Source organism: Williamwhitmania sp. (assembly GCA_035529935.1).
Taxonomy (GTDB): Bacteria; Bacteroidota; Bacteroidia; order Bacteroidales; family Williamwhitmaniaceae; genus Williamwhitmania.
Genome location: DATKVT010000169.1, coordinates 1 through 57,671 on the forward strand (window position 1 = coordinate 1; position 57,671 = coordinate 57,671).

Annotated in this window: 47 protein-coding genes and 2 tRNA genes (1 of these 49 running past the window's edge); 17 read left to right on the forward strand and 32 right to left on the reverse strand. The window is 42.3% G+C overall.

The features are described from left to right. From VMW01_12595 to VMW01_12605, 3 genes are all read right to left on the reverse strand, one after another. Positions 1-77: IS200/IS605 family transposase (locus VMW01_12595; GenBank protein HUW07091.1), on the reverse strand; the 77-nt coding region annotated here is incomplete at its 3' end. Between the two features lie 15 nt (positions 78-92). Then, positions 93-533: a nucleotidyl transferase AbiEii/AbiGii toxin family protein gene (locus VMW01_12600; protein ID HUW07092.1), complete on the reverse strand. Its 441-nt coding sequence runs from the start codon at positions 531-533 to the stop codon at positions 93-95. Beyond that, a complete protein-coding gene (locus tag VMW01_12605; protein HUW07093.1) occupies positions 530-1,321 on the reverse strand; it encodes a type IV toxin-antitoxin system AbiEi family antitoxin in 792 nt (263 codons plus the stop codon). The genes VMW01_12600 and VMW01_12605 overlap by 4 nt, the downstream gene beginning before the upstream one ends. Positions 1,322-1,667: 346 nt before the next feature. On the opposite strand from VMW01_12605, the gene VMW01_12610 reads away from it, so the two are divergent. Continuing rightward, the gene (locus VMW01_12610) at positions 1,668-2,492 is read left to right on the forward strand and encodes a M90 family metallopeptidase (GenBank protein ID HUW07094.1); all 825 of its coding nucleotides are present in this window, start codon (positions 1,668-1,670) and stop codon (positions 2,490-2,492) included. A 572-nt stretch (positions 2,493-3,064) separates the two neighbouring features. On the opposite strand, the gene VMW01_12615 is transcribed toward VMW01_12610, so the two are convergent. Next, the gene (locus tag VMW01_12615; protein HUW07095.1) at positions 3,065-3,556 is read right to left on the reverse strand and encodes an Lrp/AsnC ligand binding domain-containing protein; all 492 of its coding nucleotides are present in this window, start codon (positions 3,554-3,556) and stop codon (positions 3,065-3,067) included. Positions 3,557-3,776: 220 nt separating this feature from the next. After that, positions 3,777-3,848: transfer RNA gene (locus VMW01_12620), tRNA-Arg, on the reverse strand. A gap of 302 nt (positions 3,849-4,150) precedes the next feature. Here VMW01_12620 and VMW01_12625 point away from each other — a divergent pair. Together VMW01_12625 and VMW01_12630 are read left to right on the forward strand one after the other, a co-directional pair. Then, positions 4,151-5,221, forward strand: coding sequence for an endonuclease (locus tag VMW01_12625; GenBank protein ID HUW07096.1), 1,071 nt, complete (start codon positions 4,151-4,153; stop codon positions 5,219-5,221). Positions 5,222-5,318: 97 nt separating this feature from the next. Further along, entirely contained in the window at positions 5,319-7,823 is a 2,505-nt protein-coding gene (locus VMW01_12630; GenBank protein HUW07097.1) for an endonuclease, read from the forward strand. Between the two features lie 72 nt (positions 7,824-7,895). Here the strand turns inward: VMW01_12630 and tsaB are convergent, their stop codons facing one another. Genes tsaB through VMW01_12645 form a run of 3 tightly spaced genes read right to left on the reverse strand, consistent with a single transcriptional unit; the run spans position 7,896 to position 11,379 of the window. Further along, a complete protein-coding gene (tsaB, locus tag VMW01_12635) occupies positions 7,896-8,600 on the reverse strand; it encodes a tRNA (adenosine(37)-N6)-threonylcarbamoyltransferase complex dimerization subunit type 1 TsaB (GenBank protein HUW07098.1) in 705 nt (234 codons plus the stop codon). Next, entirely contained in the window at positions 8,601-9,938 is a 1,338-nt protein-coding gene (locus tag VMW01_12640) for an efflux RND transporter periplasmic adaptor subunit (GenBank protein ID HUW07099.1), read from the reverse strand. A gap of 40 nt (positions 9,939-9,978) precedes the next feature. After that, the gene (locus tag VMW01_12645) at positions 9,979-11,379 is read right to left on the reverse strand and encodes a TolC family protein (GenBank protein ID HUW07100.1); all 1,401 of its coding nucleotides are present in this window, start codon (positions 11,377-11,379) and stop codon (positions 9,979-9,981) included. Positions 11,380-11,752: 373 nt separating this feature from the next. On the opposite strand from VMW01_12645, the gene VMW01_12650 reads away from it, so the two are divergent. Further along, positions 11,753-14,059, forward strand: a complete 2,307-nt coding sequence (locus VMW01_12650) for a cache domain-containing protein (GenBank protein ID HUW07101.1) — start codon at positions 11,753-11,755, stop codon at positions 14,057-14,059. Between the two features lie 33 nt (positions 14,060-14,092). Here VMW01_12650 and VMW01_12655 read toward each other — a convergent pair whose 3' ends face one another. After that, positions 14,093-14,902, reverse strand: coding sequence for a DUF2797 domain-containing protein (locus tag VMW01_12655; GenBank protein ID HUW07102.1), 810 nt, complete (start codon positions 14,900-14,902; stop codon positions 14,093-14,095). A gap of 160 nt (positions 14,903-15,062) precedes the next feature. On the opposite strand from VMW01_12655, the gene VMW01_12660 reads away from it, so the two are divergent. The 4 genes from VMW01_12660 to VMW01_12675 all read left to right on the forward strand — a co-directional run bounded on the left by VMW01_12660 (position 15,063) and on the right by VMW01_12675 (position 17,748). Beyond that, on the forward strand, positions 15,063-15,644 hold the full coding sequence (locus tag VMW01_12660) for a PspC domain-containing protein (protein HUW07103.1): 582 nt from the start codon (positions 15,063-15,065) through the stop codon (positions 15,642-15,644). Between the two features lie 12 nt (positions 15,645-15,656). Then, a complete protein-coding gene (locus VMW01_12665; GenBank protein ID HUW07104.1) occupies positions 15,657-15,986 on the forward strand; it encodes a PadR family transcriptional regulator in 330 nt (109 codons plus the stop codon). Positions 15,987-15,992: 6 nt separating this feature from the next. Beyond that, on the forward strand, positions 15,993-17,609 hold the full coding sequence (locus VMW01_12670; GenBank protein ID HUW07105.1) for a PspC domain-containing protein: 1,617 nt from the start codon (positions 15,993-15,995) through the stop codon (positions 17,607-17,609). Positions 17,610-17,677: 68 nt separating this feature from the next. Further along, a tRNA-Gln gene (locus VMW01_12675) sits at positions 17,678-17,748 on the forward strand. Positions 17,749-17,776: 28 nt separating this feature from the next. On the opposite strand, the gene VMW01_12680 is transcribed toward VMW01_12675, so the two are convergent. Then, complete coding sequence (locus VMW01_12680; GenBank protein HUW07106.1) at positions 17,777-18,244, reverse strand: methylglyoxal synthase; 468 nt, start codon at positions 18,242-18,244, stop codon at positions 17,777-17,779. A gap of 375 nt (positions 18,245-18,619) precedes the next feature. On the opposite strand from VMW01_12680, the gene VMW01_12685 reads away from it, so the two are divergent. From VMW01_12685 to VMW01_12705, 5 genes are all read left to right on the forward strand, one after another. Beyond that, positions 18,620-21,070 (forward strand): FtsX-like permease family protein, encoded by a 2,451-nt coding sequence (locus tag VMW01_12685; GenBank protein ID HUW07107.1) that lies wholly within the window; start codon positions 18,620-18,622, stop codon positions 21,068-21,070. 113 nt (positions 21,071-21,183) lie between these two features. Next, complete coding sequence (gene typA, locus VMW01_12690) at positions 21,184-22,983, forward strand: translational GTPase TypA (GenBank protein HUW07108.1); 1,800 nt, start codon at positions 21,184-21,186, stop codon at positions 22,981-22,983. Positions 22,984-23,068: 85 nt separating this feature from the next. Next, a complete protein-coding gene (locus VMW01_12695; protein ID HUW07109.1) occupies positions 23,069-23,629 on the forward strand; it encodes a DUF177 domain-containing protein in 561 nt (186 codons plus the stop codon). Positions 23,630-23,865: 236 nt separating this feature from the next. Further along, entirely contained in the window at positions 23,866-24,807 is a 942-nt protein-coding gene (gene plsX, locus VMW01_12700) for a phosphate acyltransferase PlsX (protein HUW07110.1), read from the forward strand. Next, positions 24,807-25,808 (forward strand): beta-ketoacyl-ACP synthase III, encoded by a 1,002-nt coding sequence (locus VMW01_12705; protein HUW07111.1) that lies wholly within the window; start codon positions 24,807-24,809, stop codon positions 25,806-25,808. The genes plsX and VMW01_12705 overlap by 1 nt, the downstream gene beginning before the upstream one ends. 151 nt (positions 25,809-25,959) lie before the next feature. Here VMW01_12705 and VMW01_12710 read toward each other — a convergent pair whose 3' ends face one another. From VMW01_12710 to VMW01_12730, 5 genes are all read right to left on the reverse strand, one after another. Further along, the gene (locus tag VMW01_12710; protein HUW07112.1) at positions 25,960-28,506 is read right to left on the reverse strand and encodes a tetratricopeptide repeat protein; all 2,547 of its coding nucleotides are present in this window, start codon (positions 28,504-28,506) and stop codon (positions 25,960-25,962) included. Between the two features lie 142 nt (positions 28,507-28,648). Next, positions 28,649-28,915: a hypothetical protein gene (locus VMW01_12715; protein ID HUW07113.1), complete on the reverse strand. Its 267-nt coding sequence runs from the start codon at positions 28,913-28,915 to the stop codon at positions 28,649-28,651. A gap of 149 nt (positions 28,916-29,064) precedes the next feature. Then, positions 29,065-31,839, reverse strand: coding sequence for a DNA polymerase I (gene polA / locus VMW01_12720; protein HUW07114.1), 2,775 nt, complete (start codon positions 31,837-31,839; stop codon positions 29,065-29,067). A 6-nt stretch (positions 31,840-31,845) separates the two neighbouring features. Continuing rightward, on the reverse strand, positions 31,846-32,298 hold the full coding sequence (locus VMW01_12725; GenBank protein ID HUW07115.1) for a 6-carboxytetrahydropterin synthase: 453 nt from the start codon (positions 32,296-32,298) through the stop codon (positions 31,846-31,848). Between the two features lie 103 nt (positions 32,299-32,401). Beyond that, positions 32,402-32,701: a metalloregulator ArsR/SmtB family transcription factor gene (locus tag VMW01_12730; protein HUW07116.1), complete on the reverse strand. Its 300-nt coding sequence runs from the start codon at positions 32,699-32,701 to the stop codon at positions 32,402-32,404. Between the two features lie 146 nt (positions 32,702-32,847). Here VMW01_12730 and VMW01_12735 point away from each other — a divergent pair, with 146 nt between their 5' ends. Further along, positions 32,848-33,822: a polyprenyl synthetase family protein gene (locus tag VMW01_12735; GenBank protein HUW07117.1), complete on the forward strand. Its 975-nt coding sequence runs from the start codon at positions 32,848-32,850 to the stop codon at positions 33,820-33,822. Positions 33,823-33,878: 56 nt separating this feature from the next. On the opposite strand, the gene deoC is transcribed toward VMW01_12735, so the two are convergent. The 8 genes from deoC to VMW01_12775 all read right to left on the reverse strand — a co-directional run bounded on the left by deoC (position 33,879) and on the right by VMW01_12775 (position 41,633). After that, positions 33,879-34,748 carry a deoxyribose-phosphate aldolase gene (gene deoC, locus VMW01_12740; GenBank protein HUW07118.1) on the reverse strand — a complete coding sequence of 290 codons (870 nt, stop codon included), beginning with the start codon at positions 34,746-34,748 and terminating at the stop codon, positions 33,879-33,881. A 22-nt stretch (positions 34,749-34,770) separates the two neighbouring features. Next, the gene (locus tag VMW01_12745; protein HUW07119.1) at positions 34,771-35,097 is read right to left on the reverse strand and encodes a nucleotide pyrophosphohydrolase; all 327 of its coding nucleotides are present in this window, start codon (positions 35,095-35,097) and stop codon (positions 34,771-34,773) included. After that, positions 35,094-35,546 carry a D-aminoacyl-tRNA deacylase gene (gene dtd / locus VMW01_12750; GenBank protein HUW07120.1) on the reverse strand — a complete coding sequence of 151 codons (453 nt, stop codon included), beginning with the start codon at positions 35,544-35,546 and terminating at the stop codon, positions 35,094-35,096. Before dtd ends, VMW01_12745 begins: the two co-directional genes overlap by 4 nt. A 508-nt stretch (positions 35,547-36,054) precedes the next feature. Further along, positions 36,055-36,762: a dipeptidase PepE gene (pepE, locus tag VMW01_12755; protein ID HUW07121.1), complete on the reverse strand. Its 708-nt coding sequence runs from the start codon at positions 36,760-36,762 to the stop codon at positions 36,055-36,057. Positions 36,763-36,817: 55 nt separating this feature from the next. After that, positions 36,818-38,845, reverse strand: coding sequence for a tetratricopeptide repeat protein (locus VMW01_12760; GenBank protein ID HUW07122.1), 2,028 nt, complete (start codon positions 38,843-38,845; stop codon positions 36,818-36,820). 101 nt (positions 38,846-38,946) lie between these two features. After that, positions 38,947-39,918 (reverse strand): outer membrane beta-barrel protein, encoded by a 972-nt coding sequence (locus VMW01_12765; protein ID HUW07123.1) that lies wholly within the window; start codon positions 39,916-39,918, stop codon positions 38,947-38,949. A 126-nt stretch (positions 39,919-40,044) separates the two neighbouring features. Continuing rightward, a complete protein-coding gene (locus tag VMW01_12770) occupies positions 40,045-41,142 on the reverse strand; it encodes a hypothetical protein (protein ID HUW07124.1) in 1,098 nt (365 codons plus the stop codon). 5 nt (positions 41,143-41,147) lie between these two features. Further along, a complete protein-coding gene (locus tag VMW01_12775; GenBank protein ID HUW07125.1) occupies positions 41,148-41,633 on the reverse strand; it encodes an RNA polymerase sigma factor in 486 nt (161 codons plus the stop codon). Between the two features lie 205 nt (positions 41,634-41,838). Here VMW01_12775 and VMW01_12780 point away from each other — a divergent pair, with 205 nt between their 5' ends. Beyond that, the gene (locus VMW01_12780) at positions 41,839-42,633 is read left to right on the forward strand and encodes a 5'-nucleotidase, lipoprotein e(P4) family (protein HUW07126.1); all 795 of its coding nucleotides are present in this window, start codon (positions 41,839-41,841) and stop codon (positions 42,631-42,633) included. Between the two features lie 45 nt (positions 42,634-42,678). Here VMW01_12780 and VMW01_12785 read toward each other — a convergent pair whose 3' ends face one another. Genes VMW01_12785 through VMW01_12800 form a run of 4 tightly spaced genes read right to left on the reverse strand, consistent with a single transcriptional unit; the run spans position 42,679 to position 49,786 of the window. Further along, the gene (locus VMW01_12785; protein HUW07127.1) at positions 42,679-45,954 is read right to left on the reverse strand and encodes a PAS domain S-box protein; all 3,276 of its coding nucleotides are present in this window, start codon (positions 45,952-45,954) and stop codon (positions 42,679-42,681) included. Between the two features lie 59 nt (positions 45,955-46,013). After that, positions 46,014-46,565 (reverse strand): 5-formyltetrahydrofolate cyclo-ligase, encoded by a 552-nt coding sequence (locus VMW01_12790; GenBank protein HUW07128.1) that lies wholly within the window; start codon positions 46,563-46,565, stop codon positions 46,014-46,016. A gap of 8 nt (positions 46,566-46,573) precedes the next feature. Beyond that, positions 46,574-49,429 carry a hypothetical protein gene (locus VMW01_12795; protein ID HUW07129.1) on the reverse strand — a complete coding sequence of 952 codons (2,856 nt, stop codon included), beginning with the start codon at positions 49,427-49,429 and terminating at the stop codon, positions 46,574-46,576. Positions 49,430-49,438: 9 nt separating this feature from the next. After that, on the reverse strand, positions 49,439-49,786 hold the full coding sequence (locus VMW01_12800) for a translation initiation factor (GenBank protein ID HUW07130.1): 348 nt from the start codon (positions 49,784-49,786) through the stop codon (positions 49,439-49,441). A 119-nt stretch (positions 49,787-49,905) separates the two neighbouring features. Between VMW01_12800 and VMW01_12805 the strand changes: the two genes are divergently transcribed. Continuing rightward, on the forward strand, positions 49,906-52,968 hold the full coding sequence (locus tag VMW01_12805; GenBank protein ID HUW07131.1) for a DUF2723 domain-containing protein: 3,063 nt from the start codon (positions 49,906-49,908) through the stop codon (positions 52,966-52,968). Between the two features lie 114 nt (positions 52,969-53,082). Next, a complete protein-coding gene (locus VMW01_12810) occupies positions 53,083-53,922 on the forward strand; it encodes a universal stress protein (GenBank protein ID HUW07132.1) in 840 nt (279 codons plus the stop codon). A 76-nt stretch (positions 53,923-53,998) separates the two neighbouring features. Here VMW01_12810 and VMW01_12815 read toward each other — a convergent pair whose 3' ends face one another. The 5 genes from VMW01_12815 to VMW01_12835 all read right to left on the reverse strand — a co-directional run. Further along, positions 53,999-54,703 carry a hypothetical protein gene (locus VMW01_12815; protein HUW07133.1) on the reverse strand — a complete coding sequence of 235 codons (705 nt, stop codon included), beginning with the start codon at positions 54,701-54,703 and terminating at the stop codon, positions 53,999-54,001. A gap of 58 nt (positions 54,704-54,761) precedes the next feature. Continuing rightward, complete coding sequence (mnmH, locus tag VMW01_12820) at positions 54,762-55,802, reverse strand: tRNA 2-selenouridine(34) synthase MnmH (protein HUW07134.1); 1,041 nt, start codon at positions 55,800-55,802, stop codon at positions 54,762-54,764. A 1-nt stretch (position 55,803) separates the two neighbouring features. Beyond that, positions 55,804-56,571: a TIGR00266 family protein gene (locus VMW01_12825; GenBank protein ID HUW07135.1), complete on the reverse strand. Its 768-nt coding sequence runs from the start codon at positions 56,569-56,571 to the stop codon at positions 55,804-55,806. A gap of 12 nt (positions 56,572-56,583) precedes the next feature. Further along, positions 56,584-57,525, reverse strand: coding sequence for a ribosome small subunit-dependent GTPase A (gene rsgA, locus VMW01_12830; GenBank protein HUW07136.1), 942 nt, complete (start codon positions 57,523-57,525; stop codon positions 56,584-56,586). Between the two features lie 134 nt (positions 57,526-57,659). Continuing rightward, positions 57,660-57,671 carry the 3' end of a YitT family protein gene (locus VMW01_12835; protein ID HUW07137.1) on the reverse strand. The gene runs 915 nt beyond the window's last position, so only the last 12 of its 927 coding nucleotides appear in the window; its start codon lies beyond the right edge, outside the window; the stop codon is at positions 57,660-57,662.

A 57,671-nucleotide genomic window follows, 5' to 3' on the forward strand; every position in this document is an offset into this window, starting at 1 on the left:
CGCCTGTATTTTGCAGGACAAACAAAAGGATACAGTATAACAGTTACATTATGGCTTTTATGTATATAGTCACTCACATAACAAAAATATAATTAATTTTCGAAGCAGAGCTTCGAGGAATTAGACCTAACGAGATTAAAATGTTCCTTGCAGTTTATTTCGAGTTTCAATCTCATTCGTATTTCTTCATATTCCGAAGTAAAACGATACAAAGCTTTGGCTCCATGTCCACGAACTTGTGTTGTTCTTTTTTCTTCAAAGAAGGTAATAACTTCATTTAACCTTTCCATTATGGGTTTTATTGGACCTTCTTTAATTTGCACCAAATCAATATCTTCAGAATATCGAGAAGCTGGACTAAGATAGAGTTTGTGTAATGCGGTTCCCCCGCGAAATGCAAGGTTCTCTCTCAAAAAATCGTCAGAGAAAATTTCAACTAATGTTCGTGAAATAATTAAATCCTGTTCAACTTGAGAAAATTCTTTCCAAGGTGCATGTTTCTGCCATTTCGCTATATATGGTTTAGGTATCATAAATCACGTTCTAATCTCACATTAACATCCACTTTCCATTTATTATCAACAGCCCCTGGTTTTTCTTTCGATTTTGGGCTTAATAAAACGGGGAAGAAGTTTTTTGCTTTTAGTTCTGAATAAATTATTTCTTCATATTCCTTTTTTGAACCTAATTCTTCAAGCAAAAAACCTAATCTTTGCAAGGTGCTTTTATTTGGATACCAACTTAAAAGTTCTGACAAATCTGATCCTGTCAATTCTTCAGTTAGCTCCTCAATAGTTGCAAGCATTCTGTTAATACCACCCAATTTTGTCTGATAGTGTATTAAATCAACAATTGTCAAAGCAGGACTGGAAATCTTAAAAATCCCTGCATCGGATTTCTTATGTTGAATATTCTTATCAGACCAGTTAGTTGTTGTGAAGAAACGGATATCTATCGTATTCTTTGAAATGTCGTTGAACTTTGGTTGTTCTGTTATCACGTAATCTCTCTGAACTTGTTGGTGACTTGCTCCGTGAAATTTTGCTGCAGAAAATAAGCCAACGTAATAATTCCTATTAAGATATTGAAATAACTTTTCGCAATAAAGTTGTATAGGAAGTTTCTTAGCAGAAGAATATCTAGGTGTAATGATTAAATAAAACCCTTTTCGGAGGTTTATTACCTCTCCTTTTTCCGATAATCTGTGTAGTTCAAATTTTAAAGAGTTACTGGTACCGTCTGTTGCTTTGGAAATCTCATCGACTGAAAATGAGTAACTTTCAACAGACAACAGGTATTTTATATACTCTTTTGCATTCATCTTTAGGAAATATTCTATAAAAGTATTAAATTATTCTACTATTCTCAAATTATTACTATTCCTTCTTTGTGTGATGGCAAAAAAATTCTGGAAATAGGAAGCCTGCAGGGGCTTTAAATATGTTGTTTGTGGGTGCGCTTTTGCACGGTTTCTCTTAGCATGAAACACAACTCATTTATGACCCACCTATAGGTGTAGCTTATATCTTACTTAAAAGTAAAACAATTTTCACAAAACCAATAAAAACGGCTGCGCTGTTTTTTAAGAACACCCAAAAAGCCCATGGACAGAACCTTGGCTAACTTGAAATAAATTCTACATTTGTGGTAACCAGCATGCAACCACCATGGGCCAAACAGCAATAACCATTTTCTCCATTATCTTTTTTCTGCTCTCCGCCTATGTGGTGTACAAGGGCGTTGTAAGGCGTCAGCCATCGCATCCCGAGCTGCTTAAAAAGCCGTTCCCCGAAGAGTTCCGGGCCATTATGCAGCAGCGTATTCGCTACTACAAAAATCTTTCGCCCGTGGCAAAAGTGGAGTTTGAAAAGCGGATTCTACTGTTCTTGGCGAAAAAAAACATCACCGGAATCGATACCGAGGTAACCGATGAGGATAGGCTCTTTGTGGCCGCCAGCGCCATTATTCCCATGTTTGCGCTCCCCTACTATAGCTACCCCAACGTAACCGAGGTGCTGCTCTACCCCAACTCCTTCGACGACAGCTTCCAAACCAGCCCTACGGTGGAACACCGCAACATCCTTGGCATGGTGGGAAGCGGTTTCCTCAACGGCGAGGTTATACTCTCCAAACCCGACCTAGAGCGCGCTTTCGATGGGCAGCGGCATACGCAAAACGTGGGAATCCATGAGTTTGTCCACCTAATCGACAAGGCCGATGGCGACATCGACGGAATTCCAGAAATACTGATGGAGCACTCCTACTCCCTCGCTTGGCTCAAGGAGATAAAAAAGGAGATTGCACGAATTGAGAAGGGAGAATCTAACATCAACCCATACGCCCTTACCAACAACGCCGAGTTCCTAGCCGTGGCTAGCGAGTACTTCTTCGATGACCCCGAAAAAATGAAGAATCAGCAGCCCGACCTATACGCCTACCTCACCACCATTTTTCACCAAAACCCAGATAGTTACAGGCAAACGGCAAAATGAGGAGATACAGAAAAAGCGATTTTGCGCCGCAATGTGCCCACCGCTTTTTTGAACAAAGCCTCCTTCACGTAAAAATCCACGAAGAGTTGATGGCATTCTGAAAACCACCTCCTTCGCATGGCGGCAACCGCGCCAGATTTTCTGTGTTGATAAAGCCGAGGAATATCTCATCCCCTCCATTTAGAACATCAAATTACGCCACAATAAAACAGCCACTGCACGAATAAAACTGATAACAAGTTTTGGAGTTGGAAGCCTGCAAGGAAGAACTACGGTAGAACATTGAGGTGCTAACAGCTAGGCGTGAGGCAATAAAAGAGCGCGAATAATGCATCACAAGGGCAATGGAAGAGCAGAAAGTTCCTGTGAGAACAGGGCCGAAGAGAACAAAACTTGCATTTCTTCGCTCAATTAAGCGCATCAAAAAACAAGCAATAAGCTGTACAATTAAATAGCACAACCCACCATGTTACCGGTTGGAAGAAAAACCACAAGGCGGCCACCCATAGACAGAAAGGGCTTGAATCAGCAACGCGCTGCTCAAGCCTTAACCTGAAATAGGCAAATACGCCCTACTTTTTTATCTTCTTAATATGAGGCTCCTTCACGTATACCTGGCGCTCGATTGCCTGGTTCAGCGAAATAAAGGTCTCCGTATTCGAAATGCCGGGAATGTTCTGAATGGTGTTTACCAGCACCTCCATCAGATGCTCATTGTCGCGGCAAAAGAGCTTCAGCATCACCGCATAAGGTCCTGTAATAAAATGGCACTCCACCACCTCGGGCATAATTCTGAGTGCCTCTACCACGCCGGGGTACTGGTTCGATTGTGAGAGTTGAACGCCCACAAAGGCGCACACGTCAAAACCCAAGGCCTTGGGTTTCACCACCAGCTGGCTGCCTGCAATGATGCCTGCATCCTCCATTTTCTTGACCCGCTGATGGATAGCAGCACCGCTGATGCCGCACTCACGGGATATTTCCAGAAAGGGCATTCTGGCATTCTTCACTAGAAACGACAGTATCTTCCTGTCAATTTCATCTACTTCAAACTTGTCAGCCATTGCTTTACGATTTCGAAAAGCGAATATAGTAATAGATTGATATTATTTTCATCGTTTTACTAAAAATATATAAGCAAAACAACAAATTTTGTTTAGTCTAAGTTTTCTTTCACGCTGGGAACCATACACTAGTAAAAGAATTAAATTTTTCATAAACGAATTTCTCACCTGCGTTTTAGGTAGTAAAAAAAGGCCAACCCCTAAGAGTTGACCTTTTTTGTAGCCCCACCCAGACTCGAACTGGAATCTAAAGTTTAGGAAACTTTCGTTCTATCCCTTGAACTATGGGGCCATGCATTGAGGATGCAAAATTAGAAAAATAATTGAAAAATTGCAGGCAATATGCACAGGTGGGTAAACCTCTTTAGAAAAGAAAAAAACATGACGGAATACAACGCAGTGCTACGATTCAACCTGCACAAAGAACGCGCAATCGAAATCTTCATTTTAGAAGAATTAAAACAATTTACGTAAAGCATGCCACTTTTTTTTGTGACTGCCGTTTAACAGGTAAAAAATTATTCGTTTCTTAGCTCCCTTATCTTTAAAAAAAAGCACTGCTGACAAAAACGCTGTGATAATAAAGAGTTGACTATGAGAAAACTTTTACCTCTTTCGTTTCTATTTTGGCTATTGCCAATTTTCCTTCTTGCACAGGCCCCTGCTGGTTACTACGATGCCACCAGTGGAAAAACTGGAGCAGAGCTCAAAACGGCTCTTTTCAATATAATTAAAACACACACTCAGAGAACCTATACGCAGCTCTGGACCGACTTCCAAACAACCGATAAAAGAGCCGATGGCTATGTTTGGGATATTTATTCTTCGTGCAATTTTGTTTTTGTTACAGATCAGGATAATGGTACCGGTGGAAGTAACGAGTGCGATAAGTACAACAGGGAGCACTCCTTCCCAAATAGTTGGTTTGGTGGAGTACAATCGTCTCCGATGTACACCGATTTATTCCATCTTTACCCAACCGACAAGAAGGTGAATAATGTACGAAGCAATTATATCTATGGCCTAGTTCAAACACCAAGCTATACCTCTTCAAATGGTAGCAAACTTGGCTCATCTGATCCTACGACGGGTTTTTCAGGAACGGTATTTGAACCGATCGATGAATACAAAGGCGACCTTGCCCGCACCTACTTCTACATGGCCACTTGCTACGAAGATAAAATTGCAAGTTGGACATCGTACAACACAGAGGCAAATGCAATTCTTGATGGTGACTCCTTTCCAGCATACAAAACATGGTACGTCCAGTTACTATTAAAGTGGAGCAACGAAGATCCGGTTAGCCAAAAGGAGATAGACCGCAACAATGCCATTTATGGAATTCAGGGTAACCGAAATCCTTTTATCGATCATCCAGAATATGCAGCCATGATTTGGGATGCCTCCAGCTCGGTAACCACCACCACTAGCTCTCCCATCTCCATCTATCCAAACCCTGCAAACACAGAATTTAAGATTGACCTACCCAACCAAAGTGCTTTTTCGGTTGAGATTTTTGACCTCATAGGGAAGAGAATTAAGAAAATTGATGAGGTTAACCCCAACCAATCCATTCAGGTAGGAGACCTTCGGAATGGACTCTATTTGGTAAGAATAAAATACAATGGTGGCTCAGTTGTAAAGAAAATTACAATCCAAAGGTAAATCCGAAAAACAGACTAAAGACCAAGTTGATAACAGCTTCTTGCTACCGACAAAATCGGTGGTAGTGAGCATACTCACCTCCTCTTAAAAGCTAAACATGCGAAAAAATATACTGTTTCTGTTATTGTGGCTAGTGCCACTCTTGATGTGGGCCCAAGCCCCTACCGGCTACTACAACAACGCCGATGGGAAGACCGGAGCTACGCTTAAAACTGCTCTCTTCAACATCATTAAAACCCATAACGAGCAAACATACGCCCAACTGTGGACTGACTTTCAATCGACAGACAAGAAGGCAAATGGAAAGGTTTGGGATATGTACTCCGACGTACCAGGTGGAACTCCTGCATATGAATTCACCTTTTCCACCAACCAGTGTGGAACTTATTCAAAGGAAGGAGATTGCTACAATCGTGAACACTCCTTCCCTAAAAGTTGGTTTAGCGAGGCCACCCCAATGTACACCGACCTATTCCACCTCTATCCCACCGACGGTAAGGTGAACGGAATGCGAAGCAACTACATTTACTGTGAAGTACTCAATACACCTGAAACCCAGTTCTCCTCCAACGGGAGCAAGTTAGGTCCATCGGATCCCGCTACAGGATTCTCTGGAAAGGCCTTTGAACCCATCGATGAGTATAAGGGCGACCTTGCACGCACCTACTTCTACATGGCCACCTGCTACGAGGATAAAATTGCGAGCTGGGCATCGTACGCCACCGAAGCACAGGGTATTCTTGATGGTGACGCCTACCCAGCTTACAAGAGCTGGTTCGTTCAGCTGCTGCTCAAGTGGAGTAGAGAGGATCCGGTTAGCCAAAAGGAAATTGACCGTAACAATGCAGTGTATGCCATTCAGGGAAACCGCAACCCCTACATCGACCACCCAGAGTATGCGGAGTATGTTTGGGGTGGAGAAACACCCAGCGGAGTTCAGGTCTCCAACATTGCGCTAAATCCAGCGCAGCCAAATGAAACCAACACGGTTAGCATTTCGGCAACGGTTTCTGCTACCAAAACCATTAGCTTGGTTAATTTAAGGTGGGGAACCACATCGAGCATTTCCAATGAGATTTCCATGACCTCAACCGATGGTAGTAACTACACAACAACATCGGCTATTCCTGCACAAGCTGCTGGTAGCACCATATACTATGCCGTTTATGCGGAGGACAATGAGGGTGGGAATAAACTAACCCAAACTCAAAGCTATACCGTTGCAAACAGCGTTGCTCCCACAAACATTCTCTCAGTTGATTTTTCCAGCTGCCTGCCAACGGGTTGGGTGACCTACAGCGTGACATCCAACAAAAACTGGACCTGCTATAGCAACCAATACATGGAGGCCAATGGCTATGGTGGAGATGTGGCTAGCGAAGATTGGTTGGTAACCAGCAAGGTAGATGCAACGAGCTATCACGATGTGGCTTTAACCTTCAACGTGAAAACAAAGTATACCGACACCAACTACCCCAACACCCTAACGGTATACTACTCTACCAACTACCTGGGAGTTGGGAGTCCAAATGCAGCAACATGGAACCTCCTATCCTACACCGTTCCTGCTGCAAACTCCAACGCATTTGCCTCAAGTGGCAGCATTAACCTCGCAGCCGTTGATGGAAAGCAATTCTACATTGGTTTCAAGTATGCTTCTACTGGCGTTGGCTCCAATTCATCAGCACTTTGGGATGTGGACGATGTGGTTGTTACCGCAACACCCGGTTCAAACCCCACCAACCAAGCCCCAGAAATTTCAAGCATTCACAACACACCCGCAAATCCTGAAAAAGGGGCAAATACCACCGTTACCGCATCAGTTTCCGATGCCGATGGCTCGGTTAAAACGGTAACCCTAAGGTATGGTACCGACCAAAACAATCTTAACCAAACGGTAGCAATGGTGCTGCAGTCGGGCACAACTTACACTGGTTCATTCACCTTCCCGCAAGCCAACACGGTTTACTACAAAGTTGAGGCAACAGACAATCAAGACCTAGCGGCAACTTCAATGGTTTATACCATTGATGCAGCGGCCTCATCTAATCAACTTCCAGTAGTTAGCAATGTTTCCTTCAGCCCAAACCAGCCTATGGTGAATTATGAATTAACCATTTCAGCAACAATTACCGATGCTGATGGTACTATTACTAGTGCTACGGTTAATTATGGAGACGCAAGCGATAATATGCCATACCAGCAAGCCATGCAGGTGCAATCCGGCTCAACCTTTGAGGCCACTTTCACTGTTCCGCAACTTACGGCGCTCTACTTCAGCCTTACCGCAACAGATAACCAAGGTGGGAGCATTTCATCATCACCTTCACTGGTTAATCTGTCCACTGGCATTGGCACAACTACTGCCGATAAATTGGAAATTTACCCAAACCCGGCTCACCAACAATTCGCTGTTGCTACCAACGGTAGCACCCCAATAAACATTACCGTTTATGATCTTACGGGGAAGAAAATTATTGAGAGAAGAAGTGTTTTGCCAAATCAAAGCATTGACATTGCTTCACTGAGTAGCGGCATTTACCTCATCCGAATATCAACAGTAAAGGGTATGGTTACAAGAAAACTTAACGTTTCAAAATAACAGACACTGAACATAATGGCTATAGACCATAGCCACAATAAAAAACCCCGGTGAAATTCACCGGGGTTTTTGCTATATGTACTTTTTCTTCGATTGTGTAATCACGAAATCCTTCAAATAAAAGGGTTCAAAGTAGGCAGTGTCAACAAAATTGGAGGATTTAAATGCTTCCAGTGAGGGCAATACCATATTTTTTGCCGAGGAAAAATTATCCTCAAGAAAAATGGCGTTGGCGTGCGAAATAACCGCACGACACTTTGCAGCACCATTTCCAAAGAATACCACCCTGCTCTTTTCCAAAATTGAGGTAAAAGTAGATTCGTCCACAATTGTGGCCTTTACCGATTCAACAACCGCCAGTTGGCTGGAGTATAGCGCCGAATAGACCTCCATTCGTCGGGCATCAATCATGGGGCAAAACACCATGCCTTCAATGTCGTCTCCCCTCTCTTTAAGTGCACCGATGGCTCCAAAAGTCATAGCCTGCAAACTGTCGACTGCAATTAATGGCAAGTTCTGAGCAAAGCAAATTCCCTTTGCTGTGGATACACCAATCCTGAGACCCGTATACGAACCAGGCCCCTTGCTAACTGCCACGGCGCTCAAGTTCTTTGGAGAAATGTTGACCTCCTTCAATATCTCATCAATAAACACGGCTAGCGTAGAGGCATGAGAACGGCCCTCGCTATTTTCTCGACAACACAAAAGCTGCCCTTCGTTAAAAAGGGCAGCAGAGCACACATCGGTGCTAGTTTCCAGCATAAGAATTAATGCCATCTATTTCATTTTATCAAACAGCTTGTCTTTAGGAACAATCTGCACAAGAACAGAATCTTTCAACCGGCGCGAAATTACACTAAATGGCGCAACAACCACGTTCATAGAATCGGTAAGACCGCTTGTTACTTCAATGTAGCTGTCATCCTGAATTCCGGTAGTAACAGGTATCTGCTTAATTTTGTTAGTCGACATTACCGCATACACTATCTCCTGTGGTTTGTCTGTTTCGGGCTTAATAGTCTTGGTCTTCTGGTTGCTATTGTCATTGTTATTCGAAGCGGTTTCGTCATCACTGGCACTTCCGTTATCCATTTTTGAACTATCGATCTTCACGCTAACAGCCTGAATGGGTACTGAAAGCACATTTACCTTACGCTCAGTTTGAATATCAACAGTGGCTGACATTCCTGGACGAAATGGGTTGGTGATACCCTTCTTCAGCAAATCGGCGTACGATTCTTCGAGAAGCAAAATTCGAACCTCAAAGCTGGTAACCTGATCCGATGAAGTTCCCTGAACGCTGGCAGAGTTGGCAATTTGAGTTACAATACCACGAAATTTTCTATCCATATAGGCATCCACCTCAACAAGTGCTGTATCTTTTAACCTAACCCGAATAATATCGTTTTCGTTAACGTCTACCCGAACCTCCATGTTGCTGAGGTTGGCCAAACGCATCAGCTCTGTTCCAGCCATCTGTGCTGTTCCTACCACGCGCTCGCCCTTTTCAACGTTGAGCTTCGAAATAGTTCCCGATACAGGAGCATAAATGGTGGTCTTTGATAGGCTTTCTCTTGCTTCACGGAGCGATGCTGCTGCACTACTTACACTATACTTTGCTGCTTGTTGGTCTCCTTGGGCAACCTTATATTGTGCCTCAGCCGTTTCATAATCGGATTGAGAAATGGCCTTCTGTTTAAAAAGATCCTGGTTCCTATTATAGGACAACTTCGCTTGCTGAAGCTGAGCATCGGCCTGCACGAACCTTGCATTAGCAGAGTTCAACGCAGCTTCGGCGCGCTCCAAGCCGCTGATATAAATATCGGGCTTAATCTTAAGAAGAAGCTGGCCTCTGGTAACCTTATCGCCCTCCTTAACAGGCAACTCAACAATTTCGCCAGAAACATCAGGGCTAATCTTAACCTCGGTAACTGGTTGAATTTTACCGTTTGCAGTTATTGTTTCCACAATGGTTCTATAGGTTGGCTTTTCAACTGCCACCTTTATGGCATCCTCCTTGCCTATCCATCCAGCATATTTACCAACAATGATAAACACCACAATGACAGCAACTCCTATCAATGCATATTTGAGGGTGTGGTTCTTCTTTTTCATTAGAAAATATTTTAATGTTTATTATTTTAAAGTTATGGGGCTAAAGCTTAATGGGCATTCCTCGGTAAAAGTCCAGTATTTTAGTTTTAAAAATATACTCATACTTTGCCTGAAGCAGGTCGGATTGAGCCTTGGTAAGCTTACTCTTTGCAGTGTTGTAGTCGATGGAGTTGATTAATCCCAAGTTGAACCTATTCTGAGTGTAGTTATATGATTCCTGCATGGTAGCTACCGACTTCTTGGTAGAAACATAGCGGCGATAGGATGCAACTGCATCAGCATAGGCCTGCTGTATATTCTTGAAAAGTGTATTTTTTTCAATATCCAGATTAATCTTGGCTCTTTGAAAATTAGCAGTAGCGCTACTGGTATTGTAATGGTTCGAAAATCCAGAAAAAATTGGAATGCTCAAATTCAGATAAACGCCCAAGTTGGCGTTATCCTTCATCTGGTTAAAGAATGGATACTTTTCAGTTATTGGCACACCGTTCACCAGCTTTACTTGTTCCCTGACATCCGAGTAGCTGGAGCCATAGGAAACATTTAATGATAGCTGAGGATAATAACCACCCTTGGCAATATCGATGGATTTTTGCGCACTTTCAACTCGAAACTCCGCCGACTTTATTTCCGGCATGCTTTTTTCTGCAATCGGGTAAATATCTTGTGATTGAACGTTTACGGAAACGATGAGAACTGAATCAAGATTTGGAGCACTAACTTCAATTACGCTGTCCCGTAAATCCAAATATTGCGTAAGGGTTAACTTGGACATGTAGAGATTGTTTTGCGCATCAACCAGCTGCAACTCTTCCGATGCTTCCTGTGCCTGAACATCGAGAAGGTTCCCAATAACAACCTTACCGGCATCAACCAACTTTTTTGTTTGATCTACCTGCAACTTGGTAAGTGATAGCTGGTCATCTGCAACCTTTGTCAGCTCCTGATTAAACAATATTTGTAGATAGGCTGCAGCGATATTGAGCGAAATGTCGTTTTTCAACTTTTCAAAATCTTGCAGCCCGGCCATCAGGTCAAGGTTGTTTTTTTTGATGCTATTTTGTTTTTGAAAACCAGCAAAAAGAATCATGCTACCAGAAAGGGAAGCATTGGTATATTTTACTGTTTGATTCGAAAACTGATAGGTTGTTTGATCGAGCGCGCGACCATTGCTTACACTCTGTGTACCGCCAACATCAATCGATGGGAGCAACCCATAGCGAGAAGCATTCAAGGTATTCTTCTGAACCGTTAAACCTTCCGCCTGACTTTTTATGGAAAGGTTGTTCTCAAGTGCATAGCTGATGCATTTCTGCAAGCTCCATGTTGTTGTTGTCGGTTGAAGGCTATCAATTTTCTCTTGGCTGAATGAAGTTAGCGAAAGTAGCAGCATTGTTGTGACCAACATGCCTGCTTTGAACGCAAAAAATTGTAATCGCATAGCAAATATTTTCAGGTAAAAATCAGTTTTTTAGACAGGAGTTCATCCTGTTAGTTTAATTACAAAGCCAAAGGCATCGTTATGAACAACGCACTAAAAACAGATTTGATGCATATAAAGGTATAAAAACATTGCAAAACAACAGGATGTTGAGACAAAGGAAGTGTGCAATTGAGAATTTATTGCGCAATAAAATGTCAATCATCGTCCTGTATTATAAGATGTTAAACTAAGCACTTCAATATTTCATAACGGTGAATTAATATTAATAATTAGTGTTGCCAAATGCGAGGTGTTTTTGAAAAATGATTTCGCTGGGCATTTTAAAAAATAGTAGTAAGTTTACCCTTCTAGTTCGCCAAATTTTACGCTTATGGTTTTCAAACTTAAAATTCGACAGAAAATACAACTCTTTATCCTGTCAACAGTAATCGCAATATTTATTGTAACTATTGGATATATAAGCCTTTCGGCTCGTCGAATGGCGACCTCAAGTGCAACAGCTCTTACCGATGCCCGAGCCGAGGAATCCGCGTTGAACATAGAGGGCAAGCTCAATGCAGAGATGTCCATTGTTCGGACCTTCTCGCAAGCATTTTTGGAGTATCACCAACTCACAAGCGCTGAAAGGAAAAGCCTTTACTCCCAAATGTATCTTCGGGTACTTGAAAAAAATCCGCAAATTGACGCTATTTGGGACAGCTGGGAGTTGAGCAATCTCGATCCCACATGGACCAAACCCTATGGAAGAGAGTTCTTTCTCTGCTGGCGAGAGGACGGCGAAATAAAAACAAAAGCGGAAATACGCAGCCTTACGGGTGATCCACCTCATTACGCTGCCATGAAGGCGGCAGGGGTAGAAAATATTGCAGAGCCATATATCTCCGAAGTCCAAAAAGGCGGACTAATGACCACCCTCGTTTCCCCCATGTTTGAGAAGGGAAAATATATCGGGCTCATCGGAATTGACCTTCTGCTTACAAGATTTCAGGAATACGTAAACCAAATTAAGCCTTTCGAAAACAGCTATGCATTTATGGTTTCCGCCAAGGGTATGTATATTGCTTTTCCTGATACTTCCTATATTGGAAAAAATATTAATGATTTTGCTTTCAGCAAAAAGCTGAATGAAAAATACAAATTACTGGATAAGATACAGAAAGGAGAAAACTTCAACTTAACAGTTAAAAATGAGAATGGCGAGGAGTATTACTATTCAGTTTCACCCATAAATGTTGGTCAAACAGGGACTCCTTGGGCCCTTGCCATTGCCGTTCCCATGAAGGCAATGCTAAGCCAAGCCAACCATGCATACAACGTCTCTATCATTACAGGAATCATTGGATTGCTTATTCTGATATTGGTAATATTCCTCCTTTCCAACAGCATAACCTCCCCAATTAGCATGGTAACTAAAAGTTTAGGTCTTATGTCAACTGGCAAAGTCGATAGAACCATGCGGCAAAACTTTAAGACTGGCGATGAGATTGATGATATGACAAAGGCGCTTAACATATCCATAGACGGTTTGGTGGATAAGGCCGAATTTGCCCTTGAAATTGGGCAGGGAAACTTAAATGTAGACCTTAACCTGCTTAGCAACGATGATATTTTGGGCAAAGCCTTGCTGAACATGCGCGATAGCCTCCTCAAGGCAGAGAAGGATGAAGAGGAAAGGAAATCAGAGGAGGCGAAAGTTCAGTGGGCAAATAAGGGCCTTGCCTCATTTACTGAGATTCTCCGCCAAAGCAACGAGACAATGGAGGTGCTTGCTGACAATATTTTAAAGCACCTTGTTCGTTACCTCAATGCCATCCAGGGTGGTGTCTTTATTAAAAATGACGACAATAGCCATAATATCCAATACGATCTGGTAGCCGCTTTCGCCTTCGACCGCAAAAAATATCTTACCAAATCGTACGAGGAGGCTGAAGGGCTGGTTGGTGCCTGTGCTGCCGAAAAAGCCACCATATACCTAACCGAAATACCACAAAACTATATTGAAGTTACCAGTGGCCTTGGCGATGCAAACCCTAACGTTCTTCTACTTGTGCCACTAAAAGTTGAAGATACCATTCTTGGTGTAATTGAGATTGCCTCGTTCTACAAGATGCAAAAGCACGAAATTGAATTCGTAGAAAAGATAGCCCAAAACATCGGCTCCACCATTCAAACAGTGCGCATCAACGAAAAAACGAAGAAGCTGCTAGAGCAATCGCAGCAGCAAGCCGAAATTATGGCCGCACAGGAGGAGGAGATGCGCCAAAACATGGAAGAACTGCAAGCCACACAGGAGGAGTCGGCACGAAAAGGCGCCGAAATGGAGGGCCTTGTTAATGCGTTAAATGCCTCCAGCTACGTGGCGGAGTATGACCCACACGGCAATGTTATTAATGTTAACGATGCATTTGCCAACTTGCTCGGATCCTCAAGAGAGGAAGTTATTGGAACACACCATATTGACGGTATCGACATGGCCTCTTTCGTTGACCAAAGCTATGAGGAGTTCTGGAACGATTTGCTGCGAGGCAAAATAAAAAAGCACACAACCCACCTTAAAATGCACGGTAAAAGCATTGTGCTTTTAGAAACCTACACTCCGATTGTAAACGAACACGGGGAAGTTTCTAAAATACTGAAGATATCAACAGACGTTACCGATATTCATTCGTCAAGGTGAAAATAAAAATGGCCGCGCTTCTGCTGCCATTTTTTATTCCGTTTCAAAAACGACTTCGTAACCGCTAAATGTTCTAAGGTTAATAACCTTTTGCCCATCAAACATAAGGTACTGTCCCCTAATTCCGGTCAAAATACCTTCCACCGTTTTATCTTTATCAAAGCTGGACGAAACGATCGATGTAGGATACTCCTCTACCGGATAACGAATTTCAAACACGTTGTTATTTGGAAGAAAAAAGGGAGCATGGTTAGCAGGAAAAAGGATTCGGGCTCGCTCTCGCTGCTCCATCAAGTCAATCCCTTCATGAACAACGCCTAGCAACATTTTTCGCCAATCAGTCTTATCCGAAAAATTGGCTTTTAAAGCAACCTCAAGCGTTCCGGCAAGGTACCTATTTGGCAACTCGGCTATACAAATGGCACTCGAAGCTCCTTGATCAATCCATCGAGTTGGCACCTGAGTCTTGCGAGTGACCCCAACTTTTAAGCCCCCTGAAAGTGCGAGATATACATAATGGGGCTGCAGGCAATGCGAGGTTGCCCACTCCATGCTACGCGCCACTCCTTCGTGTGCTCTACAGAGTTCCGGCCTTAAAATGCATGGCTCCGTTTCTGGGATCGAAATAAAGCAAGGATAGCAATACCCCTGTCCGTAACTTGTTATTGTAAGCCCCCCACAACTTAGGCACCGGATGGTTCCTGACCAAGAAATTTGAATATGTCGGCCTATTAGTGCATTCATCTCCACCCTTTTGCCACCAAGGAGCAAACCGTAGCGAACAACTGAACTGCTTTTCTCAATGGATACCTCCATTTTAACTAAACCACCGCTTACCTTCATACCCTTGTGTTTTCGGACAATATAGAAAAACATATCACACCTAATCGACTTCGTTCGTCAAAATAATTTCAAAATAACACTACCGTGTATTGCATAGTATTTATTTTTGAATGTATATTTGCATAACATCTTACAGTGTATAACATAATATCATAAAACAATGAAAAGCACAATCAACGTTAACATTGGAGGGCAGTCGTTTGTAGTTGACGAGGATGCCTACCACGTGCTTAGTACCTATCTTGAATCTTGGGAAATAAACCTTTCCAGCGATTCTGGAAAACGGGAAATTTTAGATGACATGGAAGCACGTATTGCCGAGCTGTTTTTGGAGCGAGTAAAAATCCCTGGACAGGTGGTTACCCTATCGATAGTTGAAGAGGTAATAACCATTATGGGGAAGCCCGACCAAGCCGGCTCATTCGATGAGGGACATAGCACCTACACCGGTAAACCATATCGTCGGATGTATCGGGATCCCGATAACCGATTTCTAGGTGGCGTTTGCTCCGGTATGGGACTTTACTGGAGAGTCGATCCAATTATTTTCAGGCTACTTTTTATACTTGCCTTTTTCACCTTTTTCTCCGGTGTAATTCTCTACCTCTTACTTTGGATTGCAATTCCCAAGGCTGTTACCCCTGCCCAAAAGTTGGAAATGAGGGGAGAACCCATTACGGTTGAAAACATTAGAAGGGCAGTAGCCAATGAGTTCAATGAAATTTTTTCAAAAAAGCATTAAAAACGTAAAGCCATGAACGCAGAAAACGTTAAGGCCCAAATGCGTAAAGGTGTTTTGGAGTATTGCATCCTTTCCATTCTTTCCAAACAGGATGCCTATGCAACCTCCATCATACAGCAGCTTAAAGAGGCCGAAATGATAGTAGTAGAAGGAACGCTTTATCCGCTCCTGACCCGTCAGAAAAACCAAGGGCTACTCAACTATCGATGGGAAGAGAGCACACAAGGGCCACCCCGCAAATACTACTCTCTCACCGATAAGGGAAAATATTTTCTAGCGGACCTAGATTCCGCCTGGAGTGAGTTGGTCGAAACTGTCAAAAAAATCAGAGAAAACAAGTAGCAAACCATGGAAAAGGTAATTCATTCAAACATAGGCAGTGTGGCCTTTAAGTTGGACGACGAGGCTTACACCATTCTGAGCAACTACTTTGCCGACATTCGAAAAGAATTTTCCGGAAAGCCGGGAGCCGAAGAAATTGGAGATGACGTTGAAGCCAGAGTAGCGGAGCTGCTCGGTGAAATGCAGGATAGCAAAGATGCTACCATTACGGCAGCAATGGCAAAAAAGGTAATCGCCCAGATTGGAACACCAGAACAGATGGAGCCAAGCGATGGTGAGAGTGCAGAAGAAGAACCATCTGAGGGGTTTAGGCGCTACCCAAAGCGGCTTTTTAGAGATAAAGAGCATAGCGTTTTTGGTGGGGTTTGCTCTGGACTAGGGGTTTACTTCAACTCAGACCCTATTCTTTTCAGGGTTGTTTTTATTCTTCTCTTTTTGATTCCCCTTTTTAATCATCATTTTCATCTTTTTGGGAACGGCTTTTCTTTGCTCAGCTATTTAGTGCTTTGGGCAATTGTTCCAGTTGCAAAAACCCATCGTCAAAAGATGGAGATGCATGGAGATGCGTTCAATATTCACTCCGTGAAATCAAAAGTTGAGGAGGAGTTCAAGGAGGCATCCGAAAGCCTTAAAAGGAGAACCGGAGGTGGCAACTTTATGAATCGTTTAGGTTCTGTACTTGGTGAAATTTTACTCGTTTTTGCCAAGATACTCAAGGTGTTCTTCAAAATAATTTTTGGGATATTTGCTGCAATATTCATTATTGTAGGGGTTTCCCTTATTGTCGCAATGTTGGCTATCATGTTTTTTGGCCCGAGCGATTTCATCACCGACGGTACCATGAACTGCCACTTTTACATTCGTGACCTAGCTTCTGTATTTGTTGGACAATCAGGATTTTGGGGCATTACCATTCCCGGCACTCTGCTAATACTAATTCCTACCATTGGTCTAATATACCTTGGCCTTCGTCTTGCATTTAAGTTTAAGGCAAACGATAGGGCCATTGGACTTTCGGCACTGGTTATTTGGGTAGCAGCACTAGCCGTTGGATTGGGGTATGGGGTATCGGAACTCAACAGCTTTAAGCACGGCGAGTGGGTTAAAACTTCGCAACAGTTTGAAAATGCAAAGCCAGATACGCTATTTATTGCTTCACCCGATATGGCAAACCTCCCAACATTCTGCAACACTAGGATGGACTTCGACGATGATAACGTTAAGATCTACTCCGACGGAAAAAATATCAGGACCCTTGCAAGTCTTAATATCATAAATGGCAAGGACCAACCGCTTAGCGTATCTACCGATCTCTATTCGAGAGGAATAACTACCACAATGGCGAAACAAAATGCGAGTTCAATTGATGTCTCAACTTCGTTAAGTAGGGATACGCTAACCATTGATCCGGTGTTAACCTTTAGTAAGGACAAAAAGTGGCGCAACCAGAAGGCAATCATTAACCTCACAATTCCCGAAGGTACTGTAATCCATTTTGACTCCAACCTCTACTCGCTCCTGCAACAATCAAACAACAGTTTCAACTATGTAGCAGGCTATATGGCAGGTGGATACTATCGCTTGACCGATGATGGGCTACAAAATACAGACACAAAAAACTAGATTTTAAGCTGAGGTGCTTGGCACAAAAAAGAAAATTATTACATTTGCACCGCAATAAAATGCGGCACTGACCTATGGTGTAACGGCAGCACTACTGATTTTGGTTCAGTTAGCCCAGGTTCGAATCCTGGTAGGTCAACAAAAAACCCCGATTTCTCGGGGTTTTTTTATAGGTCAACACTACGGGTTAAATATTCGGAGTAATTCTTAATTTTTGGCTGGTAAACCTCGGTGAGCAAAGGCGATGAGATAATAAAATCAGCCGTTGATCGATTACTGGCAGTAGGAATATTATAAAGAACCGCTATTCGTAACAGCGCCTTGATGTCCACGTCGTGGGGCTGCTGTTCCATGGGATCCCAAAAGAAAATGAGCATGTCAACCTTCCCCTCTGCAATCATGGCACCAAGCTGCTGATCGCCACCAAGAGGTCCTGACTTCAACTTTGCTATCTTAAGTCCCTTCGAGGCATGACCCTCCTTGAAGTGTATAGCTTCTTCAATTAACTTTCCCGTTGTACCAGTGCAAATAAGATCGTGTCGCAACAGCTCTGTTGAGTTCCACTCAACCCATTCTATCATATCCTTCTTGCGATTGTCGTGCGCAACCAACGCAATGGTTTTTTTTGCTTCCATCTCTAAAATTTATTTATACCTAATAAAAACATGCTGCAAATTTACGCTATTCCAACCACTATTGTCGCTTTTATCAGCTAAGAGACCATTAATTGTTCCGGTAACGATTGCAAAAAACAACAGGAACATTTTAATCATACAATTGACATAGAAGAGTATATCCCAAAATCGAAATGCATTATGGTGAGAATATTTATCAGGTGTTCATTTTCGAACAGAGATTGTTCGTTTTCATTCATTTTCAATGTGGCTTACAGGCATAATTTTTTTCTAGGCAACTACAGTTCTGAGTATTGTAATATTTGGCTTAATGGTTGTTTAAAAAGTGTTTAACCAAATTCGGGACCTATTGCGATTATAAAAAAGGCACAACCAATGATAAAAAACTATATTGTTACTGCACTACGGAACATTAGCCGATCCAAATTCTACTCATTAATCAACATCATTGGGCTTTCCACGGGCATCCTGGCGGCTATACTTATTATTCTTTACGTTAAGGACGAGCTGGGTTATGATAAGTTTTACAAGAATCACGAAAGAGTTTTTAGAATAGAATCCCGTTTCAATATTGGCGGCAGTGAAGATATTGTGGCAGTGACCTCCCCTGCCATTGGACCAATGCTTGCTCAGGAATTCCCCCAAGTTGAAAAATTTGTTCGTTTAGCCAGTTTTAGAGACAACGAGCTATCATACAACGGAAAAAAGTTCGAAATTAAGCAGGGGTATTGGGTTGATACCACCTTTTTTGATGTGTTCAACCAGCACTTTATTGCAGGTGACCCCACCAATGCCTTAACCCAACCAAATGCAGTTGTGCTAACCGCATCAATTGCCAACCAAATGTTTGGAAGTTCTCCGGCCGTGGGGAAAACCATTACAACACCCGACAATCAGAATTTTACGGTAACTGCTGTAATCCGTGACCTCCCTAAAAATACACACACAAAATTTGACGCCCTCTTTTCGCTTAAAACCATTGAAAAAAGAGCTGGCTCAAATAGGTTCAACAACATGAATGCAGAGGCCTTCTTTGGCATAAACGTATACACATTTGTACTCCTAAGGCAACCGTCCGACATGGATTCTATTCTGGCCAAAAACGACTACCTCTACCAAAAGTATATGGCCTCCGCGGGCGAAAAGCTTAACGCCAAGTTTAGGATGGAGACTCAACCGCTAGCAGAGCTTCACTTTAGTAGGAAAGAACTTAAGGGTGATGAGCCTGTTGGTAACCGTAAATTGATTATACTCTTTGCACTAGTGGCACTCCTCATACTGGTAATTGCGGCTATCAACTACATGAATATGGCAACGGCAAGGTCGGCCAATCGAGCAAAGGAAGTTGGCATACGAAAAGTGCTGGGCGCCCAGAGGTCAAGGCTAGTATTGCAATTCTTGGCAGAATCAGTGATTATATCGCTTGCATCGCTTGCATTGGCATACATTGCAGCCGAAGCTATCATTGATCCTTTCAACGCCCTAACGGGCAAAAATATTACAAGGGCTGAATTATACCAGCCACTGGTTCTTGGGCTAAGCTTTGCAGTAGCTATTTTTATTGGTCTTGTATCGGGCAGCTATCCAGCAGGCTACCTTTCTTCGTTCAATCCAATTGAAGTTTTGAAGGGTAAAGCATCAACATCATCGAGCAAAGTATTGCTACGGAAGTTACTGGTAGTAATTCAGTTCACTATTTCGGTAATAATGATCATCGGAACCGTGGTGGTAAGCATGCAGCAATCCTACATTCGAAACAAGAACCTTGGCTTCGACTCCAACAATCTTTATGTCTATCGGGAAACGGATACAACCGCCAGAAAAAAAACGGAGTTCATCCGCGACCAGCTGCTCAAGACTCCATATATCGAAGATTTTTCATCGTCCATTACACCCTTAGGAATGGGTAACGACCTACGCGTATTCAGGGTTGAACAGCAAGCGGAAGGAATGAAAGAGTTTACGGTCGCCGCCTACTATGTTGATTTTGACTTTCTGCGCATGATGAAAATCCCCATCCTCGAAGGACGACCATTCGAAAAAGGCAATGCATCAGACAGCACTAAAGCATATATTATTAACGAAGCCGCCGCAAAATTTTTTGGATGGAATAAAAACGCTCTTGGTAGGCGGATTTACATGGTTGACGACATTGAAGCAAATTCAGACAAAATAGGACAAGTTATTGCGGTGGTAAAAGATTTCCATTTTCAAAGCGTTCACAATGTAATTGAACCATTTATCATTGTTGTTCCAAACTTTCCGCTTCCCAGCATGAATGTGCGCATCAAACCAGGCAAAGAGAAAGAGGCCTATGCTGCAATCGACAAGGTGAGAAAAGAGGCCGGTGCAACAACCGACATCAACATTTTTCCCTACAAAGAGCGGCTCAACGAGGATTACGCAGCCGAAGAAAAACTTGGCTGGTTGTTTAGAGTTTTCTCGCTTCTAACCATTTTCACCTCCATTCTTGGGTTAATGGGCCTAACCTCGTACCTCACCGAACAAAGGACAAAAGAGATTAGCATACGTAAAGTGATGGGCGCAAAATCGTGGAGCATCACAAAAATGTTGACATTGGAATATATTAAGCTAGTACTGCTTGCCAACCTTATTGCGTGGCCCATTGCCTATATCGCGGCAACGAGTTGGCTTCAGGGGTATGCCTATCGGATAAACTTTGGTATTTCACCATTCTATTGGCAAACATTATTCCCATTTGTATTAGCAACCCTAGTATCGTTAGTGGTTGCAATAGTAACTGTTGGTTGGCTTGCCAAAAAGGCGGCCGAAACAGATCCAGCCTTTGCTCTAAAGCAGGAGTAAGGTGCTGTCCATGTCCCCAAAGGCCGGTGTCCCCCGGCCTTTTTTCATTTTCTGCCAACAAAAAAAAATAAGAAAAAGAATGCCTACCTTTGCGTGCTAATTTTTTGGGATAGATGAGAGATCTAAGGAACATTGCAATTATTGCACACGTTGACCACGGAAAAACCACCTTGGTAGACAAAATGATATTTCAGGCCAAGCTGTTTCGGGACAATGAAAAACATGGAGATCTGATTCTAGACAGCAACGACCTTGAACGAGAGCGAGGCATTACCATTCTTGCTAAAAACGTTTCAGTTGCCTATAAGGATGTTAAAATTAACATTATAGATACTCCTGGTCACGCCGATTTTGGTGGTGAAGTTGAACGAGTGCTCAATATGGCCGACGGCGTTCTTCTGCTGGTTGATGCCTTTGAAGGAACCATGCCACAAACACGATTTGTGCTCTCAAAAGCACTTTCGCTAGGGCTTAAACCTATTGTGGTAATAAACAAGGTTGACAAGCCAAATTGCCGTCCCGAAGAGGTTCAGGAGCAGGTTTTCGAGCTGATGTTTAACCTCAATGCTACAGAGGAGCAGCTAAATTTCCCCACCATATACGGGAGTGCTAAAAATGGATGGATGTCTGACGATTGGAAAAAACCGACTACAGACATTACGCAACTACTGGACTCAATTCTTGAAAACATACCAGAACCCATTGCACTTCAAGGAACACCACAAATGCTCATAACCTCGCTCGATTTTTCGAGCTATGTTGGTAGAATTGCAGTTGGGAAGCTCCATAGAGGAACGTTAATCACCGGGCAGGCCGTAGCGTTAGCAAAACGAGATGGTAGCATCATACGCTCCCGAATTAAGGAGCTCTACTCATTTGAAGGGCTTGGAAAAGCTAAGGTTGAACAGGTTGATGCTGGTGAGATTTGCGCTGTAGTCGGGATCGAGGGATTTGAAATTGGAGATTCAATTTGCGATATAGAAAACCCTGAACCGCTAGTTCCTATCGCCATCGATGAACCAACAATGAGTATGCTCTTTACAATCAACAATTCACCATTCTTTGGGAAAGAGGGTAAGTTTGTTACCTCACGCCACCTGAAAGAACGGTTAGACAAAGAGTTGGAAAAAAATCTTGCCCTCCGGGTGGAAACAACCGATAGCGCCGATTCATTTACCGTTTTCGGACGAGGTGTTTTGCACCTCTCTATATTACTGGAAACTATGCGCCGTGAGGGATATGAAGTTCAAGTAGGCCAACCTAAAGTAATTATTAAGGAGATTGCTGGAGAAAAGTGCGAACCCATGGAGGAACTCACTATTGATCTTCCTGAAGATGTTGCCGGAAAAGCCATTGAGATGGTCACCAAGCGCAAGGGTGAGATGATAACCATGGAGCACCGTGGAGATAGAATGCACCTCGAGTTCTCTATTCCTTCCCGCGGAATTATTGGACTGCGTAACAACCTTTTAACCGCAACGGCCGGCGAAGCAGTATTGGCACATCGATTCAAGGGCTTTGAGCCTTACAAGGGTGACATCGAGAAACGATTAACCGGATCGTTAGTGGCACTGGAGGCTGGAACCTCATTTGCCTACTCGCTCAACAAGCTGCAGGACCGGGGCAAATTCTTTATCGCCTCACACGATGAGGTTTACACAGGTCAGGTTATTGGAGAACATTCCCGAGCTGGTGATTTAGCCGTTAACGTTACCAAGCCCAAAAAGCTAACCAACGTTCGTGCATCTGGAACAGATGAAAAAGTAACCCTCCCTCCTCCAATTATTTTCAGTCTTGAAGAGGCGCTGGAGTATATTCAGGAGGATGAATATGTAGAGTTAACGCCTAAAAGCATTCGCCTTCGCAAAATAATTCTCGACGAAAACGAACGAAAACGAAAATCCAGAGGATAAAGAATGGCGTTCTAGTCAGAGCTGGGCAATATTTTTTTATTCTGGTAATAATTTATACTTTTGCACGACATTTTTTTGAATAAAAGTGAGCCGTCTTATAGACTTTACTATTCCCTTCAAGGGTTTAAAGCAGGGGAAACACGAGCTAGAGTTTGAGATTTCCGATCGGTTCTTTTCTGAGTTTGATGGCTCTGAAGTAACGAAAGGAAATTTGATGGCTAATGTATTGCTCGACAAGAACTCTACCTTTTTAAAGTTAGATGTTCACATTTCGGGGAATGCTGAGGTAGTTTGCGATCGTTGTCTTGACACCTTCTATATCCCGGTAGAGTACACCGGCAACCTTTTCGTTAAGTTCTCAGAACGAGAGGCATATGAGGATAGTGATGACGATGTTCTTTTTCTACCGCCCTCAGAGAGCGAACTTGACCTCAAGCAATACCTCTTTGACTGGATTTGCTTGAGTTTACCTGTTCGCCGTGTTCATCCCGACGATAAAAACGGTAAATCCTTATGCAATCCAGAGATGATAGAAAAGTTGGAGGCATATGTCATCTCGGAAGAGCCTCAAGCAGCCGCCGAAGATGATCAGGAAGAGTGGAAAAAAAAGTTGAACGAATTGAAGTCTAACATAAAGGATAACTAAACATTACGTTAAAATGGCACATCCGAAACACAAGATCTCGAAGCAGAGAAGAAATAAGCGCAGAACACACTACAAGGCAGTTGCACCAACACTTTCAACTTGCTCAAACTGCGGTGCTCCGGTAATCTATCATAGAGTTTGCCCAGAGTGTGGATACTACAGAGGAAGACTTGCTATCGAGAAAAAAGTTACAGCCTAATTCGTTAGGGTAACTATTAAAACTGGAAAGAGACTTTATGAGAATAGGAGTTGACGCTATGGGCGGAGATTTTGCTCCCGAAGCAGTTGTTTTGGGAGCGATTCAAGCTCATAAGGAGATTCCTGAAAGCATTCGCATTGTCTTACTTGGGAACAAAGAACAAATTGTTTCCATTATAGAGAAGCAAGGCTTTCCGAGGGAGGCATTTGACATAGTAGCAACCTCCCAGGTTATCGGAATGGGGGATCATCCGGCAAAAGCATTTCAGCACAAACCAGACTCATCGCTTGCAGTTGGATTTAGTATGCTGGCAAAGGGCGAAATTGATGGGATTGCAAGCGCCGGGAGTACTGGTGCTATGATGGTGGGTGCAATGTATTATATTAAGCCCATCAGCGGAATTATTCGACCTGGCATTGCCTCTTTTTTACCAATATGCGAATCCAAAACTGGATTGCTCATCGACGTCGGTCTTAACCCTGACGCCAGGCCTGATGTACTTTTTCAATATGCACTTTTGGGAACCATCTACGCCAAAGAGGTACTTGGCATAGAAGATCCTAGCGTGGGGCTGCTCAACATTGGAGAAGAACCCGAAAAAGGAAATTTAGTGGCTAAAAATACTTTTGAACTGCTCAAAGAATCAACCAGTATTCGATTTGTCGGAAACATCGAAGGCAATCAACTTTTCGATGAGAACACAGCAGATGTTATCGTTTGCGACGGTTTCGTTGGCAACGTAGTTCTCAAGGAAGCAGAAAGCTTCCACAAGTTAATAAAGCGGAGGAATATTAGCGATCCCTTTTTTGAGCGATTTAACTTTGAACATTACGGCGGAACACCCGTGCTCGGCGTAAACGCACCAGTCATTATTGGCCATGGAGTTTCCACCGCCACCGCCATAAAAAACATGATTCTTCAAACCAGAAAGGTTATTGAAGCTGGTTTGACGGAAAAAATAAAGGAGGCCTTAAGTTAATGGCAAAAATAACCGCGGCAATCACAGGAGTTGGTGGGTACGTGCCCGAATATGTTCTTACCAACAACGAGCTAAGTCGGATGGTAGATACCTCCGATGAGTGGATAATGACTCGAATTGGAATAAAGGAAAGGAGAATCCTGCAAGGAGAAGGTCTTGGTACCTCCGACATGGCAGCCAAAGCAGTTCAGCAACTCCTTGAAAAAACCAACACATCGCCGGAAGAAATTGACATGCTTATTTGCGGAATTGTAACCCCGGATATGCAATTTCCTGCAACAGCAAACATTATTAGCGACAAGGTTGGCATAAAAAATGCCTTTGGCTTTGACCTTAACGCTGGTTGTTCCAGCTTTTTATACGCGCTGGTTACTGCATCCAAATTTATTGAAACGGGGAGCAACAAAAAGATTATTGTTGTTGGTGCCGATAAAATGTCGTCCATTACCGACTATACCGACCGTTCAACCTGCCCAATTTTTGGAGATGGCGCTGGAGCCGTGCTCCTTGAGCCCAACGTAGACGGCGAGGGGCTTATTGATGCTGCAATGCACGTTGATGGTTCAGGAAGGAAGTACTTACATCAAGTTGCCGGTGGCTCATGCTACCCTGCAAGTAATGAAACTGTAGCCAATCGAAAGCACTATATTTTCCAGGATGGTCAGCCCGTGTTCAAGGCCGCTGTATCCAACATGGCCGATACCGCCGTGGCTATGATGGAAAAGCACGGTCTAACACCGGAAACGTTGGCATGGCTGGTACCTCACCAAGCAAATATGAGAATAATTGAAGCAACTGCTAAGAGAATGGGGTTACCTAAGGAGCGCGTAATGATAAATATTGAGCGATACGGTAATACCACCTCTGCAACGCTTCCATTGTGCCTGTGGGAATGGGAGAATCAACTTAAGAAGGGTGACAATATTATTTTTGCAACTTTTGGTGCAGGGTTTACCTGGGGTGCAGCCTACCTCAAGTGGGCCTACAACTGTAAGAGGTAGTAACCTTTTCCAAAAAACGACAGCCATTAACCGTCAACATTGACGGTTATTTTCTGGCAGCACTTTTCGAAATAAAACGGATAAGAGGGCAAGTGCCATCACGCCTGAAAGCCTTAAACAAGGCAAAAAACAGACGTTGGCAGCACTCAAATTAATGAATCAGCCGAGAAACGACTGAATAAAGTTCCATTTTCTTTATAGGTTTTAGCAGGTATGCAGAACATCCAGCTGCATAACAGCGTTCCATCTCTTCTTGGTGGCTATAAGCAGTTAATATAACCACCGGTATCTCTGGGAATAAGTCCTTTATCTTTTTTGTAGCCTCAACCCCATTTGATTTGGGCATTCGAATATCCATTAGTACGAGATCAACTTTCCCACCGACAGCCATATCTACAGCCTCAAGGCCGTCCTTCGCCCACAAAATTGTAGCCCCGCTACTTTTTAGTAAAGCCTTCAAAAGTAAAAAGTTAGAATCAACATCCTCTGCTACCAAAATAGTCTTTCCACTAAAATCAACCGTAGAGCGAGTTGTTTTTACGCGATTATCTTTTTGCCCTTCCTCCCTATTTGACTCAATTGGCAAGGAGAAGAAAAATGTGCTGCCCTGACCTGGAACTGAATCAAGCCAAATATCTCCACCCAACAAACCCACCAAATCACGGCAAAGGCTGAGGCCTACTCCAGTGCCAGCATAAAACCTATCACTACCGGAGTTATCCTTCGAAAAACGCTCAAAAACCAAGGCTTGCTGGCTTCTGGATATTCCCGATCCAGTGTCGCGAACAAAGAAAATCAACTTGCTATTATCCACCTTGTACCCTACCTCAACAAAGCCGCTTTCTGTAAACTTAAGCGCATTTGACAAGAGGTTCGATAAAATTTGTCGAAACCGCGTTTCGTCACCAAATAAAGGTTGTGTCCAATCCGGGTCGAAGGAGAAACGAATTTCTACATTATTCTTGGGTTGAAAATACAAAGCCTTCTGCTGTAGCACAACATCCTGAATAGTTTCATCTAGATTAAACGCACGCTTTATTATCTTAATCTCACCTATTTCGATTAACGAAATGTCCAAAATATCGTTCAGTAGGTTCAGCAGCACCTCTCCGTTTCGTTTTATATATGAAACAGCCTCCGATCGGCCTCCTTCATCAAGAGTCGGCTCCTCCAAATAGTTTGCAAAGCCGATTATGGCATTCATTGGTGTCCGGATTTCATGAGAAATATTCCCAAGGAATGCCGTTTTTAGCTTATCTGACTTCTCTGCCCGCTCCTTTGCTTCCCTCAGCTGCATAGTTCTATCCTCAACAAGCAACTCGAGGTCTTTTTGATACCGCTCCAGTTCCTCTTGAATTTTTCTCCTCTCACCCACCTCGTCCATCAACTTTTTATTGATCTCCGATTTTAACTTATTCCTGCTATAAAGGAGGTAGGACACAATTACAAAGAACAAAAATAGCGTTGCCCAGAAGTAGCTCACCCACCTTGCTTTTTTAAGTTCGCTCACCTTAAGCTCAGCCTCCTTCGAAAGCATTTTTATTTTATTTTCAGAGTATTCAAATTTATAACGAGCATCAACTCCTAGTAGCATTCTCTGCTTTTCAGCGCCGTAAACACTATCGCGGTATATGCTGTATTTAATGTAGTTAAGGTAGGCTTCCCTGTAGTTAGAACTCTTTGCATACAGCTCCGACAGTCGTTGATATCCAACAACCTTTAATCCATTAAGATGAATTGAATCAGCAACCCCAATTGAACGCTTAAGCAACTGTTCACTCTCAGCATTCTTCCCTTCTTCAGCATATATTCTTGCTAAATACTGCATCGCTTCAGCTACTCCTTCCCTGTTTTGGAGTCGTGAGCGAATCTCAAGGGTGCGGTTGAAATAATTCTCGGCGAGATTAAGCTGGCCCATTATTTCATAGGTACGGCCAATATTGAGTAGAGTGTTTGACTTACTAAGCTCATTACCGTCCCGCTCCTTTATTTCGAGCGCCTTGTTAAAATAATCCAAGGCCATGGCAAATTTTTGCTCCTCAACATAAATCCTTCCAATATTATTTAAAGCCATGCTAATGCCATTACTATCATTACTCTTTCGGCTAGTTTCCAAGGCGATCTGGTAAAAGTCAAGAGCGCGATTCTTCTCCCCGAACTGGAAGTAAATATTCCCTATTTTACGAATAATATTAGAGCGCTCTATGGGAAAATTGAGCTGTAGAAGAATTTGAAAAGCAGACTTGTAATTTTTTAATGCCTGCTCAAAATCTCCCGTTGAAGAGTAGATGGTACCCTGAGCATCATAAATATCTACCAAAAGGCGTTGGACTTCCAGCCTCTTCGCAATTTCCATGCTTCGACTAAAGGACTCCTGAGCATCAAAATAATCTCCAAGAAGGAATGCTGCGTTACCGTAATAAAGAAGTGCATACCCTTGTTCTTCCTGAGAGTCAGTTTCAATGGCCAATACCGTTGACTTAGAGGCGAGCTGTTTTGCGATTCCGGGATTGATGCTGAGGTATGTTTTGGATAATTCCAAGAGCTGCTGTAACCGATTCTTGCCTTCCAAATTCTGATATTTCACCTTTACGCTATCTGGCACTGAATCATCAAGGGAGCCTCCGGTTCCAAAAAGATGCTGCCCCGTTAAGATTAGAAGGACCATCAAGAACGCAGTACATCGAAAAGTCTTCATTTTCGGGATTTATCGAGGAAATCGAAATCTAGAAAAATTTACGGTCAATTCAAAAATCTTATTTAAACGAAAAAGAGGGACGTATGCCCCTCTCTACAAATTCAGCTGTTTCTAGCATTTCCTTATTACTCTTCAAATCATCTTAATCCTCCTCCTCATCATCTATTTCCCCCTCCTCATCCTTAAAATAATCATCATCGTCAAGTAATTTCTCATCCAGATAATCCTCTTCGTCATCCTCTTGCCTAAATTGGAGTTCTGGATCATCCAAATCATCAATTTCAGAAAAAATTGAGCGTTTTTGGTTTTTTTCCTTTTTTTCAGGTTTGAGTTTTCGCCCCCGTTTTAAATCATCGGACTCAAACACCTTTGTGTTATTTCCACTTTTTAGGTCCTTCCTCGCTTTCATTGTTGGCGCCTGTTAGGTTAAACCAGTTTTTAGTTTTTGTTAATAAACATACTATTCCCAAAATTGGGAACCATCATCTTTTGCAATTATAAATATTTTTTTGATTCAAACAGAAATGATCTCATTATTTGTGCATAAACTATCATAGGCTAGTGAGCGTCGAGCCAACTATTACCCTCGCCAACCTCAACAATCAAAGGAACAGAAAGGCTTGCGGAACTTTGCATCATAGCAATAACTATTTCTCGAACCTGCTCTCGTTCAGCAATATTAACATTAAAAACAAGCTCATCATGCACCTGCATTATCATTTTACTCTGCAATTTAAGCCTATTAAATTCAGCATGAATCTTGATCATGGCAATCTTTATTATATCGGCAGCAGAGCCTTGAATTGGTGCATTAATGGCGTTGCGCTCAGCAAGGCCCCTAACCACCTGATTATTTGATCTGATATCGGGAAGGTAACGCCTTCTTCCAAAAAGTGTTTCAACAAAACCACTTGTACGGGCAGCAACAACAACGTTTTCCATGTATTCTTTTACCTTTGGATAGGAAGCAAAGTATCCGTCGATTAACGCCTTGGCGTCACTCCTTGCAATATTTAGCCGCTGGCTCAAACCAAAGGATGATATACCATAGATAATGCCAAAATTTGCAGTTTTGGCATGCGATCGCATTTCGCGAGTTACCTCTTCAACGGGCACACCGTATATTTTAGAAGCCGTGGCAGCATGAATATCTTCTCCAGCCAAAAATGCCTCAATCAGTCCGCTGTCGCCCGAAAGGTGAGCCATTAACCGAAGTTCAATCTGGGAATAATCAGCAGACAAAATAATGGAGTGCTCATTTTCTGCAATAAATGCTTTACGAATTTCCCGTCCCCGCTCTCCTCTCACTGGGATGTTTTGGAGATTAGGGTTATTCGAACTTAGCCTCCCTGTTGAAGTAACGGCTTGATTAAAGTTGCTGTGAATTAATCCTGTTTTTTGATTAACAAGTTTTGGGATCGACTCTATGTAGGACGAGAGAAGCTTCTTTAAGGATCGGAAATCAAGAATTTTTTCCACAATAGGGTGCTCGCCAACCATACGTTGAAGAACTTCTTCACTAGTTGAATACTGCTTGCTTTTTGTGCTTTTAGCAGAACTTGAACCAGCACCAAGTTTCAGCTTATCAAAAAGTACATAGCCCAACTGCTTTGGTGAACTTACATTAAGATCGGACTTACCTGCCAACTTTTTTATCTCATCATCCAACAAGATCATCTGACTATTCAAATCCTTGCCAAATTCTTCAAGAGCACCGATATCAACTCGAACACCCGCGGTCTCCATGTCGGCAAGTACACCTACGAGTGGCAACTCAATCTCATAAAAAAGTTTTGTTAAACCAAGGCGCTCAATTTCATCCTTAAAGTAAAGGTACAGCTGCCATGTAACATCAGCATCCTCCGCAGAGTATTCAGCCACCTTCTCAGGTGAAATTTTTGACATATTAATCTGTAAAGCACCCTTTCCTCCAATAAGTTCCTCTATTGCAATTGGCTCATAATTCAGGTATCGCTCACTCAGAAAGTCCATTCCATGACGAGACTCTGGATCGATAAGATAGTGAGCCAACATGGTATCGAAAATTGGTCCTCGAACAGCCACTCCGCTCTGCTGCAACACCATGGTATCAAACTTCAAATTCTGACCAACCTTGGTGTAGCTTTCCGATGCAAATATTGGAGATATCCTATTCAACCACTCGGTGCGGATATGCTTATCCTTGGGGAGATAGAGAAAAAATCCATGATCCTTTTGCCAGCTAAAAGCAATACCAACAAGTTCCGCTGAGAAAACATCGAGGCTAGTTGTTTCGGTGTCGAAACAAAAAGTCTTGTTTGCTTGGATGGCGGTAACAAGCTCTTCAAAGGTCGCAGCAGTATCAACCAACTTATAATTTTTCTTTATATCCTTAATGGTATGATATTGAGATGTCATGCCACTTGGCTCGCTTTCAAACAAGTTTCCTTGAGCTGGAAGAACTTGCTTGGTAGCGGTTGAAGGCGCATCCTTCACATCCTTCAACATTGAACGAAATTCAAGCTCTTCAAAAAGGTGCTTTAATGCATCGTGATTGGGTTCCTTCACCAAAATATCATCAATGATTAAGTTTATTGGCACGTTAATATCAATGGTAGCAAGTTTCTTTGAAAGTATGATCTCATCAATATGACTTTGGATAATTTCCCGAGTCCTACCCGTTAACTCCTCAACGTGTTCTATAACGCCCTCGGCTGAGCCATACTCTGCAATGAGCTTAGTGGCAGTCTTCTCCCCAATACCATGTGCACCAGGTATATTGTCAGAAGCATCACCCCACAAAGCGAGAATATCGATAAACTGTGCAGGGGAAGATAAACCATGCTGCTCACACACCTCCGGCACACCTAATATTTCAGCCTCATTACCAGATTTCTTTGGTTTATATAGGTATATATTGCTGTCCACTAATTGTATATAATCCTTATCTGGAGTATACATATAGGTATCATATCCCAATGCTCCAAATCGTTTTGCCAATGTACCAACAACATCATCAGCTTCAAAATTTGGAACAAGGACAACGGGGATGCGATAGGCCTCCAATATTTGCTTTATGTATGGCACCGAGGCCCTAATATCTTCTGGTGCTGGCGGTCTATTTGCCTTGTATTGTGGGTAGATCTCTCCTCTAAAAGTTGGTCCAGCCGGATCAAAGGCAACCGCGAGATGCGTCGGTGTTTCCTTCTTAATTAACTCCTGAAGCGTTTTTACAAAGCCAAATATTGCAGAGGTGTTAACTCCTTTCGAATTAGTAATTGGCCTATTTATAAAAGCATAGTATGACCGAAAAATCAGGGCATATGCATCAAGAAGAAAAACTTTTTCTTTCATGTCATATTACTTATTATCTTCATTGTACCATTCGGCATATGAAGTTGCAGTTTCATAAAGTTTAAGATGATGAAGCGTTATCCCATCCGGCAACTCGGTTTGAATTTGATCAACAAAGTGAAGAAGTAAGTTTTCGCAGGTGGGTTGAAAATCAACGGCGTCAACTTTTTTAAACCGATCTTTAAGAATTGGGATCAATCCCTTAGACTCTTCGTTGTTGTTCATTAGCAATGCATGGTCGAGTCGGCTTACAATTCGTTTGTTTACAACACTCTTGAGCATCCCAAAATCCATCACCATTCCCAGCTTGGGATTAGCAGTATCTTCAATTGGTTGGCCAATAACCGTAACAAAAAGTCGGTAAGAGTGACCGTGAATATTACTGCAAGAACCATCATAGCCCGTGAGAAAATGGGCCATTTCAAATGAAAACTCCTTTGTAAGTCGAATCTGTGCCATCGTTTCAAAATTAGTCTAAAAAAAACAACAATAGTGGTTGCATTGTTGCACAAAAAAACCTTCAGCGGAAAATCTGCTGAAGGTAGAGTCTGTTTGCACTGCCTTATACGGTGCACTTGCTCACGCAATCAAGTATGCGTGCAAGATTATTATGCTTAAGAAAATAGAAAGTGTTTTTACCTTCCCTTTTGGAGCAAAGCACTCCCTTGTCCTTTAGAATCCCTAAATGATGAGAGGTGGTTGATTGCTCTATCTGAAGTTTCTCGTGTATCTCCGTAACCGTCATCTTTTTACCATCTTCCAGAAAACTAAGGATTGCGATACGCATAGGATGTGCTATGGCTTTAAGCATATTTGCAGCCTGCTCTAGCTGCTCGATTTTCAATTCATTTACGTGTTGCATTTTTCAAAATAGTTTACCAAAATCAAATGCAAATATATCAATATCATGAATATGTTGTTATCGCATAGGGGTGAATGTCTAATATTTCGAAGATAAAAGCGGAATAGAAACATTTTTTTACCTTTGAAACTCTAACAAACCTGTTAATGAGTGGCATTAATTCGATAAAAGAACCGGTAAAAAAAGAACTTGAGGAGTTCGAGGTTTTCTTCCGAGGTCAGGCACAATCGCCCTACAAATCCCTCGACTTCATTTTAACCTACATTGTCAGGCACAAAGGAAAGCAGCTGCGGCCTCTTTTTGTATTCCTTTCGGCCAAGCTGATTGGCGAAGTTACGCAATCGACCCACGTTGCCGCCACCATGATTGAGCTATTGCATACTGCCACCCTAATTCACGACGACGTGGTAGACGAGGCGTACGAGCGACGCGGATTCTGGTCTGTAAATGCACTGTGGCGGTCAAAAATTGCCGTATTGGTGGGCGATTTTATTCTGTCTAAAGGACTTATGGTTGCCGTGGAGCACAAGGAGTATGAAATGCTGGAAACCATGTCGAATGCAGTGAAGGAAATGTCTGAAGGGGAGCTTTTCCAGATTGAAAAGAGCCGCAAAATGGATATCACCGAGGACGATTACTACAACATTATCCGAAAGAAAACGGCAACTCTCATTGCGGCGTGCACCAGTAGCGGTGCTCGCTCTGCCGGTGCAGATAAGGCAACCGTAGCAAAACTCTACGAAATCGGTATTCTTTTGGGTATGGCATTTCAAATAAAAGATGACCTATTCGACTTTCAGCCTTCAGCTCTCACCGGAAAACCATCGGGTAACGACATCAAGGAAAAGAAATTAACGCTACCGCTTATTTTCGCCCTTAACAATGGTTCAAAAAAGGAGCGTGAAGAGATAATCTCGCTGATAAAAAAACTAAAGGGTAAACGACAAGAAGTAGATAAAATCATTGCTTTTGTTGAGCAAAAAGGGGGAATAACGTATGCTGAACAAAAAATGGTTGAGTGCAAAAACAACGCCATTACCCTGCTACACAAAATTCCGGAAAACCCATCAAGGCAAGCCCTTGAGGCGCTTGCACACTATATCGTAAGTCGGAAAAGTTAAAAAAAATGAGCGAAGGGCATCTGCCCTTCGCTCGCCTTCATAAATCTCTCAAATTTTTAGAAATAATTTACCTGTTTGCCGGTGATCTCGGTGAGTAGGTTGTTGGCCAACCGACTTGCGCCTAAGCGGAATAATGACGGATTAATCCACTCCTCACCAAGAATTCGTCTCACAACCAAGAGATAGCCAAGAGCATCTTCTGGGGAAACCATTCCGCCGGCGGGTTTAAATCCAATTTTTTTCCCATGCTTCGCATAAAAGTCTTTAATAGCCATACACATCACAACTGCTGCCTCAAGAGTGGCTGCAGGTTCCATTTTACCCGTAGAGGTTTTAATGAAATCGGCACCGGCCTCCATCGAAATCAAACTTGCCAAGCGGATTGCTTCATAATCAGGAAGTGCACCAGTTTCTAAGATAACCTTAAGATGAGCTTTCCCTAGGCTCTTTTTTATCGTAGCAATTTCGTCGAAAACAACCTGATGATCTCCGCTAAGAAAAGTTCCCAAAGAAATAACTATATCGATTTCGTCGGCCCCTGCCTTAACAGTTCTAACACATTCGTCAACCTTAACCTCAATAAAGGTTTGAGAAGAGGGAAATCCTGCGCCAACAGCTGCAATTTGGACTTTTTTGTCGGTTAAATTATCCCTTACGGCCTTTACTAAAGGAGGGTAGACGCAAATAGCTGCCACGTTGTCAATATTAGGATAGTGAGCAGAGAATTCGCTTACCTTTTTGGCCATGCTACCTCCCTTGGTTATTGGGTCGGTGGAGTTAAGTGAGGTAAGGTCGATAAGACTCAAGCAGGTGCGTAAGTCGCTTTCCGATTTTTCCTTAGAAACACGCTTTTTAATGTCGGAAATGAGCGCATCCACCTCGGCAGGGTTCACCTCCCGATTATAGTTTAAGTATTCAGCATTCATAGCTTCTTAATTAGGTTATTGTTTACAGTTTTTTATTGTTTTTATGGCGCTGAGCATCTCGCTCCGTCTTCTTAGCAAAGTTTCTTTCTACTGCCTTTTCAAGGTCCACGCCGGTTTGATTGGCTATGCAAATGAGCACAAATAGCACATCGGCCATTTCATCACCAAGATCAGCATCCTTCTCGTCACCCTTAAAAGATTGGTCGCCATACTGACGCGCCATTACCCGTGCGAGCTCACCCACCTCCTCAGTCAGCAAAGCCATGTTGGTAAGCTCGCTGAAATATCGCACGCCAAACTCTTTGATCCAATCGTCAACGAGTTTCTGATAATTCTGCAATGTTATCATTCCCTATTTTTTGTGTCTATCCATATTGTTACTGGACCATCGTTTACCAGATGAACCTGCATATGGGCACCAAATTTTCCTAAACCCACGCTCCTGCCAATTTTCTGTTCAAGCATTTCTACAAAAGTAAGATATATAGGTTCGGCCAATTCCGGTCGGGCGGCTTTTATGTATGACGGTCTATTTCCCTTCTTTGTAAGAGCATGCAGGGTAAACTGGCTAACCACAATTGCATCACCGCCAACATCCATTATTGATTTGTTCATCACACCATCACTGTCATCGAAGATGCGAAGGTTTGCAACTTTTGAGGAAAGCCACTCGCAATCATCATTCGTATCGGCCTCTTCCACGCCCAACAGAATCAGTATGCCTTCCTCTATTGAAGAAATTATCTCTCCATTAGCCGCCACCGAAGCCTCGCTCACTCTTTGTAATAATGCTCGCATAGCAAAACAGTTCAACTTACAAATTTAGTATTTTGACCCATATTTGCTCAAAATCAAAATAAAGGTCTTTAATAAGAACAATTTGGGTGTTTGTTATAGGAGGGATTTGATTTTCGCGCACAGTGTAACATTGACACGGAAATGCTCTTAAGCACCTCATTGAATGAGTATTTAGAAAACAATCGCGGTGATTATCGAACAGCAGTTTATTAAGCGAAAAGGGTAAAATGGGTTGCTCTCTGTGGCCATTGAAAATCAGGGGAACCAATCTCCATGAGAATTGAAGGATCGACTACAATACTTATTGAAGGGAATATAGCAACAGCGGTAGGTGGCCGGCAGGTAAGTACTCTAAACCTAAGAAAAGCGGATTGTAAAAAAAGTGGATTGCTGGGAATAAAAAATATTACCCACAACATATACACACGAGGAGAAACGTTTCAACTTCCATAGCAGCATAAATCAAAGGATTAAAAAACGGCGTTCAAGGTATCGAACGCCGTTAATATTACTCAAAAAGGAAGTCAAGATCGTCCTCGGCAGTAACCTCCCTTGAAATTTTTCCACGCTTAAATACGCGCATTGTTTTGTCGCCCAATAGATGTATTCCGGCATCTTCTATCCTTAGCATAGATCCTTCACGGAGCCCAACCACATAGATGTCTGGATCCATTTCAAGAAACTCCATTATTCGCTCTTCCCGAGTTTCGCCTGCATGTCCTGCCGGGTTGGCATCGATATAATGCGGATTCAGTTGAAAACGAATAAGGTTAAACGCGCTAAGGCTGTCCGGTTCTACAATAGGCATATCGTTGGTGGTGCATATAGTTGGACATGCAACATTTGAACCGGCACTCCAGCCAACATACGGTGTTCCATCCAGAACGCGAAAACGAACCGCATCAATTAAGTCGTGCTGTTGAATAACCTTGAGCAATTTAAACGTGTTTCCACCACCCACAACAATTGCCTCTGCTTCGTTCACCGATTTTTTATAGTTCTTTGAGCGATGCAATGACTCAACCTCAATTCCAATTTCCGCAAAACGCTGCTGAACCTTACTTTCATACTCGTCATAAGAAAATGTTACCGCAGCGAAGGGGAAAAAGAGGACCTTCTTAATTTTGCCACCAAAAAAGTTGTCGATAACGGGCATCGGATATTTCAAATATGGCTGACCAGCCATGGTTGAATTGCTAATAAGTAAGAGTTTCATTTTTAAAATTCTTCGTGAAATATTTCATTTTGCTCAAATGTAATTAGAAAAATTATTACAATTGGACTCCAAACACCAAAATATCATCAACCTGCTCGTTGTCAGACTTCCATGAATCTAAGGTTTCTCCAAGTAGCCGTTTCTGCACATCCATTGGTTCCTTGTGGATTGAAAGCAAGGTTTTTCTAAAGAGTGAGCGTTTAAATTTTTGCCCATCAAGGCCACCAAATTGGTCAACATACCCATCTGAAAAAAGATAAACTAAGTCACCCTTGGTCAGTTGAATCACATGATTTGTAAACAATCGAGATTCAAACTTACCGGCATGTCCTATGGGCATTAAATCGGCAGCATATTCTACCAACTCACCTTGGTGGATGAGATAAAGAGGATTGTGGGCTCCGGAGAACTGTAGCGTTGAATCACTGGTATTAAACACACATAAGGCAATATCCATTCCGTCGTGCGGTTCATTCATACTGCCCTTTTGATGAAGAGCCTGTTTTACATCCAACCGGAGCTTATCGAGTATTTGCGAAGGAGTTAAATTCGGACCTTCGGAAACAATTTGGTTGAGTATGGTAAATCCCAGCATGCTCATGAAGGCACCCGGAACGCCATGACCAGTGCAATCAACTGCGGCAAAATAAATTCTATTCTTGTTCACTGAGAACCAGTAAAAATCGCCACTTACAATATCGCGTGGTTTAAAAAAGATAAAGTGGTTTGGGAAATGTTGCCTTATTAATTCGGTTGGAGGTAGAACTGCTGATTGAATCTTACTAGCGTAAGTAATGCTTTCGGTAATTTTTCGCTGCTCACGCAACAGTGCATTAAAAAGCCTCCTCTTCTTTTGGTTTTCAGTTATAAGCAAAACCGAAAGAATGGCAAATCCAAGTAAGGTAACGCCACCATAAAGTAGCATGCGCTTTTGATTTTGAATCTGAATTTGCTGTTTCAACAACTCCTGCTCCTTCTTAACCGACTCATACTTCGTTTGTATTTCTGCAATCTGTTTTTGTGTCTCCGTCCCGCTTATGGAGTCCTTCATCGCCGTATATGATTTGTAGGCATCAAGCGCGAGTGAATAATTCTTGGTCTTAAGATAAAGCGTTGATAGCGATTCATAAATCACTTCCTGGGATTCGCTTTGACCAATTTGAATGGCGAGAGAGAGAGCTTCCTTCATCGATTTCTCGGCTTGCGGGTATCTCCCCAATCCCATATAATCGAGTCCAAGATTATTTTCTGAATATATCATTCGCTCCTTCATACCTAACTCCTTAAACAATTGGTAAGAGGAGAGATGTTTTGCAAGTGCGAGCTTAAAATCGCCCAGCTTATATAAGATGCTTCCAATATTGTCATCAAGGATTGCAACCCCAAATCGGCTTCCCAAAGAATCGTATATGTGGCGTGCAAACTGGTAGTGGTAAAGCGCCTTTGGCAAATTCCCCATTTCAGAATAAGCGCCACCAATGTTATTTTCGGCTCCAGCCAAATAGAGCTTATTAGGACTTTTGCGCGCAAAATCAGCATACTTTAAAAAGTATGCTATGGCAAGCTTAAAGTTGTTTTGGAAATAGTATATCTGCCCAATGTTGTTGTTGGCCATACCAATTCCCTTCGGATAAGCAGCTTTTGTATATTCATCTAACGCAGCAATAAAGTTGGAGAGCGCTATATCGTAATTACCCATAGATTTATAGACCAATCCTAAATCATTATTAACATCGGCCAATTCTCTAGCATTGGTTTCTGGGTTTAAGACCGATAATGCCTGCTTGTAGCTATCTATCGCCTTCTGAAAATCACCCTTGTAAAAATGGAAATATCCAATCTTATGGTTGGCCAAGCCAATTAACTTTGCGTCATCCATTTCCGTAGCAAGGTCAAGTGCTTGGTGCACGTATTGCATTCCAACACCGCCGCTATCCCTGTAGATTTGAGACAATTCAAAAAGAGCACTTATCTTGGTAGTGTCAGGAATATTGCCTGATAATAATTTTTTTAGGCTGTCGGTTTGAGCAATCAGATTAGCGAAAACGAACAGAGTAGAGCATAGGAGTATAAACTTTTTCATATTGGTAGGTTAACATCCCCCAATATACAAAATAGCAAAAACAAAAGCTGGGTTTCTCCCGTGAGAACACCCAGCTTTTAGTAAGCGTATATTGTTAATTATTAAAACCCTAGAAGCACAAGGCCGATGTTGAATGGGTATACCTCCGGGCCCTTGTCATTTTCAAATAAAGCAACGGGATAGTAAGTAGCATAAAGGTTGATAAATTTATATCCTATCCTAGCATGAAATCCGTACCGAAGCGTTGCTAAATTGTAGTCATTTCTATTCTTATCTTTTTGCTTTTGGCCACCAGCTTGGTAAACAACCTTTGTATGCGAGCCCAACTTAACTCCGCCTATTACACCCCCCGAAATGTAAAACCTATCTTTCCCAGAAGGAACCTGAAACTCTAGTAAAAGAGGAATATTGAGATAGGTCGAGGTGAGTTTCGACTTAGTTAGATTTACGCCACCATTAATGTAGCTACTGTCGGCAACCGTAACACCAGCATCATTTTTCATAAGGCTAATGTTGTTGCTTAGACGAAAATTATTCACTTCCAACCCCATCCCTGTAACAATTCCCATATGCTGGTGAGCAAAAGGAACTGCATACTCTAAAAAGTTAAGATTGAAGTTTATGGATTTACCAGAATTTAGATCCATAATTGCATCATCGCCTTTTAAACTCATGGACTTACTGCTTGATAGGAGACCGTTTAATCCCAGCTCCACACCTGCCCAATGCGGTTCAAAGCCTTTGTTGTGCCTCCGATTCCAAAACTCATTATCCCAGTCAACGTTTTTATCCTTATCCTTACCAATGGTCGTGATCTCAACGGAGGTGTTGTTTCCTTTATCGATCACGGTGAGCACTTTTTTACCAAACTTAATTTTGGTGGTATCCGACTTGCTGGATATGGTTGCAATGTTGGTGGATAAATCCAATGTGTCATGCTTGTTTTGCGGAACAAAAAGTGTGGTGTCCCTGCCCTCCAGCCTATTTAAGGTTGCTTGTGGATTATCTTGTGCAACAACACATGTAGTAACTGCAACTAAGCTGATTATTAAAGTAACGATTTTTGTTGTCATAGCAATTAGTTTTAATTGTTCTGTATTTATCCGTGCGACGCACAACCACCATTAAAAGTTACAGAGTAAAAATTTTTCTTGCCTCTCAAGTGAATTTATAGCTAGAGAAAAAGCTAATAGACGAAGCTATAAAGTTTTTGAAATAGCGAGTAACTTTGTATCAATGCTGATTTTTTTGAGATTACCTTCTGCATCATATTGCTTATCGACTTTTACAGGGAATCCAAAAATTCGAGCAATTCCGCTAATACTTGCTTGAGCATACTCCCATGCACGTGCTTTCCCTACCGCCTTTTTAACCTGCTTCTGATCAATCCCCGCGGCATTCGAAACCTTCTCTGCGAGGAATTCTCCAACGGTTTGGTAATTAGCAGGAGTTGATTTAACCTCTATCGGACGAATTTTTATTACCCTAGGGGTTGTAGCCAGAAGGCTTGGATTATTAATCACCACCTTGGGAGTTATTGGACTAAGTTCGGCAACCTCGATGTCGGACCTTACAACCGCCTTCCTTTCAAGGTTAGGTTGAGATGCTTCCGCCATTTTCAATCCATTCGCACGCGTTGAACGAATCTTCAAAGCGCCAGATTGAGAACGATTACTGGCGAAACGATTGTCCACATGAACTTCTGTAGAACTAGACTTTGACGACAATTTTATAGCCAAGTTCTGCTCAATAGGAGCTGAGGCACTAGCAATAACTCTCTGCTGTTGATGATCTCTCCAAACAGGAATAGTAAAAATTAATAACACTGCAGCAACGGAAGCCGCAGCATAATACCAACGGAGGTGCTGATTACCAACAATATCGAAACGTTTTAATGATTTCTTATAGGGATAGGAAATGTTCTCAGGTAAAAGCTTGACCCTTTCGAACAGAGCCGCTTCAGTAGAAAGCTCACCCGGTTTCTCACATATCCTTTTAAGTTCAGATAATTCAGAATTTGATGCATCGCCTTCGAGACGCGCAACACAAAGCCAGGAAAACTCATCAAACTCTTCACCCACAAAAACGACCTTTTTCAACCGCACTTTTTCAGTAAAAACATCTTTCCCTTGCGAAAGTATTGGCATGTCAACATTACTCATCGAGAGGTATTCATCTAGTAGATCATGATTCTCCTCCATAAAGGCCAATAGTTCATCGGCTTCCCTTTCGGAGAGCCGTCCCTCCGAAAAGTCAATCAACGTTGTTCTGTAGTTATGTCGATTAATGTTAGCCATAGCAACTATATTACCATCTCCAAACTTCCAATGTATGTTTTAAGAAAAACCCTTGCTCTGTAAATATAAACCTTTACCTGTGATTCGTTTAGTCCAGTTATCTCACCTATCTCTTCATATGAGTAGCCCTCATAGTCCCGCAGCAAAATTACGTTGCGCTGAATTTCTGGTAGCTGTTGAACTGCTCTGTGAAGCAGCTCGTTAATGTCAGAGTAATGTTCGCTATGTGACATATCTTCCGAAGGAGCCGCCTCCATTCCAACGAGCCGCTTCTCCTTTCGAATTAAGTCAATCATTGTGTGGTAGGCAATGCTAAAAAGATATGGTTTTGATTTCTCAAAGGAAACCTCACCCACTTTAACCCACAATTTTTCAAAGGAATCCTGTACAACGTCTTTCGCCTTATCTTCATCCTTAATGTTTTTAAGAATAAAGCGATAAACATTATCAGCATATAGGTCCACGCAAAGGTTGTACTCCTTAGTATTCATCTTTTAGCAAATCATGGTTAGGACGCATAACTTTTCGAAAAGTTACAGCGAATTCTTACTATTCTCAACATGTTTTTAAAATCGCCTATAAAGCAGAGGTCTGTTGATCTATGACCATATATAAAAACTAATTAGAAATGAATTGGATGCACCAGAAATCTACAAAAAAGTTAATTTTACCCCAAAACTCAATAAAACCAATGACATGAAAAGAATTTCGAGCCTATTAATTCTGGCTGTGGTGGTAGCATCGTGCAACAAAGCACCTCAACCTGCAACTGTAAGCACATGCGATACAACACAGAACAACTTACTTTTACCGGTGGTTTGGTATCAGGCCTCAGCAGAAATGGAGGCGCTTTACATTCAAGGCTTCAATATTGCCAAAATGCAGCTGGCTGAGATCGTAAAAAAAGAAAAAGGCAAGCTCGCCGTTGTGGTAGACATTGACGAAACCATGCTTAACAATAGCCCACTTGAGGCCGAATTTATCAAGCAAAACAAAGGGTATAGCAAAGCTTTTTGGAACGAATGGACATCGAAGGCTTCAGCGAAAGCAACTCCCGGGTCGGTTGAATTTGCAAATTATGCCAAGAGTAAGGGCGTTGAAATATTTTACATCTCCAACCGCGACAGCTCCGAACTTGGCGTAACCATTGCCAATCTAAAAAGCGTTGGATTTCCTTATGCTGATTCCCTACACTGCCTGTTCAAAACAAACACCAGCGATAAGGAATCCCGTCGCCAAAAAGTTGCTCATACCCACAAAATTATTCTACTTATCGGCGACAACCTTGGCGACTTTGCTGAAGTATTCGACCTCAGGCGTGGAAATTTTGGAAAGGAAGACGTTGACAGCCTAAAAGCCTTGTTTGGCAGTCGGTATATCATTCTTCCTAACCCAATGTATGGCGACTGGGACAGAGCCCTCGCCCGTGGAAAGAAACTTACTACTTGCGAAAAAGACAGCGCAAGACGAAGCGTTCTTAAAGGTTTTTAAAGGTTCCTCTTTCGATTAAGAAAGGCCTCCAGTGCGAGGCCTTTTTTAGTTTCGCAAGATGGTATCGAGCTCGGCAACCAAATGTGATAATCGAATTGGCTTAGTAAACAATCCATCGAAGCCAGAACGGCTAATTTTTTCGCGCTCCTCCTCATCGGCAAAGGCAGTTTGGCAAAATACGGGGATGTTGCTATTCATCGACTTAATTTGATGCGTGGCCTGGTAGCCATCCATCGTCGGCATCCTAAGGTCCATAAGGATGACGTCAATCCCTGGATTCTTTCTAAAAGCATCGACTGCCTCCACCCCATTTTTTGCCCACAGCACTCTTGCTCTGGAATCTTTAAACGCGGCTCGCAGCAAATAAAAATTCTCCTCCAAATCGTCAACAACCAAAATCTGCTTGCCCGTCCACACAGGTGGTTTGTTGATTGCTAGATGCTTCTCTGTTGTAAATTTTGCATCCACAAACACAAGCGGGATGGTGAAGTAAAAGGATGTTCCACTGCCGAGAGCCGACTGAAACCATACTTCTCCATTCAGCTGCTTTATCATTTTCTTACAAAGAGGTAGTCCAATGCCAAGGCCACCGCTCTCGTTTGACGGGGAAGCGCCAGGTGTAAATGGGTGAAAAAGGTGAGATTGCTTCTCGTCAGATATGCCAACGCCAGAATCAACCACATAAAAAAGAAGATTATAGGGATCTTTTAGCGTATATCCAAACTCCACAAATCCATTGGTGGTAAATCTTAGGGCGTTGGTAAGCAAATTCTCTAGGATGTGCCTAAGTCGGTATCCATCGGTAAGAATATTCATTTCTGAATCGGCCAACTCCTGCTTAATAGAAAGTTTAACGCTGTTAGATACCAAGCCCTGCTCAAATAAATCTGCGTAAACATTTTCCATAATTTCGTTAAGCCTACAAGGAGCGTTAACAACCTTAAACTGCCCTGTTTCCAACTTGGAAAGATCGATGGTATTTTCAATAGTACGCAAAAGATGGCTACTGTTTTGGTTGATTATCGAAAGGAAACGCTCTCGGTCATCCTGGCTCAAGTCAGGCGAGGCAAGCAGGGTGTTAAACCCAACAATGGCATTCAGGGGAGTACGAATCTCGTGTGAGATATTGGCCAGAAAAGCCATCTTAAGTCTGTCAGACTCTTCGGCTCGCTCCTTTGCTATCCGAAGCTCGTTCTCATATTCCTTCCTCAAAGATATGTCCTCTGAAATGATGAGAATATGCTGAATTATTCCGTTTCGATCTTTAACGGGTGAAATGCTGGCCGTAATCCAGATTTCTTTGCCATCCTTTTTGTATGAAATCATCTCTCCACGCCAGGTATTTCCAGCAAGAACAGTTGATAGAATTTTATCCACAAATTTTTGATCTTGGCCTGGAAAAAAGCAAGAAGAAAGGTTCATACCTCCTGATTCCGCGTCGGAAAATCCGGTGATTTCAGTAAATGCAGGATTTACCAACTCAACAATGCCATTTACATTAGCAAGCACCAGCGAAACTGGTGATGCATTAATTGCCTTAGAAAGGATGCGTAACATTCGCTCCGCCTCAACACGTGCTGTAATATCTACGCTTATTCCTCCTATTCGAATGCTTTCGTCAATACCTCGAAAAAGAAATTTTTGAGTATGAAAGCTGCGTTCATTTCCAAAACGATCTATAAGTTTTTCCTCAACAACCACTTTGCCATCACGCAACACCACCTCATCTTCAACTTGCCAACGTAACCGCACCTCCTCCGGTATCATGTCAGGTGACCGATTCCCATCCGCTAGTTCCCCAAAAGAATTATCCATCAGCTGATTTTGATAGATCATTTTCTGTTCTGGTGTTTTTATGAATACACCAACGGTAAGGTTATCTAAAAAAGCATCGTGGAGACGTTCTGTTTTAAGGAGAATTTCTTCGGCATTCATCCTTTCAGTAATGTCCTTGGTGTCTTCAATAATACCAAGAAATTCATCGCGTTCACCCAAGAATGGTACAAGTGTATGAATGCACCTTATTTTTTTACCTGACTTATGAAAGGAAACCTCGTCAAACTCGACCACGTTTTCACCCGCCAATATTTTTTCAATGGAGCAGTCGGCAGTATGGCAGAATCGACAAGGGAAAGTATCATAGCACTTTTTGCCCTCGACATCCTCCCTGTTTAGACCAAATATTTTACAATAAGCGTCGTTAACTCGAACAACATCATGGTTGGGATCAATAATCCGCAGTCCATTTGCCGTGGAGTTAAATATTTGTTTCAGCTCAGTATTGGCATCAATAATTTCCTTCGACCTACAGCTAACTTCTCGCTCCACGTTATTTTTTAAATCCTGAATAACTCCAAGGGGAAGACGAAACAACAACCTTAACAGGAAAAAGAGCAGGACTAGAAAAAATGAGGAAAAGCCAAACAACCACCACAAATATGCTCGGTAATCCTTGTTGACCGCGCTTGTATCGACAGCAAAAAAGATGGTGCAAATTTTTTGTCCACTATAGCTGTTCACGGTAAAAAATGGAAAAATAGAGTAATATCGATCACCCCAATATGCTATCTGATTAGCATTAACCCCATTACTTGTGAAGGATGAAAGGAAGAGAGAATCGCTTCCATAACCACGGAGATAACCCTTGTTACCATTATCAATGGGCATGAATCCTGATTCGCCTTTGTTTATTAATTTTTGAGGGAAGACGCTACAGAGTTTAAGATTCAGCGAATCGGTTAATTGTCGAACAAAGCCTTCGTCGCGAAGGCCAAGTCTTACAAATCCAGCCACCCGATTTCGATAAATAATAGGGCTTGAAATAAAATAGTAAAACCCCTTGGGGCCTAAACTATACCCGCTACAATTGGGGGGAGAACTTATGTCATTTAACCGCAGAATAATCCCACTATCAAGGGTTGTCTCAAGTGAATCGTTGAAGCCAACAACTAAATTACCAGCTGAATTATAGAAATCCAAGAATATCTCATCTTGGCCCTTTCTGTTCATCCAGCTAAAACTCGGCTGAACCGCCAAAAAAATCTTTGCCGTATTTTCCTCAGACAGTGCAGCAGCAATCGTTGAAGATTTAGCATAATCCTCCACCATTCGAGAATACTTGAAGGAAGAGAATTGCAGGACACCGCGCATCTCCGATTTTGCCCTGTCTGCCGTCTGATTAATTACCCACTGTCGGTACTGGTGTTTGGTTTTAACCCCGTTAACAACAAAAACTGCAACCAATAAGGCAAAAAAAATCATTACCATTAAGGTTGCCTTTCGTTCAAACGAACGGTCAACCTTAAAAAAAATTCTTTTCAAAGCTGATGGGTGATAGTGAAACAAAAAAATGTTGGTACAATATCGCAGCTAATCTGCAATTATGCAACAATAACCCGATCCATCTTTACATCAAACTCATCAACTGGAACATTATCAACAAGCTGCTCCAAAAAACAAACACCAACCTTAAAAAATCCAGAAGTACGAAGCAGCTTATCATAAAATGCCTTACCTCTGCCAAGTCTGTTGTTCTCACAGTCGAAAGCCAAACCGGGAATAATTGCAAAGTCAATTTCATCTGGCGAAACAAGTGGACCTTGATGCGGCTCCATGATTCCAAAACTACCACTCTTTTGAAGCCTTCCATCAGGAAAATATTCTCTAAGGTCAAGTGTGTCTCCATTAACTACTGGCAAAACAATTCTCTTTTTCGCGATCCACGATTGAAGGAAAGATAGCGTTTGAACCTCGTCAGGAAGTGCCATATAGGCCAATATTGTATTCGCCTCCTGAAACTCAGTCATCAACTCTAATTGCCGATGAATGGCTGTCGATTTTTCAGCAATCTGAAGTGGAGTCATCGCTCTCTTTATTGTTTTAATCTCCCGCCGAAGAAGATCCTTTTTCCTAGTGATACTATTGTTGTCCATCTACATTTCTAGTTAATGGTTATTCCAAAAAACAGGCTGAAAAATGGCTCGTTACTCTTAGTGTTGCCTAGCCTAAATTGGGTGGAAAGTGGGAATGCATTCCTAAACAAGTGGTAATCAAACCCAATATCAACACCAAACGACTGGTATATTGGATTAAGCGTAACAAGGCTCTTTTGAACATTATCGTAAACATCGTAAGAATTTTCCGCCCTATCGAAAAACGCATTTAATCGTACTCGCTGCAAGTATAAAAAGTTCGGTATTGCCCAATCGGGATAAGCAATTGGAAATGCGTAGTCGAGGGAGAATGTTCTCAGCTCCTTGCTTGGTTGCGCAGCATATCCGCGAGGAAAGGCGAGATTGGAACTAAAATAGTACCTTTTCAGGTACTGCTTCTGGATTCCCAATGAAAACATTAGCGAATGATTAACAGCAATACCCGGTAACATTTGTCGGAAAAGAATGGAGGCAATTGATCCAGTATTTTCGTTTTCAAAAGGGGTAGCACTGTATCGTATATCCACTATCTTTCCCCAGCGTGGGCGAATATCACGAGGTGCAGACTCCCATGAAGAATAGCAGTATAGACGAAAGCTTGTCGTTGTATAGTCTCGAGTATAGCTAGAATCGGTGCGGTTGTAAAAATAATCGTTTGTATGCCCAATGCTTATTGATGGAGTCATCCTACGCACAAACTTACCTCTAGAGAAGTTGAGCGGTAGCGATACAATACCATTAAGATCAAGCCTGTCAGCATTAATTATTGGAACTGTTTTCGCATTAGGATCTCGATAAAAAAGCGGTTGTGCACCATAGTCGGCAGAAATGCTGATTACGGGAAACCAGCCTTGGTAAATAAACCGCGCATGGTATTGTGATGAACCGTTTTGGAAGGAGTAGCCCAAAACTGAAAGACTCGTTGAAAGGATATTTTGAGACATTAGCGTAAAGCCTGGAGCAAACTCGGCGGTGGATGGTGTTAGCACGAGTGGATCATAGTAAAAAGGAGCCCAGCTATGAAAATTAAATAGATGCAGTCCCTTTCGGTACGGGTTGATAGAATAATTAGAAACCTTGGCTGTGTCGATTACTGCCGATTTCGAAAACTCACCAATGTGAGCCTCTAGAGGATCATGAAAGCCAAGTGCATCAGCTTGAATGGGAACTTTGTTGGAAAACAAACTATCTTGAATAATGGCAATACGATATCCGCTTGCAGTATATTTCGAAAAAACAACACCTCTTCCATCCATTGCAGCTGAGGGATATTGGGCACCGAACCGTGAATTGGTGATGCTAAAAAGCTGATGACTCACAGTGTCAATGGCAAAGAGATTGTTGACTGATCCGCTGTAGGAAGAAAAAACAACATATCCCTCTAAGAATTTTGGGGTTGCAATATCTGCCACCTCCGAGCTAAGCAACGTGGATACTGAATTGTTTGCAAAAGAAAAAACACATAACGATTTCCCCAGAGAATCAACTTTGGTAAACACAACTCGTGTGCGGGTCTCATCCCAACTCGGATTTTGCAATGCCACCCCAAGCGGAAAACCTACAGTTTTCGCGAGCGACATACTTTTCAAGTCATAAATAATCAACTTTTGTAAACCGTTTCGAGCCACACTCACAGCCACAAATTGCTGCGCTTTACTGTCGAGGGAAGGAGAAAAAAGTTGATCGGGGTAGTTAACAGAAACAAATTTATGGTTCTTAATCAGGAGCAAGTTGATGATTGATTTACCCTCCTCGCCCCACCTTACACTTGGCAGATAATCATCCCAGGCTACCATTCCTGAAGCAACGCTAAATGGATCAAACATGGAACCCGTTACAATAAGAGACTCCTCCTTACCTGAAGAAACATTAATGGTTACAAGCGATGGTGTTTCCCTTAATCCTGACTTATAGGCTACTACAGTTGAGTCATTTAAATAGCATGGGTAGTAGTAGCTTGTGTAAGATTTCTCCAAAGAAGGGACGGTAAATCCGTCCTGTGGTTTTATATTTCTGTCCTCGGCAACCCACACGGAGTCGAGAAACGAAAAAGTATTATGGAAAAGCTGCTGTCTAGAAACACCTGCATATTTTTTCAAACCAAAGTAAAACGGTGCAAGTGTATATGGATTTCGAGCAGTGTATCGCATCACATTAGGCCATACGGAATCGCCATATTTCATGTTAACGTACGAAACCAACTTATATCCAAACTCATAGTAATCTGGTATGTAATCGCGATATGAGCCCATCAACCATTTATCATAGGTAAAGGTTTTACCTGTAAGAAATGCTGCCCGATGCCCCTGTTCAAAGCTAGGTAGGCGACCTCGTCCCGATTTGGAAAACCGCGTTTCAGATACAACTGCATCTCCCTCGAGAAACCAACGCGGAGTAAACGATAATGACGCACCCCAAGCCTGTTCACCAAAAGGATAGGTAAGCATGTGCACCAATCCGTGATTTAATTCCTCCATCTGCACGGAGTGCTGAAATTCATGCGCTGCGAGCTGCTTCAACCAATCCTGTGGATAAATATCTTGTGGTGAAACAGAATAGAGTTCCATCCGTCGTGGTACAAGGGTTACAAAACCATTTGAATAAGGGTTCCAGGGATGAAAGAGTACAGTCAAAGGACGTCTAAAATGTACGCTGTCGGCAGTGGCAACAGCATCTACATAAACTGCAAATTTCAGCGCAAGCGGTTTATAACCTACTGGATAAATTATATGAAATCGATTATTTTTTGCCACAAGCCATTTTACTGATGCAGCATCCTGTCCAGAACTAAAGTATTGGGCAGTTAACGTGATTGGTAATAGTAGCAGAATAATAATTATCTGCAGCCGAAAATGTTGTCGCATGATGAGTGCCTAACCTCCTGCCTGCTTGGCTCGATAACCAGCAGCCTTGAGAATATCGAGTAACTTTTGGCGAAAATCACCCTGAATGAGAATTTCGCCATCCTTAACAGAACCACCAACACCGCATTTTGTTTTAAGCAACTTCCCCAGCTCCTTCAGTTCAGCATCTGAGCCAACAAAGCCCGTTATCAAGGTGACTTTTTTCCCTCCACGCTGCTTTTTATCCAGCAAAACGCGAAGATCTTGCTTGGACGGAGGAAGTGTTTCACTTTCTGGCAGAGAATTATCATCAAACTTATAATCAGGGTTGGTAGAATAAACAATATTCGGCCGATTCCTATTGTTTTTTTCGTTCATTTATAGCAAGTTGATTTAGGTAAGTGAGGATGCATAATTTTAGCTAAAATAGGAAGCCCAACAGAATTAATGAAAAAAAAACTCTAATTTCGCTAACTGGTATTAGAAATACTTTACAAATGAGACAATTTAAGCTCACAAACATTATTGTCGGGTGGATCGTTTTCGCCATTGCCGCAACAACCTACCTGCTAACCATTGAACCCACAGCCAGCTACTGGGACTGTTCTGAGTTCATAGCTACATCATTTAAACTTGAAGTTGGTCACCCACCGGGTGCTCCACTGTTTATGATTATGGGTAGAATTGCCTCCCTCTTTGCTTCAAATCCAGCCAAAGTTGCGGCATCAATCAACTCCCTCACCGCATTGGCAAGTGGATTCACCATTCTTTTTCTTTTCTGGTCGATCACTCATTTGGCAAAACGTCTATTGGTAAAAAAAGATGAGGAGCCAACCCTGTGGCAAATCATCTCGATAATGGGTGCTGGTGCGGTAGGGGCATTAGCCTATACTTACTCCGACACATTTTGGTTTTCAGCGGTGGAAGCGGAGGTTTATGGAACATCGTCGCTGTTCACGGCCATTGTGTTTTGGGCCATCCTGAAATGGGAAAACGAAGCAGATAAGCCAAGAGCTAACCGATGGATAATTTTTATTGCATACATGATGGGGCTTTCCATTGGGGTACACCTCTTGAGCCTACTAACCATTCCTGTAATTGTATTCGTTTACTACTTTAAGAAATTCAAGGTAACTCCGTGGGGATTTATTGGTGCTGGTGCTGTTGCTGTTGCTGCATTGGCGGTCGTTTTGAACGGCATTATTCCATGGCTGATCTCTTTTGCCTCTGGTTTCGATCTCTTTTTTGTAAACACCCTTGGGCTTCCCTTTAATTCTGGTGCTCTATTTTACGCACTTCTACTTATCAGTTTGCTCATTTGGAGTGTATACTACACGCACAAAAAAGGTAAGGTCATAGCCAACACCATTATGCTGGCTATTTCCGTGATCATTATTGGCTACTCCTCTTTTGCCATGGTGGTAATCCGATCCATTGCCAACCCGCCTCTCGATGAGAATAGCCCAGACAATGTTTTTGCACTGCTACACTATATAAATCGTGATCAATACGGTGCCCCGCCACTTGTTTACGGACAGTATTATAACGCTCCTGCGTTAGATTCCAAAGACATAACTAGCTATATTCCAGAAAACGGTAAGTATAAGAAGGCCTATCTTTCAACGAACTACACTTTCGATGACCGATTTTGTACTTTCTTCCCCAGAATGTATAGCCCTCAGAGTGACCATATTCAGGAGTATAAGTCGTGGGCAAACATACAGGGCAAACCTATAGATGTTACCTACAATGGTAAAACACAAACACTCTACTGCCCAACTTTTGGAGAAAATTTAAAGTTCTTTTTCAGGTACCAAGTAGGGTTCATGTATTTCCGCTACTTTATGTGGAATTTTGCTGGAAGACAAAATGATGTTCAGGGAACAGGAGAACCATACAACGGAAATTGGTTAAGTGGAATAAATGCCGTCGACGATTTTCGACTTGGTCCTCAGGAAAACCTTCCCGCTGGCATGAAAAACCCACAAACAAGGGCTGTATACTACTTACTGCCATTGCTGTTAGGCCTGCTGGGGGTATTCTATCAATATAACAAAAGCAAAAGAGATTTCTGGGTTGTACTTATGCTTTTTCTACTTACAGGTCTTGCAATTATTGTTTTCCTCAACCAATCTCCTCTTCAACCAAGAGAGCGAGACTATGCATACGCAGGTTCATTCTATGCTTTTGCCATTTGGATTGGACTCGGTATTCTCGCGCTTACAGAGGGGATTAAGCGGGTGATTAAACGGCCGGTAATTGCCGCTTCGTTGGCAACCATAATCGGTTTGTTAGCTGCTCCAACCTTGATGGCCAAAGAGAATTGGGTTTCGCACGATAGATCTAATCGCTATACTGCGAGAGATTTCGCATACGATTACCTAAATTCATGTGCACCTAATGCAATTCTATTTACCAATGGGGATAACGATACTTTCCCCCTGTGGTACGCTCAGGAGGTTGAGGGAATTAGAACTGATGTTCGCGTAGTAAACCTAAGTCTCCTTGGCACCGACTGGTATATCAGTCAAATGCAAAAACAGCTGTACAGCGCTAAACCTGTTCCGTTCACCCTGCCCTTTAATAAATACGTTCAAGGGGTTAATGAGCAGCTCCCCATTGTGGATAGGGGTATCAAGGGCTATAGTAATGTTGGCGATATTGTAAACTTTATTGCAAGCGACAACGCAGTGACAAAGGTGCAAACCATGGATGGCGAGTCATTGGACTACCTCCCTACACGCAACATTGCAATTCCCGTAGACAAGGAGAAAGTGTTGGAAAATGGAACTGTAAGACCCGAAATGGCGAGCCAGATTGATTCCGTTCTGACCTTCACCATTCCGACTTCAAAAAAATACATCAATAAGCCGGAAATGATGCTGCTCGATCTACTCGCTCACTTTGGCTGGGATCGACCAATATACTTTGTTTCTCCGGCAAGCGATGTGAACATTGGAATTCAGGATTACTTACAGCTCGATGGGTTTGCTTATCGTCTTGTTCCGATAAAAACCATCTCTGACCAGTACTACAATGTTGGCAGAATTGACGTGGATACGATGTATACAAGAATGATGAAAACATTCCACTATGGTGGATACGGAAATCCAAAAACCTTTCTTGACTATAACAATGTAAGGACGCTTCAGGTGGTGCATCTTAAGAAAAATTTCAGCCGGCTTGCTGATGCACTTTGCGCAGAAGGGAAATACGATTCAGCGAAAGTTGTAATGAATAAGTGTATGGAACTAACCCCAACAAGTCAGATACCATACGACCTATTTACGTTGGACAATATCCGCAGCCTCTATCTGGCAAAGGAAACAGAAAAGGCGAATAAGCTTGTTGAGGACTTATGCCAAACCACCTCGGACAACCTGGCCTACATCATGAACCTTACACCACGATTTAAGTCGATGTACGATACTCCAACTCAGCTCAACCTGTACTTGTGCACTGAAGCAATGAAGATTGCCAAAGAGAACCAACAAGCAGACCTATCAGCGAAATTAGAGAAGGATTTTCAAGCGCGATTCGCGCGGTTTATGCAGCAATAGAAAAAAAAGTCGGCAATTGCCGACTTTTTTTTGATCTAGATCAACCTTTCTTGGTAGAATTAGTTTAAATTTCGTAGTGATTTAGTTTGCATTAACCAAGCCAAAGAAATCGATATGGAAAATATTTTACTCCGGATTGTTGTTCCTTGGGACTTTACCCCTGTAGCCGAAAACGCATTGAAATATGCTATAGCTGCATGCAAAGAGAGGGATGCCTATAAGATTGACCTTATTCATGTGGTTTCGCCTGGAGGTCTTTTTGCTAAAGGAAAGCTAACAAAAAAAGAGGCCGAAGAGCGGCTGGTGCTAGATATTGAAAAAGTAACCAAAGAACACGGCATCAAGTTGAATTTCAAAGTTCTTGAAGGAACTATCTTTACAACCTTAACCGAATATGCCGACGAAACAAAGGCCGATTTCGTTTTTATGGGAACACATGGAATCAAGGGTGTTCAAAAGTTAACCGGCAGCTGGGCGCTTAAGGTCATTGCCGGGTCAAATGTTCCCTTCATTGTTGTTCAGGACGAGCCATCGAGCAGTCACCAACGGGTGTTTGAGCACATTGTCGTTCCGGTGGATTTCAAGCCAGAAAGTAAGGAGTTGATGATTAAGGCGGTAAAAACGGCGATCCATTTTGGATCAAAGATTCACCTTTTCAAGCAAAACTCAACCGATCAGGGTGTGCTTAAAAAGATTAACTCAAATATGCTTTTTGCAAAAAGCCAAGTGGAGGAATATCGCATACCATTTGAGCAGCATTTTGCTGCAAAAACAAGTGGCTTTGCCGATGATATTGTAAAGTTGGCACAGGATATTGAGGCTGATCTTATCTTGGTTATGACCACAAAGAATATCGATTTTAGCGACTACATTTTTGGTGCACAGGAGCAGTACATTATTGCCAATAATGCAAAGTTGCCAGTGATGTGCTTCAATCCAAGCATGGTAAGGTAAAGTTTTTCACCTTGGAAATATGCTCAAGAGAAAGGCTGCCGATTGGCAGCCTTTCTCTTTAAAAGACTATGTATTGCTACTTCTCAATACGCCCTAATTGATCATTAAATATTTTTTGTATTTCAACCAACCGTTCCACATTACAGTCAGCCTCAAAAATTCGAACTCCTTCAACAATACCTTTTTTCCGATGAAAAACGGCTAAAGCGGCATCAAAATTATTGTTTTGCATATTGTTCTTCACCATTCTATAAAGCAAAACAAACTCATCCATCGAAAGCACTCTCTGTAGTTCTATATATCGTTCGTTCACCTCATCGTGATCTTTGTAGATGCCGGGGGCCAACTCTTCTAATATAAAATACTTATGGATGGTGATGGTGGCCGATTCAGATATCCGCCGTGGTTTACGAAACGTAATTCCCTCCTCCACAAAAAGGTGCATTAACTCGGGGATCAGACTAAAGTTCTTTAAATACTTTATTCGAATACCAAAATAAATATCCGAATATATAATTAGCTGACAAGGAGTAGCATCATAGCTCTGTTTGAATTTTTCCTCAACCACTTGATTTTTTCGAATCAGTGTTTCCAGATCTATTTTATCCTTTGTAATAAAGAATAACGTCCGTGGTTTTTCAAAATCAGCGTCAAACTGGCTATGGTATCCAGGATAGGGATGGCTGTTTTCTAGGACCAGCCAATCGGAAACGTTCAGACTTTCAACATTTTCAATTTTAGTGAGAGTCCCTATAGTCTCAATGATTACACGTGTATCCATCTTTCAAAGTTTTTCAAAAGATACGAGAAGAAATGAAGCAAGTCAATAGCAAATCAAATTACCAGGCTTCTTTCATAGATTTTAACACCTCTAAAGCCAGAAGAGCATTCTGCTTTGCATCGCTACAAGGTTGAGAGATGCGAAAAACCATCGCATGGTTTCTTTTTTCCAAGCCATATCCATATGCCTTGTCATAATACTTTAACGTAACGCCAACTGCCCCATTAAGGTCGCCTGCATTCACAGCCGAAACCGCTTCGCTTACACTGTTGCCACCTAACCTTTTCGATAGTTTATTGATACACCCAATAAGTTCCTCTGGAGTAAAGCATCCATAAGCCTCCACAAGCCGTTCTGTCCTAATATCCACGGGTATATTGAGCACTATACTTGGTGCTGCGGTCATTTGCAGAAACAAAGAGTTAGGAATAAAAATAGTCCCGATGCTCACACTCTCATCCTCTAACCAAATTGGTCTACCGGGGTCGCAGGTGTAGAGTTGCTCAAAGAGCAGGTTCTCAAACATTTCTGTTGATGGCTGCACAGCTTGCCCAAGTGCGCCAAAAGCACTCCCCTTATGATTTGCTAAACCCTCAAGGTCTATCACCTGCTCACCCAAATCGCGAAGATGCTGCAAAACCTCTGTCTTACCACTACCGGTTGGGCCACTTAAGATAACAATCTTCCACTCTCTGGAAAAATATTCCTGACAAAGCCTTCTATAAGACTTATACCCACCGCGAAGAGTAGCAACATTAAAGCCAGCTGTTGCCAAAAGCCATGCCATGCTCGAACTTCGCATTCCTCCTCGCCAACAGTGAACCCAAACATCTCTTCCTTGGCTGTCTCTTCTCACCAGCCGAACAAATCGGGCAAGCTTTGGACCAACAAACTTTAAGCCAAGTTCAACAGCCTCCTGCTTTCCCCTTTTGGTATAGGTTGTTCCTACCAACGCCCGCTCCTCATCATCAAAAAGGGGGAGACTTAGCGCACCGGGTATGCAAGCACGAGAATACTCACCAGGGGACCTAACGTCAAAAATTGCTTTCCCTGAACGTTGCTTAATAAAATCATCAATGCTGATTGATGGTATTGCCATGCTAATCTTCTAAAAAGTTTCCCAAAATAGAGGATGCCTCCTTTCCAGAATTTTTACCATATGGAGCAATTGCTCGTATCAACCTTCGTATAGGCATGGATTGCAGCCAAACTTTTCCTGTACCGGATAGGGTTGCAAGAAACAATCCCTCCCCCCCAAACATCATGGTTTTTAGACCACCAGCCGCTTCAACATTAAAATCGATACCAGGCTGGAAGGCGACAATACATCCGGTGTCAATTCGTAGCGTTTCGTTGTTTAGAGTTTTTTCAATGAGTGTGCCACCTGCGTGCATAAAAGCCAAGCCATCACCCTGCAACTTTTGAAGAATAAAACCTTCCCCGCCAACCAAACCTGCCCCAATGCGCTTGTTGAATGTTATGGTAACCTTTGTGCCTAGGGCTGCACATAGGAATCCATCCTTTTGAACTATTATTTCACCACCTAGGGCTGCAAGATTGAGTGGAACGATTGTTCCAGGGTAAGGTGCTGAAAATGCAACTTTCTTCTTTCCAAAACCACTGTTCGTAAAATGAGTTAGAAATAGTGAAGCCCCTGTGAGCACACGAGCGCCGGCAGAAAAGAGTTTGCCCATTAACCCCTGTGAAGGTTCAGAACCATCACCCAGCCGCGTTTCAAAATTGATACCGGCCTCCATATACAGCATGGCACCCGCTTCGGCTATAACGGTTTCCATTGGATCTAACTCTATTTCAACTAGCTGAATATCGTCACCAACGATCTTGTAGTCAATCTCATGTGATTTCATAGCACAAAAAAATTAAAATGGATTCCGATATTTCTCGTCACCATCGCTCAAAATATTGATATAGCTGTTGTAGCGTGACATGCTTATTTCACCTGACTCAACCGCGGCTATAACCGAGCATCCCGGTTCGTGGGTATGAGTGCAGTTAGAAAACCTGCAGCCATCGGCAAATTTAAAGATATCTGGGAGGTAGTGTGAAAGCTCCTCCGATGAAATATCTACTATGCCAAAGCCCTTTATTCCCGGAGTATCAATAATAAATCCACCGAATTCTAATGCAACCATTTCATAGAAAGTTGTGGTATGCTTACCCTTGAGGTGATACAGAGAAATATCACCCGTTTTGAGCGAAAAGCTAGGATCAATAACATTAATTAGCGTTGATTTTCCAACTCCTGAGTTTCCAGAAAAAACCGTAATTTTATTCTTTAACTTTTCCTTTAGTTTCTCTATTCCAATACCCTTTTTAGCAGACGTTTCTATTACCTCATATCCAGCTTTTGAGTAAATATCCTTATAGAAAAGAAGTTCCTCCTCTAACACCCCATCAAAAAGGTCTAACTTGTTGATTATTAATGATGTTGGAATACGATAAGCCTCTGCGGTAAGCAGGAATCGGTCAATGAACTCTAGCGGAGTTTTAGGAAATTCAGGGGTAACCACCAAAAACGCATGGTCGAGATTGGCTGCAAGAATGTGTGCCTCGTGCGAAAGATTTGATGATTTTCGAATAATATAGTTCTTTCGCTCCTTTACCTCCATAATTAGGCCCACTGATTCCTCAACAGTAAAGTAAACTCTGTCGCCAACAGCAATAGGATTTGTCGTTTTGATGTCCTTTAGTCGCAGCTTACCTCTAACCTTACAGTGTATCACCTCTCCTCCCTCGGCAAGCACCTCATACCAACTCCCCGTGCTCTTCATCACCAATCCCTCTTGCTTTGCCTGTCCCATAAATAGTTCTTATAACACAAATATAGTTGTTTTCATCTTGAAGAAGTGTTTTCATCCTTGATTGCGCCAATCACCAATAAAGCGCTCTTGCATGGTGATTAACTTTTGTGTGTTGATGGTGGAGCCCAATTTGCTTAGGCTAATTC

What these genes read in the sequence shown, in the direction of transcription:
- typA (HUW07108.1), top strand. Translation starts at nt 21,184, where the DNA reads ATGAGAGATCTAAGGAACATTGCAATTATTGCACACGTTGACCACGGA.
- VMW01_12765 (HUW07123.1), bottom strand. Translation starts at nt 39,918, where the DNA reads ATGACAACAAAAATCGTTACTTTAATAATCAGCTTAGTTGCAGTTACT.
- VMW01_12805 (HUW07131.1), top strand. Translation starts at nt 49,906, where the DNA reads ATGAGACAATTTAAGCTCACAAACATTATTGTCGGGTGGATCGTTTTC.
- VMW01_12725 (HUW07115.1), bottom strand. Translation starts at nt 32,298, where the DNA reads ATGGCACAGATTCGACTTACAAAGGAGTTTTCATTTGAAATGGCCCAT.
- VMW01_12655 (HUW07102.1), bottom strand. Translation starts at nt 14,902, where the DNA reads ATGAAGGTAAGCGGTGGTTTAGTTAAAATGGAGGTATCCATTGAGAAA.
- VMW01_12710 (HUW07112.1), bottom strand. Translation starts at nt 28,506, where the DNA reads ATGAAGACTTTTCGATGTACTGCGTTCTTGATGGTCCTTCTAATCTTA.
- VMW01_12670 (HUW07105.1), top strand. Translation starts at nt 15,993, where the DNA reads ATGGAAAAGGTAATTCATTCAAACATAGGCAGTGTGGCCTTTAAGTTG.
- VMW01_12730 (HUW07116.1), bottom strand. Translation starts at nt 32,701, where the DNA reads ATGCAACACGTAAATGAATTGAAAATCGAGCAGCTAGAGCAGGCTGCA.
- VMW01_12630 (HUW07097.1), top strand. Translation starts at nt 5,319, where the DNA reads ATGCGAAAAAATATACTGTTTCTGTTATTGTGGCTAGTGCCACTCTTG.
- VMW01_12705 (HUW07111.1), top strand. Translation starts at nt 24,807, where the DNA reads ATGGCAAAAATAACCGCGGCAATCACAGGAGTTGGTGGGTACGTGCCC.
- tsaB (HUW07098.1), bottom strand. Translation starts at nt 8,600, where the DNA reads ATGGCATTAATTCTTATGCTGGAAACTAGCACCGATGTGTGCTCTGCT.
- VMW01_12760 (HUW07122.1), bottom strand. Translation starts at nt 38,845, where the DNA reads ATGAAAAAGTTTATACTCCTATGCTCTACTCTGTTCGTTTTCGCTAAT.
- dtd (HUW07120.1), bottom strand. Translation starts at nt 35,546, where the DNA reads ATGCGAGCATTATTACAAAGAGTGAGCGAGGCTTCGGTGGCGGCTAAT.
- VMW01_12665 (HUW07104.1), top strand. Translation starts at nt 15,657, where the DNA reads ATGAACGCAGAAAACGTTAAGGCCCAAATGCGTAAAGGTGTTTTGGAG.
- VMW01_12770 (HUW07124.1), bottom strand. Translation starts at nt 41,142, where the DNA reads ATGGCTAACATTAATCGACATAACTACAGAACAACGTTGATTGACTTT.
- VMW01_12790 (HUW07128.1), bottom strand. Translation starts at nt 46,565, where the DNA reads ATGGACAACAATAGTATCACTAGGAAAAAGGATCTTCTTCGGCGGGAG.
- VMW01_12680 (HUW07106.1), bottom strand. Translation starts at nt 18,244, where the DNA reads ATGGAAGCAAAAAAAACCATTGCGTTGGTTGCGCACGACAATCGCAAG.
- VMW01_12775 (HUW07125.1), bottom strand. Translation starts at nt 41,633, where the DNA reads ATGAATACTAAGGAGTACAACCTTTGCGTGGACCTATATGCTGATAAT.
- mnmH (HUW07134.1), bottom strand. Translation starts at nt 55,802, where the DNA reads ATGGCAATACCATCAATCAGCATTGATGATTTTATTAAGCAACGTTCA.
- VMW01_12600 (HUW07092.1), bottom strand. Translation starts at nt 533, where the DNA reads ATGATACCTAAACCATATATAGCGAAATGGCAGAAACATGCACCTTGG.
- deoC (HUW07118.1), bottom strand. Translation starts at nt 34,748, where the DNA reads ATGAATGCTGAATACTTAAACTATAATCGGGAGGTGAACCCTGCCGAG.
- VMW01_12625 (HUW07096.1), top strand. Translation starts at nt 4,151, where the DNA reads ATGAGAAAACTTTTACCTCTTTCGTTTCTATTTTGGCTATTGCCAATT.
- VMW01_12605 (HUW07093.1), bottom strand. Translation starts at nt 1,321, where the DNA reads ATGAATGCAAAAGAGTATATAAAATACCTGTTGTCTGTTGAAAGTTAC.
- VMW01_12735 (HUW07117.1), top strand. Translation starts at nt 32,848, where the DNA reads ATGAGTGGCATTAATTCGATAAAAGAACCGGTAAAAAAAGAACTTGAG.
- VMW01_12810 (HUW07132.1), top strand. Translation starts at nt 53,083, where the DNA reads ATGGAAAATATTTTACTCCGGATTGTTGTTCCTTGGGACTTTACCCCT.
- VMW01_12745 (HUW07119.1), bottom strand. Translation starts at nt 35,097, where the DNA reads ATGATAACATTGCAGAATTATCAGAAACTCGTTGACGATTGGATCAAA.
- VMW01_12610 (HUW07094.1), top strand. Translation starts at nt 1,668, where the DNA reads ATGGGCCAAACAGCAATAACCATTTTCTCCATTATCTTTTTTCTGCTC.
- VMW01_12815 (HUW07133.1), bottom strand. Translation starts at nt 54,703, where the DNA reads ATGGATACACGTGTAATCATTGAGACTATAGGGACTCTCACTAAAATT.
- VMW01_12615 (HUW07095.1), bottom strand. Translation starts at nt 3,556, where the DNA reads ATGGCTGACAAGTTTGAAGTAGATGAAATTGACAGGAAGATACTGTCG.
- VMW01_12780 (HUW07126.1), top strand. Translation starts at nt 41,839, where the DNA reads ATGAAAAGAATTTCGAGCCTATTAATTCTGGCTGTGGTGGTAGCATCG.
- VMW01_12825 (HUW07135.1), bottom strand. Translation starts at nt 56,571, where the DNA reads ATGAAATCACATGAGATTGACTACAAGATCGTTGGTGACGATATTCAG.
- polA (HUW07114.1), bottom strand. Translation starts at nt 31,839, where the DNA reads ATGAAAGAAAAAGTTTTTCTTCTTGATGCATATGCCCTGATTTTTCGG.
- pepE (HUW07121.1), bottom strand. Translation starts at nt 36,762, where the DNA reads ATGAAACTCTTACTTATTAGCAATTCAACCATGGCTGGTCAGCCATAT.
- VMW01_12645 (HUW07100.1), bottom strand. Translation starts at nt 11,379, where the DNA reads ATGCGATTACAATTTTTTGCGTTCAAAGCAGGCATGTTGGTCACAACA.
- VMW01_12795 (HUW07129.1), bottom strand. Translation starts at nt 49,429, where the DNA reads ATGCGACAACATTTTCGGCTGCAGATAATTATTATTCTGCTACTATTA.
- VMW01_12715 (HUW07113.1), bottom strand. Translation starts at nt 28,915, where the DNA reads ATGAAAGCGAGGAAGGACCTAAAAAGTGGAAATAACACAAAGGTGTTT.
- VMW01_12650 (HUW07101.1), top strand. Translation starts at nt 11,753, where the DNA reads ATGGTTTTCAAACTTAAAATTCGACAGAAAATACAACTCTTTATCCTG.
- VMW01_12685 (HUW07107.1), top strand. Translation starts at nt 18,620, where the DNA reads ATGATAAAAAACTATATTGTTACTGCACTACGGAACATTAGCCGATCC.
- VMW01_12660 (HUW07103.1), top strand. Translation starts at nt 15,063, where the DNA reads ATGAAAAGCACAATCAACGTTAACATTGGAGGGCAGTCGTTTGTAGTT.
- plsX (HUW07110.1), top strand. Translation starts at nt 23,866, where the DNA reads ATGAGAATAGGAGTTGACGCTATGGGCGGAGATTTTGCTCCCGAAGCA.
- rsgA (HUW07136.1), bottom strand. Translation starts at nt 57,525, where the DNA reads ATGGGACAGGCAAAGCAAGAGGGATTGGTGATGAAGAGCACGGGGAGT.
- VMW01_12640 (HUW07099.1), bottom strand. Translation starts at nt 9,938, where the DNA reads ATGAAAAAGAAGAACCACACCCTCAAATATGCATTGATAGGAGTTGCT.
- VMW01_12800 (HUW07130.1), bottom strand. Translation starts at nt 49,786, where the DNA reads ATGAACGAAAAAAACAATAGGAATCGGCCGAATATTGTTTATTCTACC.